Annotated in this window: 52 protein-coding genes and 1 tRNA gene (2 of these 53 cut by a window edge); 34 read left to right on the forward strand and 19 right to left on the reverse strand. The window is 66.7% G+C overall.

Annotated features, from left to right (window positions below):
• From IP69_RS04930 to IP69_RS04955, 6 genes are all read left to right on the forward strand, one after another.
• On the forward strand, positions 1-219 hold the final stretch of the coding sequence (locus IP69_RS04930) for an amino acid ABC transporter substrate-binding protein (RefSeq protein ID WP_054141702.1). The gene continues 807 nt to the left of window position 1, outside the view; 219 of the gene's 1,026 nt are visible here — the last part of the coding sequence; its start codon lies off the left edge, out of view; the stop codon is at positions 217-219.
• Between the two features lie 170 nt (positions 220-389).
• The gene (locus IP69_RS04935; RefSeq protein WP_054141703.1) at positions 390-1,412 is read left to right on the forward strand and encodes an amino acid ABC transporter substrate-binding protein; all 1,023 of its coding nucleotides are present in this window, start codon (positions 390-392) and stop codon (positions 1,410-1,412) included.
• Positions 1,413-1,519: 107 nt separating this feature from the next.
• Positions 1,520-2,707: an amino acid ABC transporter permease gene (locus IP69_RS04940; protein ID WP_054141777.1), complete on the forward strand. Its 1,188-nt coding sequence runs from the start codon at positions 1,520-1,522 to the stop codon at positions 2,705-2,707.
• A gap of 10 nt (positions 2,708-2,717) precedes the next feature.
• Positions 2,718-4,097 (forward strand): amino acid ABC transporter permease, encoded by a 1,380-nt coding sequence (locus tag IP69_RS04945; protein ID WP_054141704.1) that lies wholly within the window; start codon positions 2,718-2,720, stop codon positions 4,095-4,097.
• Between the two features lie 98 nt (positions 4,098-4,195).
• Positions 4,196-4,912, forward strand: coding sequence for an amino acid ABC transporter ATP-binding protein (locus IP69_RS04950; protein ID WP_054141778.1), 717 nt, complete (start codon positions 4,196-4,198; stop codon positions 4,910-4,912).
• 152 nt (positions 4,913-5,064) lie between these two features.
• A complete protein-coding gene (locus IP69_RS04955) occupies positions 5,065-5,334 on the forward strand; it encodes a hypothetical protein (RefSeq protein ID WP_156323292.1) in 270 nt (89 codons plus the stop codon).
• 78 nt (positions 5,335-5,412) lie between these two features.
• Here the strand turns inward: IP69_RS04955 and IP69_RS04960 are convergent, their stop codons facing one another.
• Positions 5,413-6,585 (reverse strand): glycerophosphodiester phosphodiesterase, encoded by a 1,173-nt coding sequence (locus IP69_RS04960; RefSeq protein ID WP_054141779.1) that lies wholly within the window; start codon positions 6,583-6,585, stop codon positions 5,413-5,415.
• Positions 6,586-6,809: 224 nt separating this feature from the next.
• Between IP69_RS04960 and IP69_RS21715 the strand changes: the two genes are divergently transcribed.
• Genes IP69_RS21715 through IP69_RS04975 form a run of 5 tightly spaced genes read left to right on the forward strand, consistent with a single transcriptional unit; the run spans position 6,810 to position 10,735 of the window.
• Positions 6,810-7,013, forward strand: coding sequence for a hypothetical protein (locus tag IP69_RS21715; RefSeq protein WP_156323293.1), 204 nt, complete (start codon positions 6,810-6,812; stop codon positions 7,011-7,013).
• The gene (locus IP69_RS04965; RefSeq protein ID WP_054141706.1) at positions 7,010-8,308 is read left to right on the forward strand and encodes an RsmB/NOP family class I SAM-dependent RNA methyltransferase; all 1,299 of its coding nucleotides are present in this window, start codon (positions 7,010-7,012) and stop codon (positions 8,306-8,308) included. The genes IP69_RS21715 and IP69_RS04965 overlap by 4 nt, the downstream gene beginning before the upstream one ends.
• A 52-nt stretch (positions 8,309-8,360) precedes the next feature.
• The gene (guaA, locus tag IP69_RS04970) at positions 8,361-9,929 is read left to right on the forward strand and encodes a glutamine-hydrolyzing GMP synthase (RefSeq protein ID WP_054141707.1); all 1,569 of its coding nucleotides are present in this window, start codon (positions 8,361-8,363) and stop codon (positions 9,927-9,929) included.
• Between the two features lie 49 nt (positions 9,930-9,978).
• Positions 9,979-10,134: a DUF5993 family protein gene (locus tag IP69_RS22080; protein ID WP_197279681.1), complete on the forward strand. Its 156-nt coding sequence runs from the start codon at positions 9,979-9,981 to the stop codon at positions 10,132-10,134.
• Positions 10,135-10,144: 10 nt separating this feature from the next.
• The gene (locus IP69_RS04975) at positions 10,145-10,735 is read left to right on the forward strand and encodes a disulfide bond formation protein B (RefSeq protein ID WP_054141708.1); all 591 of its coding nucleotides are present in this window, start codon (positions 10,145-10,147) and stop codon (positions 10,733-10,735) included.
• A gap of 15 nt (positions 10,736-10,750) precedes the next feature.
• On the opposite strand, the gene IP69_RS04980 is transcribed toward IP69_RS04975, so the two are convergent.
• Positions 10,751-10,840, reverse strand: a tRNA-Ser gene (locus IP69_RS04980).
• 492 nt (positions 10,841-11,332) lie between these two features.
• On the opposite strand from IP69_RS04980, the gene IP69_RS04985 reads away from it, so the two are divergent.
• The 7 genes from IP69_RS04985 (at position 11,333) to IP69_RS05015 (ending at position 18,796) form a co-directional block, all read left to right on the forward strand.
• Positions 11,333-12,457 (forward strand): septal ring lytic transglycosylase RlpA family protein, encoded by a 1,125-nt coding sequence (locus IP69_RS04985; protein WP_054141709.1) that lies wholly within the window; start codon positions 11,333-11,335, stop codon positions 12,455-12,457.
• Between the two features lie 48 nt (positions 12,458-12,505).
• Entirely contained in the window at positions 12,506-13,741 is a 1,236-nt protein-coding gene (locus IP69_RS22280) for a D-alanyl-D-alanine carboxypeptidase family protein (RefSeq protein WP_054141710.1), read from the forward strand.
• Positions 13,738-14,400, forward strand: coding sequence for a dTMP kinase (gene tmk / locus IP69_RS22285; RefSeq protein ID WP_054141711.1), 663 nt, complete (start codon positions 13,738-13,740; stop codon positions 14,398-14,400). The genes IP69_RS22280 and tmk overlap by 4 nt, the downstream gene beginning before the upstream one ends.
• A gap of 81 nt (positions 14,401-14,481) precedes the next feature.
• Complete coding sequence (locus IP69_RS05000; protein ID WP_082358976.1) at positions 14,482-15,552, forward strand: DNA polymerase III subunit delta'; 1,071 nt, start codon at positions 14,482-14,484, stop codon at positions 15,550-15,552.
• Between the two features lie 20 nt (positions 15,553-15,572).
• Positions 15,573-17,135, forward strand: coding sequence for a methionine--tRNA ligase (gene metG, locus IP69_RS05005; RefSeq protein ID WP_054141780.1), 1,563 nt, complete (start codon positions 15,573-15,575; stop codon positions 17,133-17,135).
• Entirely contained in the window at positions 17,135-17,935 is an 801-nt protein-coding gene (locus IP69_RS05010) for a TatD family hydrolase (RefSeq protein WP_054141713.1), read from the forward strand. The genes metG and IP69_RS05010 overlap by 1 nt, the downstream gene beginning before the upstream one ends.
• A gap of 9 nt (positions 17,936-17,944) precedes the next feature.
• On the forward strand, positions 17,945-18,796 hold the full coding sequence (locus IP69_RS05015; RefSeq protein ID WP_054141714.1) for an MBL fold metallo-hydrolase: 852 nt from the start codon (positions 17,945-17,947) through the stop codon (positions 18,794-18,796).
• A 130-nt stretch (positions 18,797-18,926) separates the two neighbouring features.
• Here IP69_RS05015 and IP69_RS05020 read toward each other — a convergent pair whose 3' ends face one another.
• Positions 18,927-19,418, reverse strand: a complete 492-nt coding sequence (locus tag IP69_RS05020; RefSeq protein ID WP_054141715.1) for a class I SAM-dependent methyltransferase — start codon at positions 19,416-19,418, stop codon at positions 18,927-18,929.
• 225 nt (positions 19,419-19,643) lie between these two features.
• On the opposite strand from IP69_RS05020, the gene IP69_RS05025 reads away from it, so the two are divergent.
• The gene (locus IP69_RS05025) at positions 19,644-20,621 is read left to right on the forward strand and encodes a tripartite tricarboxylate transporter substrate binding protein (protein WP_054141716.1); all 978 of its coding nucleotides are present in this window, start codon (positions 19,644-19,646) and stop codon (positions 20,619-20,621) included.
• Between the two features lie 72 nt (positions 20,622-20,693).
• Here the strand turns inward: IP69_RS05025 and IP69_RS05030 are convergent, their stop codons facing one another.
• Entirely contained in the window at positions 20,694-21,170 is a 477-nt protein-coding gene (locus tag IP69_RS05030; protein WP_248306712.1) for a regulatory protein RecX, read from the reverse strand.
• Positions 21,171-21,274: 104 nt separating this feature from the next.
• Positions 21,275-21,694, reverse strand: a complete 420-nt coding sequence (gene arfB / locus IP69_RS05035; protein WP_054141718.1) for an alternative ribosome rescue aminoacyl-tRNA hydrolase ArfB — start codon at positions 21,692-21,694, stop codon at positions 21,275-21,277.
• A gap of 38 nt (positions 21,695-21,732) precedes the next feature.
• Between arfB and mazG the strand changes: the two genes are divergently transcribed.
• The 6 genes from mazG (at position 21,733) to rimO (ending at position 27,789) form a co-directional block, all read left to right on the forward strand.
• On the forward strand, positions 21,733-22,569 hold the full coding sequence (gene mazG, locus IP69_RS05040) for a nucleoside triphosphate pyrophosphohydrolase (RefSeq protein ID WP_054141719.1): 837 nt from the start codon (positions 21,733-21,735) through the stop codon (positions 22,567-22,569).
• A 111-nt stretch (positions 22,570-22,680) separates the two neighbouring features.
• A complete protein-coding gene (gene cysG, locus IP69_RS05045) occupies positions 22,681-24,120 on the forward strand; it encodes a siroheme synthase CysG (protein WP_248306713.1) in 1,440 nt (479 codons plus the stop codon).
• Between the two features lie 86 nt (positions 24,121-24,206).
• A complete protein-coding gene (locus tag IP69_RS05050; protein ID WP_054141721.1) occupies positions 24,207-24,641 on the forward strand; it encodes an OsmC family protein in 435 nt (144 codons plus the stop codon).
• The gene (locus tag IP69_RS05055) at positions 24,638-25,501 is read left to right on the forward strand and encodes a sulfurtransferase (protein ID WP_054141722.1); all 864 of its coding nucleotides are present in this window, start codon (positions 24,638-24,640) and stop codon (positions 25,499-25,501) included. Before IP69_RS05050 ends, IP69_RS05055 begins: the two co-directional genes overlap by 4 nt.
• A gap of 112 nt (positions 25,502-25,613) precedes the next feature.
• Positions 25,614-26,330 carry a carbonic anhydrase gene (locus IP69_RS05060; protein ID WP_054141723.1) on the forward strand — a complete coding sequence of 239 codons (717 nt, stop codon included), beginning with the start codon at positions 25,614-25,616 and terminating at the stop codon, positions 26,328-26,330.
• Between the two features lie 139 nt (positions 26,331-26,469).
• Positions 26,470-27,789 (forward strand): 30S ribosomal protein S12 methylthiotransferase RimO, encoded by a 1,320-nt coding sequence (gene rimO, locus IP69_RS05065; protein WP_054141724.1) that lies wholly within the window; start codon positions 26,470-26,472, stop codon positions 27,787-27,789.
• A 20-nt stretch (positions 27,790-27,809) separates the two neighbouring features.
• Here the strand turns inward: rimO and IP69_RS05070 are convergent, their stop codons facing one another.
• The 3 genes from IP69_RS05070 to IP69_RS05080 form a co-directional block, all read right to left on the reverse strand.
• Entirely contained in the window at positions 27,810-28,145 is a 336-nt protein-coding gene (locus IP69_RS05070; protein ID WP_054141725.1) for a hypothetical protein, read from the reverse strand.
• 90 nt (positions 28,146-28,235) lie between these two features.
• Positions 28,236-29,294 (reverse strand): hypothetical protein, encoded by a 1,059-nt coding sequence (locus IP69_RS05075; protein ID WP_156323294.1) that lies wholly within the window; start codon positions 29,292-29,294, stop codon positions 28,236-28,238.
• A 115-nt stretch (positions 29,295-29,409) separates the two neighbouring features.
• Positions 29,410-30,384 (reverse strand): quinone oxidoreductase, encoded by a 975-nt coding sequence (locus IP69_RS05080; RefSeq protein ID WP_054141727.1) that lies wholly within the window; start codon positions 30,382-30,384, stop codon positions 29,410-29,412.
• Positions 30,385-30,537: 153 nt separating this feature from the next.
• Between IP69_RS05080 and IP69_RS05085 the strand changes: the two genes are divergently transcribed.
• Entirely contained in the window at positions 30,538-31,713 is a 1,176-nt protein-coding gene (locus tag IP69_RS05085) for a UbiH/UbiF family hydroxylase (RefSeq protein ID WP_054141728.1), read from the forward strand.
• 146 nt (positions 31,714-31,859) lie between these two features.
• On the opposite strand, the gene IP69_RS05090 is transcribed toward IP69_RS05085, so the two are convergent.
• Entirely contained in the window at positions 31,860-32,981 is a 1,122-nt protein-coding gene (locus IP69_RS05090; protein WP_248306714.1) for a CaiB/BaiF CoA-transferase family protein, read from the reverse strand.
• Between the two features lie 26 nt (positions 32,982-33,007).
• Positions 33,008-33,979, reverse strand: a complete 972-nt coding sequence (locus tag IP69_RS05095; RefSeq protein WP_054141729.1) for an AEC family transporter — start codon at positions 33,977-33,979, stop codon at positions 33,008-33,010.
• A 270-nt stretch (positions 33,980-34,249) separates the two neighbouring features.
• Between IP69_RS05095 and IP69_RS05100 the strand changes: the two genes are divergently transcribed.
• Positions 34,250-35,299, forward strand: a complete 1,050-nt coding sequence (locus tag IP69_RS05100; RefSeq protein WP_054141730.1) for a CoA ester lyase — start codon at positions 34,250-34,252, stop codon at positions 35,297-35,299.
• A 151-nt stretch (positions 35,300-35,450) separates the two neighbouring features.
• Positions 35,451-35,780: a heat shock protein HspQ gene (gene hspQ / locus IP69_RS05105; protein WP_054141731.1), complete on the forward strand. Its 330-nt coding sequence runs from the start codon at positions 35,451-35,453 to the stop codon at positions 35,778-35,780.
• 83 nt (positions 35,781-35,863) lie between these two features.
• Here the strand turns inward: hspQ and IP69_RS05110 are convergent, their stop codons facing one another.
• Entirely contained in the window at positions 35,864-36,646 is a 783-nt protein-coding gene (locus tag IP69_RS05110) for an invasion associated locus B family protein (RefSeq protein WP_054141732.1), read from the reverse strand.
• A 299-nt stretch (positions 36,647-36,945) separates the two neighbouring features.
• Here IP69_RS05110 and IP69_RS05115 point away from each other — a divergent pair, with 299 nt between their 5' ends.
• Both IP69_RS05115 and IP69_RS05120 read left to right on the forward strand, forming a co-directional pair.
• Positions 36,946-38,754 carry an extracellular solute-binding protein gene (locus IP69_RS05115; protein ID WP_156323295.1) on the forward strand — a complete coding sequence of 603 codons (1,809 nt, stop codon included), beginning with the start codon at positions 36,946-36,948 and terminating at the stop codon, positions 38,752-38,754.
• A gap of 12 nt (positions 38,755-38,766) precedes the next feature.
• Positions 38,767-39,783, forward strand: coding sequence for an AMP-binding protein (locus IP69_RS05120; protein ID WP_054141734.1), 1,017 nt, complete (start codon positions 38,767-38,769; stop codon positions 39,781-39,783).
• A 106-nt stretch (positions 39,784-39,889) separates the two neighbouring features.
• On the opposite strand, the gene mfd is transcribed toward IP69_RS05120, so the two are convergent.
• A complete protein-coding gene (mfd, locus tag IP69_RS05125) occupies positions 39,890-43,438 on the reverse strand; it encodes a transcription-repair coupling factor (RefSeq protein WP_054141735.1) in 3,549 nt (1,182 codons plus the stop codon).
• A gap of 117 nt (positions 43,439-43,555) precedes the next feature.
• Positions 43,556-43,852 (reverse strand): succinate dehydrogenase assembly factor 2, encoded by a 297-nt coding sequence (locus IP69_RS05130; protein ID WP_054141736.1) that lies wholly within the window; start codon positions 43,850-43,852, stop codon positions 43,556-43,558.
• 176 nt (positions 43,853-44,028) lie between these two features.
• On the opposite strand from IP69_RS05130, the gene recG reads away from it, so the two are divergent.
• The gene (gene recG / locus IP69_RS05135) at positions 44,029-46,131 is read left to right on the forward strand and encodes an ATP-dependent DNA helicase RecG (RefSeq protein ID WP_054141737.1); all 2,103 of its coding nucleotides are present in this window, start codon (positions 44,029-44,031) and stop codon (positions 46,129-46,131) included.
• Here the strand turns inward: recG and IP69_RS05140 are convergent.
• Positions 46,109-46,783: a DUF502 domain-containing protein gene (locus IP69_RS05140; RefSeq protein WP_248306722.1), complete on the reverse strand. Its 675-nt coding sequence runs from the start codon at positions 46,781-46,783 to the stop codon at positions 46,109-46,111. The two genes, recG and IP69_RS05140, sit on opposite strands and share 23 nt — an antisense overlap.
• Positions 46,784-46,956: 173 nt before the next feature.
• Between IP69_RS05140 and IP69_RS05145 the strand changes: the two genes are divergently transcribed.
• Positions 46,957-47,388, forward strand: a complete 432-nt coding sequence (locus IP69_RS05145) for a YbaN family protein (protein WP_248306715.1) — start codon at positions 46,957-46,959, stop codon at positions 47,386-47,388.
• Positions 47,389-47,503: 115 nt separating this feature from the next.
• Here the strand turns inward: IP69_RS05145 and glmS are convergent, their stop codons facing one another.
• Positions 47,504-49,330, reverse strand: coding sequence for a glutamine--fructose-6-phosphate transaminase (isomerizing) (glmS, locus tag IP69_RS05150; RefSeq protein ID WP_054141739.1), 1,827 nt, complete (start codon positions 49,328-49,330; stop codon positions 47,504-47,506).
• A 114-nt stretch (positions 49,331-49,444) separates the two neighbouring features.
• Positions 49,445-50,809, reverse strand: coding sequence for a bifunctional UDP-N-acetylglucosamine diphosphorylase/glucosamine-1-phosphate N-acetyltransferase GlmU (gene glmU, locus IP69_RS05155; RefSeq protein WP_054141783.1), 1,365 nt, complete (start codon positions 50,807-50,809; stop codon positions 49,445-49,447).
• Positions 50,810-51,097: 288 nt separating this feature from the next.
• Between glmU and IP69_RS05160 the strand changes: the two genes are divergently transcribed.
• Together IP69_RS05160 and mdoH are read left to right on the forward strand one after the other, a co-directional pair.
• On the forward strand, positions 51,098-52,660 hold the full coding sequence (locus IP69_RS05160) for a glucan biosynthesis protein (RefSeq protein ID WP_248306716.1): 1,563 nt from the start codon (positions 51,098-51,100) through the stop codon (positions 52,658-52,660).
• Positions 52,648-54,828: a glucans biosynthesis glucosyltransferase MdoH gene (gene mdoH / locus IP69_RS05165; RefSeq protein ID WP_054141740.1), complete on the forward strand. Its 2,181-nt coding sequence runs from the start codon at positions 52,648-52,650 to the stop codon at positions 54,826-54,828. The genes IP69_RS05160 and mdoH overlap by 13 nt, the downstream gene beginning before the upstream one ends.
• A 30-nt stretch (positions 54,829-54,858) precedes the next feature.
• Here mdoH and IP69_RS05170 read toward each other — a convergent pair whose 3' ends face one another.
• The 3 genes from IP69_RS05170 to IP69_RS05180 form a co-directional block, all read right to left on the reverse strand.
• On the reverse strand, positions 54,859-55,263 hold the full coding sequence (locus IP69_RS05170) for a DUF350 domain-containing protein (protein WP_054141741.1): 405 nt from the start codon (positions 55,261-55,263) through the stop codon (positions 54,859-54,861).
• A 42-nt stretch (positions 55,264-55,305) separates the two neighbouring features.
• A complete protein-coding gene (locus tag IP69_RS05175; protein WP_054141742.1) occupies positions 55,306-56,190 on the reverse strand; it encodes a VOC family protein in 885 nt (294 codons plus the stop codon).
• A gap of 93 nt (positions 56,191-56,283) precedes the next feature.
• Positions 56,284-56,566, reverse strand: partial view of a glutathionylspermidine synthase family protein gene (locus tag IP69_RS05180; protein ID WP_054141743.1) — the end only. Its footprint extends 887 nt past the window's final position; 283 of the gene's 1,170 nt are visible here — the last part of the coding sequence; the start codon falls outside the window, past its right edge; its stop codon occupies positions 56,284-56,286.

A 56,566-nucleotide genomic window follows, 5' to 3' on the forward strand; every position in this document is an offset into this window, starting at 1 on the left:
CCGAACCCCGAGATCAAGCGCCTGCTCGGCACCGAGGGCAAGTTCGGCGAGACCATCGGCCTGACCACCGACTGGGTCTACCGGATCATCAAGCATGTCGGCAATTACGGCGAATCCTTCGAGAGGAACGTCGGCCAGGGCTCGCTGCTGAAGATCGCGCGTGGCCAGAATGGGCTCTGGACCAAGGGCGGCCTGCAATACGCTCCGCCGGTTCGCTAACAAACCCTTCGGCGGGCGCCGTGACACCACGGTGCCCGCCGCTTTCGACGTCACAGCGCCCTGTTGGGCCAGAAGAGGAAAGCCGGGCCGGCTTGCTTGGTCCAGGACTTGCTAGTCACGCTAGCCATTGAGAACGGGCAGGAACCCGTTCCGCCAACAGGGGATTTTACATGCGAACTTTTCTAGCCGCGACCATCGTCGCTGCCGCCACAGCTTTTTGCGTCGGCGGGGCACAGGCGCAGACTGGGCTGTTGGCTCAGATCAAGAGCCGAGGCGTCCTGACCTGCGGCGTCGGCCCGGGGCTTGCAGGTTTCGGCATTCCCGATGCCCAGGGCGTCTGGAGCGGGCTCGATGTCGATCTCTGCAAGGCGATCTCGGCCGCGATCTTCAACGATCCCAACAAGGTCAAGTACATCCCGCTGTCCTCAAAGGACCGTTTCACGGCGCTGCAGTCGGGGGAAGTCGATCTTCTATCCCGCAACACCACCTGGACGATGTCGCGCGACACGTCGCTGGGCCTGAATTTCGCGGGCGTGAACTATTACGATGGACAGGGCTTCCTGGTCCGCAAGAAGCTCGGCATCGATTCCGCGCTCAAGCTCGCCGGCGCCTCGGTGTGTACCCAGCAGGGCACCACGACCGAACTCAACCTTGCCGACTTCTTCCGTGCCAACAAAATGAAATACGAGGTCGTCGCCTTTGCCTCAGCCGACGAGACCGTCAAGGCCTATGAATCGGGCCGCTGCGATGCTTTCACCACCGACGCATCGGGCCTCTATGCCGAGCGCCTAAAACTGTCGGCACCGGCCGACCACATCGTCCTGCCGGAGATCATCTCGAAGGAGCCGCTTGGGCCAGCCGTGCGCCATGGCGATGACAACTGGCTCGACGTGGTCAAGTGGACCCACAACGCCATGCTCAACGCCGAGGAGCTCGGCGTCACCAAGGCCAATGTCGACGAGATGCTGAAGTCCGAAAATCCCGAGATCAAGCGGCTGGTCGGCACCGAGGGCAAGTTCGGCGAGGCGATCGGCCTTCCCAATGACTGGGCCTATCGCATCATCAAGCATGTCGGCAATTACGGCGAATCCTTTGAAAGGAACGTCGGCGCCGGTTCGCTTCTGAAGATCTCCCGCGGCCAGAACGCACTCTGGACCAAGGGTGGACTGCAATACGCGCCGCCGATCCGCTGAAGTGCCACGACCGCTGGCGTGAAACGTCTGGGTTGTCCGGTGGCGGTTTTGCCGCCCCGGGCGCTCCAGTCGCAATGAGAATGAAAAAAAGGGCGTAACAGGTGTCGATCAATCAGACCGGAACGGTCCCGTCGGGCAAAGTCTCGTTGTTCTACGATCCCAAGATCAGAGGCTATGTCTACCAGATCGCATTGCTGGCGATTGTCGGCTTCCTGATCTGGTCGGCGGCCTCAAATGCCCTCGAGAATTTGCGCGCTCAGAAGATCGCCTCGGGCTTCGGCTTCTGGAACAACGCGGCCGGCTTCGACGTCAACCAGAAGCTGATCCCGTTCAGCGCGTCGGGATCGACCTATGGCCAGGCCTTCTATGTTGGCCTGCTCAACACGCTGCTGGTCGCCGCGATCGGCATCGTGCTCTCGACATTCCTCGGCTTCTTCGTCGGCGTCTCGCGTTTGTCGAGCAACTGGGTGCTGTCGAAGCTTGCGATGATCTATGTCGAGGTCATCCGCAACCTGCCGCTGCTGCTGCAACTGTTCTTCTGGTACAATGCGGTGCTGAAGCCTTTGCCCGATGCCCGCAACTCGATTGCGCTGCCGGGCAGCATCTTCCTGAACAACCGCGGCCTGATCATGCCCAACCCGCAGTTCGGGCCGGGCTTCCAGGCCGTGGTGGTTTCGTTCTTCATCGCGGTCGTGCTGGCAATCGCCTTCTACACATGGTCGAAGAAGCAGCAGGAGCGGACCGGCACGCAATACCCCAACGGTTCGATCACCTTCGGAACGATCATCGGGCTGCCGCTACTGGTGTATTTCATCGTCGGCCAGCCGCTCTCGTTCGAACTGCCGCAGCAGGGTCGCTTCAACCTGACCGGCGGGCTGCAGATCTATCCCGAGTTTGTGGCGTTGCTGATCGGCCTGACGACTTACACCGCCGGCTTCATCGCCGAGGTCGTGCGCGCCGGCATCCTGGCCGTGTCCAAGGGCCAGACGGAGGCCGCCAATGCGCTGGGCCTGCGCGCCGGCCCGACATTGAAGCTGGTCGTGATCCCGCAGGCGATGCGCGTGATCATCCCGCCATTGACCTCGAACTATCTCAACCTGACCAAGAACTCCTCGCTGGCGGTCGCGATCGGCTATCCCGATCTCGTGCAGGTCTTCACCGGCACGGTGCTGAACCAGACCGGCCAGGCGCTCGAGGTCGTCGCCATCACCATGGCGGTCTATCTGACGATCTCGCTCGTGACCTCGCTGTTCATGAACATCTACAACAAGCGCATGGCGCTGGTGGAACGGTGAGGGCGCCACGATGACCGACGCAACGCTCGAAAACGCGCCCCACGCCTTCGTCCGCAAGCAGACCCTCGAACAGGAGGTCGCGCCGCTGTCTGTCGCCGGCCCTGTCGCCTGGGTCCGGAACAACCTGTTCTCCGGGCCGGTGAACTCGCTGATGACGCTGGTCTGCCTCTACATCGTGGTGACCAGCGTGCCGGATCTCGTCCGGTTCTATCTGATCGACGCGGTCTGGAGCGGAGCCAACCGCGATGCCTGCCTGGCCGACAAGATCGGTCGCCCGGTGGGCGCCTGCTGGGCCTATATCGCCGATCGTTACCAGTATTTCATCTACGGCTCTTATCCCGTGACCCAGCGCTGGCGCGTCAACATCGTTTTCGTGATGTTTGCGCTCGGCGTTGTCTGGATGCTCTGGGACAATGCGCCGCTGAAGAAGCTCGGTGCGTTCTTCTTCTTCGTGACCATGCCGATCTCGGCCTATCTGCTGCTGCTGGGTGGCGATGGCGCCGAGAGCTTCCTGCGTTTTCTGATCCTGCTCACCTTCGGGCTGGCGGTGCTTTATCTGGTCCTGTCCTTCGTCCCGAGCCTCGCGCGGCTCTGGATGCCGCCGGCGCTGCTCGACGTCGAAATCGCGGCCACGCCCTGGGAACGGTTCTTCCAGCCCAAGCGCCTGATCCTGATGGCGCTCGTGATTTTCGGGCTGATCGCGGTGCTCGCTGAAACCGCTGGCCTGCCGAGGGTCGATACGGGTCTGTGGGGTGGCATGATGGTTACCTTCCTGATCGCGGCGGTAGGTATCGTGTTCTCGCTGCCGCTGGGCGTGGTGCTGGCGCTCGGGCGCCGCTCGAAGCTGCCGATCATCCAGTTGATGTCGGTGATCTTCATCGAGTTCGTGCGCGGCGTGCCGTTGATCACCGTGCTGTTCATGGCCAACACCATGTTGCCGCTGTTCGTGCCGCAGGAGTATTCGCCCGACCGCCTGCTGCGCCCGCTCATCGGCGTCGCGCTGTTTGCCGCCGCCTATATGGCCGAGGTCATCCGCGGTGGGCTTCAGGCTATTCCGAAGGGCCAGTACGAGGGCGCGATGTCGCTGGGTCTCGGCTACTGGCAGATGATGCGGCTGATCATCCTGCCGCAGGCCCTGCGGATCGTGATCCCGGGAATCGTCAACACCTTCATCGGGTTGTTCAAGGATACGACGCTCGTCACCATCGTCGGCATCTTCGACTTCCTGCGCACCATTGAAGCGACGCTGGTCGATCCGACCTGGTCGACGCCGACCACCCGCGCGACCGGCTATGCCTTCGCCGCGGTTTTCTATTTCCTGTGCTGCTGGGGGATGTCGCGCTACTCGATCGCGGTCGAGAAGCGGCTCGCCGCCGGTCAGAGACGTTGAAAGGACCCACGATCATGGCACTGGCAGACACAAAGGCGATCGATACCCGTCCCGCCGCTCTCAAACCGACCTCGCTCAACACACCGACGGCCGTCGAAATGGTTGGCGTCAACAAATGGTATGGCGAGTTCCATGTTCTGCGCGACATCAACCTCAAGGTCGAGCGCGGCGAGAAGCTGGTGATCTGCGGCCCGTCGGGCTCGGGCAAATCGACGATGATCCGCTGCATCAACCGTCTGGAAGAACACCAGAAGGGTTCGATCGTCGTCGACGGCACGGAACTGACCAATGATCTCAAGAAGATCGATGAGATCCGTCGCGATGTCGGCATGGTCTTCCAGCACTTCAACCTGTTTCCGCATCTGACGATCCTGGAAAACCTGACCCTAGCGCCGATCTGGGTGCGCAAGCTGCCCAAGAAGGATGCCGAGGAGATCGGCATGCATTACCTGAAGCGGGTCAAGATTCCCGAGCAGGCCCATAAATATCCGGGCCAGCTTTCGGGCGGCCAGCAGCAGCGCGTGGCGATCGCGCGATCCCTGTGCATGAGCCCCAAGATCATGCTGTTCGACGAGCCGACCTCGGCGCTCGACCCCGAAATGGTCAAGGAGGTGCTCGACACCATGGTGTCGCTGGCCGATGAGGGCATGACCATGCTCTGCGTCACCCACGAAATGGGTTTCGCCCGACAGGTGGCCGACCGCGTGATCTTCATGGATGCCGGGCAGATCGTCGAGATGAACAAGCCCGACGCGTTCTTCAAGAATCCGCAGCACGAGCGCACCAAGCTGTTCCTCAGCCAGATCCTGCACTGATTGCAGACATCAAAACGGTGCCATCGACGCAGCCCGCCCTCGGGAGACCGGGACAGGCTGCGTCCTCGCTAACCGAGCGGGCGGCAGCGATTGGTGCCGTTTGGGAACAATTGAAGTGACCAAAGGTTCTCCTGCCAAACCGGAGGATGACCATGAAGCTCTTTATTCCCGCCCTGTTGACCGCAATGATGGCCACCAGCGGCGCCTACGCCCAGTCGATTGGCATCGGTCCTGGCGGCATCCAGATCGACCCGCGCTCGCCGCGTGACCGCGCCATCGAGCGCGACATCCGGCGCGAGGATCGGGCCCGCGAGCGTTACCGCGACCAGCGCGTCCGCGGCCGTGGCGATTGCCGGACCGTGACGACGGTGCGCGAGACGCGCCGCGGCGAAGTCCGGGAGACGAGGCGCATCTGCGATTGATCGTTTTGGCTCCATAACAAAAACCCGCCGCGCGATCTGCGCGGCGGGTTTTTTCATGAGAAGCGCTTGCGCCAGAGATTACTTCCCGTCGCGCGCCTTGACGGCGATATCGGGGAAGTCGCTGAACAACCCGTCGATGCCCAACGCCAGGAAGGCCCGGTATTCGGCCACCGGATCGTCCTTGAAATCGGAGGCCAGGCGCTTGGGCTCGCTGCGGAAGGTCCATGTGTGGATCTGCAGCCCGGCGGCGCGGGCGTTCTTGATGACATCGGTCGGGGGCAGCAGCACCCGGTCGCGCTCGTCGATGGCGCCGTCCTTGTTGAGGTCCTGCGGCTTGCCATCGGCGCCGATCATCTGCTTGCCGGCCAGAAGATAGGGCTTCCATGGCGCCACACCGTCGGCATAGGTCGCGATCTCCTTGAGACCCTCGGCCGTCACCAGATCCTTGAAGGTCCGCTTGTCGCCGGTGACGACGAAGTCATAAGGCTTGTCGAAGGGAGCGGCGAGGACGATGCCGCCATCCTTGTCGACATCGTCGGCATCGACGAGTTGGAACAGGCGCACATTCGTCTTGCCGCGCAGATATTTGAGGTTGGCGGTCTCGAAGCTCTGGATGATGACGGGCGAGGTCTTCTCGGTCCAGCCGGCCGCCTTCAGCGCGTCGAGCAGACGGTCCTCGAGCGGCAGGCCGATCGCCGAATGGAAGATCGGATGCTTGGTCTCGGGATAGATGCCGATGGAGCGGCCGAGACGCGCGCTCTCCGATTTCGCCAGGTCGATGATATCCTGGAAGGTCGGGATCTCGAACTTGCCGTTATGCGACTGGTCGCGGTCGGCGAAGGCCTGCTTGGCGCGCAGGGTCTTGATTTCGGCCAATGTGAAATCGCCAGCAAACCAGTCGTTCGTGTCGACGCCATCGACCTTGCGGGTGGTCTTGCGGCTGGCGAATTCGGGCCGGGTGGAGACATCGGTGGTACCGCTCATCATCGGCTCGTGCCGCGCGATCAGGACCCCGTCCTTGGTCGCGACAAGATCGGGCTCGATGAAGTCGGCGCCTTGCTCAATGGCGAGCTTGTAGGCTTCCAGCGTGTGTTCGGGACGATAGCCGCTGGCGCCGCGATGGCCGACGATCAGCAGCTTCTGCGGAGCCACCGTCGGTACGGCCGTTTGCGCCAAAACCGGAAGAGGGGCGGCGACTGCCACCAGGAGGCCGATGGCCAGGCCGGCGGTCGGCAAAGTTTTCGTCAGCATGAACGCATCCCTCGGTCTCGGCTCTACAGCGCAGACCTTGAGCGGGGCATGTGACACGCCGTTGAAGGCGCGCTGCAGGCAGGCGAAGCGCAAGCCTCTCAGCGGCGTCCGCTCTCGAGCGTCGTCTTCGCATCGAGACGTTTGCCCGCCGGCGGTGTCAGGTCGGGTGCGGGCTGCGTGGCACAGGCTGCGAGCGCGAGCACCAGCAGGGAAGCGAAAGCAAAATGACCGGCGCGCCGCATGGATCGGGACCTTTTGTTGAAGGAGGCGGTTGCCTCGTGTTTCAGCCTGTGGAAGGACCGCGTCAAGAGTATGTCATCAGGCGCGCCATGCCGGTGCGTCGTCGGCCGCGCCGCCCGATCCTGGAACTGGCGGCGACGGCACACAAGCTTTTGATCTTCGCCGATCCCGGATTTTTGCAGCCATGACTCCTGCCGCCCGCATCAGCGCTGCCATCGAGGTGCTGGCCGATCTCATCGAGCGCAGGCGCCCGGCCTCCGACGCACTCAAGGATTGGGGCCTGTCGCGGCGCTTCGCTGGGTCGAAGGATCGCGCGGCGATCGCCTCGCTGGTCTATGACGCGCTGCGGCGCAAGGCCTCGAGCACCTTCGTCATGGGGGCGGAGACGCCGCGCGCTCTGGTGCTGGGCATGCTGGCGCGGGTGCGGGGCATGACATTGGAGGACATCGCAGCCCTGTTTTCGGGCGAGAACCACGCGCCAGAGCCGCTGGAGAGCGAGGAGGTGGACAGCCTCGTTTCGCTCTCGCTCGCCGGTGCGCCGGACTGGGCGCGCGCCGATGTTCCCGAATGGCTTTGGCCGGCCTTCGCCGCGGGCTTCGGCACCGATGCGGTTGCCGAGGGCGAGGCCCTTGCCGGTCGCGCGCCGATCGACATCCGCACCAACCGGCTGAAGACGACGCGCGAGGCGCTGTCGATCGAACTGGCCCATGCCGCGCCCGAGCCAGGGCCCTGGTCGCCGGATGCGCTGCGCTTCCATCCGGGTCCCGATGGGCGCGGCCCGTCGCTGCAATCGGAGGCTGCCTTCTTTGGCGGCGGCTTCGAGATCCAGGATGAAGGCTCGCAGCTCGTGACCCTGCTCGCAGGCGCCGCTCCGGGGCAGACCGTGATCGACCTTTGCGCCGGGGCCGGCGGCAAGACGCTGGCGCTGGCGGCTCTGATGGAGAACCAAGGGCGGCTCTTCGCCACGGACCTCGACGCCCGCCGGCTCGCGCCCCTGCATGAGCGTCTGGCCCGCTCGGGGGCCTCGATCGTCGAGATCCGCATTCCGCGCTCGCGCGGGCACGAACCACTGGCCGATATCGAGGGCCAGGCCGACCTCGTCCTGGTCGATGCGCCCTGCACGGGTTCGGGCACCTGGCGGCGCAACCCGGATGCGAAATGGCGGGTGCGCCCGGGCGCTCTCGCCGAGCGCGTCAAGGACCAGGCGCAGGTTCTGGCCCGGGCGGCGCGGCTGGTGAAACCCGACGGACGTATCGCCTACATCACCTGCTCGGTGCTGGCGGACGAAAACGATGCGGCCATCACCGCTTTCCTGACTCGGAATAGCGGTTTTGCGGCGATACCGGTGCCAGAGGTGCTGGCGTCGCAGCAGGGCGATTTCGGTCCGCTGGTCCGCTTTGCCACCACGCATGGCGTCCAGTTCTCGCCACGCCGAACGGGCACCGACGGTTTCTATTTGGCTTGCGTGCAGCGCCTGAACTGACTTGCCCAAACAGGCCGTTGCACCCAATCGCGCGATGGCTTAACCGGACGCGATGACGAGCGCTCAGCCCCATCACGACTCCATCCTGATCATCGATTTCGGCAGCCAGGTGACGCAGCTGATCGCGCGGCGCATCCGCGAGATCGGCGTCTATTGCGAGATCGCCCCGTTTCAGTCGGCATCCGAAGCCTTCCAGCGCCTGTCGCCCAAGGGCGTGATCTTCTCGGGCGGGCCGGCTTCGGTCCCCGATGAAGGCTCCCCACGTGCCCCTGAGGCCGTGTTCTCGTCCGGCCTGCCGGTGCTGGGCATCTGCTATGGCCAGCAGACGATGGCGCAGCAACTCGGCGGCACGGTCGAGAGCGGGCATGCCGCCGAATTCGGTCGCGCCGATGTCGAGATCGTCACGCCATCTGCCCTGTTTGAGGGCATCTGGGAGGAGGGCGGTCGCTACCCCGTCTGGATGAGCCATGGCGACCGCGTCACGCAGCTGCCGGCGGGCTTCACCGTCAAGGCCACTTCGGAGAACGCGCCCTATGCGGTGGCGAGCGACGAGACCAGGCGCTTCTATTCGACGATGTTCCACCCCGAGGTGGTGCACACGCCCGATGGCGGCAAGCTCCTGCGCAACTTCATCGTCACCATCTGCGGCTGCGTGCCCGACTGGAGCATGTCGGCCTATCGCGCCGAGATGCAGAAGAAGATCCGCGACCAGGTCGGCGCGGGCCGCGTGATCTGCGGCCTGTCGGGCGGCGTCGATTCCGCCGTCGCCGCCGTGCTGATCCATGAGGCGATCGGCGATCAGCTCACTTGCGTCTTCGTCGATCACGGCCTGCTGCGGCAAAACGAGGCGGAGGAGGTCGTGCGCCTGTTCCGCGACCACTACAACATCCCGCTCGTGCATGTGGAGGCGGAAGAGCTTTTCCTGTCGGAGCTCGCCAAATGCGGCTCCGATCCGGAAGCCAAGCGCAAGACCATCGGCCGGCTCTTCATCGATGTCTTCGACACCGAGGCGCACAAGATCGGCGGCGCGGATTTCCTGGCGCAAGGCACGCTCTATCCCGACGTGATCGAGAGCGTTTCGTTCAGCGGCGGGCCGTCGGTGACGATCAAGAGCCACCACAATGTCGGCGGCCTGCCCGAGCGCATGAAGATGCAGCTCGTCGAACCGCTGCGCGAACTCTTCAAGGACGAGGTTCGCGTTCTCGGCCGCGAACTCGGCCTGCCCGAGGCCTTTGTCGGCCGCCACCCCTTCCCGGGACCGGGGCTGGCCATCCGCTGCCCCGGCGAGATCACAAGGGAGAAGCTCGACATCCTGCGCAAGGCGGATGCGATCTATCTCGACGAGATCCGAAAGGCCGGGCTCTACGATGTGATCTGGCAGGCCTTTGCCGTGCTGCTGCCGGTGCGCACCGTGGGCGTGATGGGCGACCACCGCACCTATGACCATGTCTGCGCGCTGCGCGCCGTGACCTCGGTCGACGGCATGACGGCGGATTTCTACCCCTACGACATGGCCTTCCTCGGCCGCACCGCGACCCGAATCATCAACGAGGTCAAGGGCATCAACCGCGTCGTCTACGACATCACCAGCAAGCCGCCGGGCACGATCGAGTGGGAATGACGGCACGCATTGCCGGCGCCGAGCCAGGCGTACGCTGGGGACATGCGAAATGATGAGCCTTCCATTCTTCGGCCTGCTGGCCGCCTTCGGCTGCGTCTTCGCTGGCCGTCGCCGCGCCGCGCTGGCCTTCTGGGCGCTCTCGATGCTCGCGCTCCTGGTGCTGTTCAGGCTGCACGCCACCGACGCGCTGACGATCGTGCTGTGAGGGCCCGTCCATGACCGCCTCGCTGTCCCGCACGCTCAACGGCTTAGGCCTGCTCGCCCTCAGCCTCGTCCTGATCGCGGCTTTCGCCGACCAGCTGCTGCTTGGCGAGTTGCCATGCCCGCTCTGCCTGCTCCAGCGCGTCGGTTTCGTTGGATGCGCCTTCGGGCTGGCGCTCAACGTCAAATTCGGCCCGCGCCCGAGCCATTACGCGGTAACGATCCTCTCGGCCTGCTTCGGCGGCGCAGTCTCCGCCAGGCAGATCCTCGGGCATATCGTGCCGGGCACCGGGACCTATGGCAGCGCCGTGCTGGGCCTGCATTACTACACCTGGGCGCTCATCGTCTTCGCCGCGATCGTGCTCGGCTGCGCACTCATGCTGCTGCTCGACCGCCAGTTCGAGGGTGCGCAGGCAGGACAGGGCGCAATGACAGCGTCGGCGCGCCCGCGAGCGGCGACCTTCGGCCTCGCCATGCTGGCGCTGGCCGCTTTCCTGGCGCTCGCCAACGGCGTCTCGACGGTGCTCGAATGCGGCGGCGGGCTGTGCCCTGACAACCCGGTGGTCTATGAGTTGCTGCCGGGGATCAGCAAGCCGAAGCCTTGAGCGCAGTGGAGAGATTGGCGGAAGGGGTGGGATTCGAACCCACGGTGGGCTTGCACCCACGGCGGTTTTCAAGACCGCTGCCTTAAACCACTCGGCCACCCTTCCGTGTTGCCCTCATTGCCGGGCGTGGGGCGTTTTGGCAAGCGCTGTCGGCGTGGAACGCTTCGAGCGGGCTCCTGTCTGCCGGGTGCTGGGCAAGGTCCCTTCCTGCCTCCGCCGTCCCGCGCAGGCCTTGCATGGGGCGTGGCGACGATGTCACGGCCCCTCCGAAAGAGAGCTGCTATGGTTGCCGGGTTGACAGTTGCCCCATTTCTGACACCTTTGTGCCCGCTCAAGGGCAGGGGAAGGGAACCTCGTTAACGCTGGTGCGTCTCGTCGCCTCGCGCTAACGTTCCCTTAACAGGATTGACTGAAAACTGTGGCTTCGCCGCTGTCGCGGCAGAGTCAGCCTTTGGTTTTCGGCGCAGAAAGCGGATTGACGGCATGATGCGAAGCGCTCGCCCTTCGGCACCGGACACATCTTCCGCCGCGACCGAACCGGGCCCCGCTTCGCCCCCCAGAAATCTCGCTTCCAGGAGCCGTTTCGCCACCCGCGCCATGCGCTTGGGTTGTGTCGTGCTCTCCGGCCTCTTCCTCGCCAATTGCGCCAATGATCAGGTCGCGCGTCGCGGCGGCAAGTCGAAGGAAATCGGCGCCTTCCCGCAGGCGAAATACGGCCCCGCCAGCCCGCGCGTCGTGGCGGAGGGACAGGACGTGCCCAAGGGCGGCGGACGTCAACTCATCGGCAAGACCTATTCCGTCGCCGGCAAGCGCTACACGCCCTACGACAAGCCGGTCGGCTACACCGCGGTGGGCACCGCCTCCTGGTATGGCGAGGCGTTCCATGGCCGCAAGACCGCCAATGGTGAGGTCTATGACCGCCATGGCATCAGCGCCGCGCATCCGACGATGCCGCTGCCGGCCTATGCCCGCGTCACCAACATGCTCAACAACCGCTCGATCATCGTGCGCGTCAACGATCGCGGCCCCTATCATGGCGGGCGCGTCATGGACGTCTCGCAGAAGACCGCCGATGCGCTGGCCTTCCGCCATCTCGGCACGGCGCGTATCAAGCTCGAATATCTCGGCCAGGCCTCGCTGGGCGGCTCGGACGATAAGCTTCTCCTCGCGACGCTGCGCACCGACGGCCAGCCGGCTGCGGTTCCCGGCAGCAGCGCCCGAACCATGGTCGCCAGCGCATCGCCCGTCGGCGCAGGGCGTTCGCAAAGCGCCGATCTCGACGAAGAACAGACGGAAGCGGCTGCCGAGCCGGTTGCCCCGCGGCCGGTCTCCCAGAGCTACGCCACAGCCTCGCCCGCATCCGTTCCCGCAACGGCGCAAGCCTATGCCCCATTGGGTTATTCGACCGCTTCGGTCGAGACCCCACGGACAGTGGCACCGACCGCTCCGGTAGTAGCATCGATGGTCTCGACTTCCGCCGGCGTACCCGTTGCTGGCGTGCGTCTGCCGCCGAGCCGCCCCTTCGATCTCGACACGATCGCCAATGCCGGCAGGCCGGTGGTCGTACCCGCCGTCATGCGCTCGACATTGCCGCCGGCTCGCGGGTCTGTCGCGAGCCTGTTTGCGGCACCGGAGCGGGCGCCGACGCAGCGCTTTGCAGCGTCGCATCCGCTAAACCGTTCGCTTGCGCCGCAGGCCCTGCAGCCGCTGGCACGGAATTGATCCGTTGGCGGCTTGACCCGCCACGCCGGGCTCTGGTTCAGATCGAGGATGAGCACGTCCAGCCTCTATTGTGACAGCGTTGCGCGGCAGGCCGTACGGCCTAGCCGGTCAGGCGCAGCGATTCTGCGTCTTCTCGGCGCGCTGCTGCTCACGGTGCTGTCGGGCCCCGCGGCGCGGGCGCAGAGCTTCCAGTCGCCGGCCCCGTTCGCGGTCCTGCTCGATTCCGCCAGCGGCACGGTGCTTTACGAGAAAGCCGCCGACGAACTGATGGCGCCGGCCAGCATCGCCAAGATCGCCACCGCTCTGGTCGCCTTCGAGGAGATCGCGCAGGGCCGCCTGACCCTCGACAGCGAGATCTCGATCTCCGAGAACGCCTGGCGCAAGGGTGGCGGCGTCTCCGGCGGCTCGACCATGTTCGCCCAGCTCAACAGCCGGGTGAAGCTCTCCGACATCCTGCAGGGCATCATTGTCCAATCCGGCAACGATGCCTCGATCGCGCTGGCCGAGGCGGTTGCAGGCGACGAGCCGACCTTTGCCCGCCTGATGACGGAGCGGGTCCGGGCGCTCGGCCTGCCGAAGTCGGTCTTCCGCAATGCCACCGGCATGGGCGATCCGCTGCAAAAGGTCACGGCGCGCGAAATGGCGTTGCTGTCCGACCACATCATCAAGACCTATCCCGAGCATTACAAAATATTCGGCCAGCGTGAATTCACCTGGAACAAGATCAAGCAGCAGAACCGCAACCCGTTGCTGGCAATGGAAATCGGCGCGGACGGGCTCAAGACCGGCAATATCGATGAATCCGGCTATGGCCTGGTCGGTTCGGCGGTGCAGAACGGGCAGCGGCTGGTCGTCGTCGTCAACGGGCTCAAGACCGCGCGCGACCGCGCCAACGAATCGCGCAAGCTGCTCGAATGGGGCTTTCGCGCGTTCGAGCCGCGCAGGATCTTCGAGGCCGGCGACATCGTTGGCGAGGCCAGCGTCTTCGGCGGCGAGAAGGGCCGCGTCGGGCTCAAGGCCAAGGGCCCGGTCAGCCTGCTCCTGCCGCGCGGCAGCAGCGAGCGCCTCAGCGCGCGAATCGTCTATCGCGGCCCATTGACGGTGCCGGTTCAGGAGGGAGCGGAGGTCGCGCGGCTCCTGGTCACCCGCGGCGAGGTCAAGACGCTCGACATCCCGCTTTATGCCGCCGAGACGGTGCAGGCCGGCACCTTGCAGAGCCGGGCGCTCGACGCGCTGATGGAAGCCGCGACGGGCTGGGTCCGCAAGGCCCTGAGCCGCAGTTGACGCAGGGGCCCGCTCCCGGACGCTTCATCACGCTCGAGGGCGGGGAGGGGGCGGGCAAATCGACGCTGGCGGGGCATCTCAAGGACCGCATCGAGGCACTCGGCCTGCGCGTGACGCTGACGCGCGAACCCGGCGGCTCGCCCAAGGCCGAAGCGATCCGCACGATGATCCTGTCCGGTCAGGTCAAGCCGCACGGGCCCTTCGTCGAGGCGCTGATGTTCTCGGCCGCCCGCATCGACCATATCGACCGCCTGATCCGGCCGGCGCTGGAGCGCGGCGATTGGGTGATCTGCGACCGCTTCATCGATTCGACGCGCGCCTATCAGGGCGCGCTCGGGCGAATCGACGAGGACCTCCTGGCCGAGTTGGAGGCCGTCACCATTGACGGGCTGATGCCGGATCTAACGCTGATGCTCGATCTCGACCCGACGATCGGCCTGGCACGCGCCGCGCGCCGCCGCGCGCCCGGCGAGGAAACCGATCGTTTTGAAGGCGAGGCGCTGGCGTTCCACAGCACGCTGCGCCAGGCCTATCTCGCCATCGCGCAGGCCGAGCCGTCGCGCTGCGCTGTGCTGGATGCGGCGCAACCGCCGGCCGTTCTGGCGCAAGCCGCCTGGAGCGTGATCCGCGAGCGGCTGCCGGCGCCGCAGGTCGCCTGACGCTGCAGGACTGGCTTGAGCGGACTTGCTCTCGCGGGCATGGCGGATCAAACACGACGGGCCCGCGATGAAAGACCTGCCATGCTCCAGACCAGCGATGAGCCCGACCGCCTGCCGAACGCGCCGCATCCGCGCGAGACGCTGGCGCTGATCGGGCATGACGCGCAGGAGCAGGCTTTCCTTGCCGCGCTGGCTTCGGGCCGGATGCATCATGGCTGGCTGCTGGGAGGGCCGGAGGGCATCGGCAAGGCGAGCTTTGCCTATCGCGCCGCTCGATTCGTGCTGGCCGCGGGCGATCCCACCGTTCGGGCGGCCGGCGTAACCTCGCTGGCGATTCCTGAGACCGATCCGGCGACGCGGCGGGTGATGGCGCAGTCGCATCCCGATCTGCACATGCTCCGCCGGATCCAGAAGCCGGACGGTAAGGGCTATACCAGCAACATTCCCGTCGATGCGGTGAGGCGCGTGCTCGACCGCTTCGGGTCGAGCGCGGCCGAAGGCGGCTGGCGCGTCTGCATCGTCGATTCGGCCGAAGACATGGACCGTTCGGCCGGCAATGCGCTGCTCAAGCTGCTGGAGGAACCGCCGCCGCGCGCGCTGTTCCTGATCGTCGCACATGCGCCGGGCCGCATGCTGCCGACGATCCGCTCGCGCTGCCGGCTGATGACCTTCGGCGCGCTCGATGAGGCGCAGGTCGCGGAGGCCGGCCAGATCGCACTGGAGCGGATGGGCGGGCCGTTCGACGCGTCCGCGCTGATCCGCGCCGCGCGGCTCGCCGACGGCTCGGTGCGCCGGGCGCTGACCTATGTCGATCCTGAAACGCTTGCGCTGGTGGAGGCGGTGCGGGCGCGGCTCGATGCGCTGCCCGGCATCGACCTGACCGCGCTGATGGCGCTGGCCGAGGACGTCGCGGGCAAGGCCGGCGAGAGCGATTTCGCCGTGATGATCGAGACCGTGCAGAGCTGGCTTTCCGACCATCTCCATGCGCATGCTGCAGCGCAACCGGCGCGTCTTGCACCGCTGGCGGAGGTATGGGACAAGCTGGGGCGTGCCGCCCGCGACGTCGAGACCTATAATCTCGACCGCCGCCCGCTGGTGATGACCCTGTTTCATGATCTGTCGGATGCGGTTGCCCGCTCGCGCGCAGCGTGAAGCGAACGACCGGATCGACCATGGCCACGGCCCCGAAATTCTATCTGACGACCGCGATCCACTACACCAACGGGCCGCCGCATATCGGCCACGCCTATGAGATGGTGGCGTCCGACGCGATCGCGCGCTTCAAGCGGCTCGATGGCTACGACGTCTTCGCCATGACCGGCACCGACGAGCACGGCCAGAAGGTGCAGCGCACCGCAGCGCAGAACGACCAGTCGCCGAAGGATTTCGTCGACGGCATCGCCGGTCGCTTTCAGCAAATGGAAGAGCGTCTGGGCTGTTCCTTCGACCGCTTCATCCGCACCACCGACGCCGACCATTTGCCCTCGACGCAGGAGTTGTGGCGGCGGATGCAGGCCAATGGCGACATCTACCTCTCGAAATATGCCGGCTGGTACTCGATCCGCGACGAGGCCTTCTATGGCGAGGAGGAGACGACGCTCTTGCCCGACGGCACGCGGCTGGGCGGGCAGGGCACGCCGGTCGAATGGGTCGAGGAGGAAAGCTACTTCTTCCGCCTGAAGGCCTATCAGGAGCGTCTCCTGAAGCTCTACGAGGACGTCCCCGATTTCGTCTCGCCGCCGACGCGGCGCAACGAGATCGTCTCTTTCGTGAAGAGCGGGCTCGAGGATCTTTCGATCAGCCGCACCACTTTCGACTGGGGCCTGCCGGTGCCCGGCGACCCCAAGCATGTGATGTATGTCTGGGTCGATGCGCTTAACAACTACCTGACCGGGACGGGCTTTCCCGACCCGGACAATCCGCGCGCGCATTACTGGCCGGCCGATGTCCACATCATCGGCAAGGACATCGTCCGCTTCCACACGGTCTACTGGCCCGCCTTCCTGATGTCGGCCGGGCTGCCCTTGCCCAAGCGCGTCTTCGGCCATGGATTTTTGCTGGCCAAGGGCGGCGAGAAGATGTCGAAGTCGCTCGGCAATGTCGTCGATCCCTTCGAACTTGCCGACACTTACGGCGTCGATCAGTTGCGCTATTTCTTCCTGCGCGAGGTCTCCTTCGGCCAGGATGGCAATTACAGCCACGAGGCGATCATCGGGCGCATCAACGCCGACCTCGCCAACGATCTCGGCAATCTGGCGCAGCGCTCGCTGTCGATGATCGCCAAGAATTGCGAGGGCAGGGTGCCTGCCTGTGGTGCATTGTCGGAAGCTGACCAGGCGATGCTGGCGCTCGCCGATGGCGCGCTGGCGACGGCGCGCTCGGCCATGGCGGATTTCGCGCTTCATATCTGGCTTGCCGAGATCTGGGCTGTCGTGGCGGAGGCGAACCGCTATTTCGCAGCGAACGAGCCCTGGCGCCTGTCTAAAAGCGACCCGGCGCGACGCGACACGGTGCTCTACGTCACCGCGGAGGTGATCAGGCAGGTCGCGATCCTGGTGCAGCCAGTCATGCCCGACGCCATGGGCAAGCTGCTCGATCTGCTCGGCGTCGCGGTCGATGCGCGCAGTTTCGCCGCGTTGGGCGAGAACGGCCGGCTGGTTTCGGGCACGGTTCTGCCGGCGCCGAGCGGCATCTTCCCGCGCTATGTCGAGCCCGAAGGCGGCGAGGCCGCCTGATGCTGATCGACACGCATTGCCATCTCGACTTCCCGGATTTCGCGGACGAACTGCCGGCCTACGTCGCCCGCGCCGAAGCCGCCGGAGTCGGCCGCATGGTGACAATCTCGACGCGGGTCGCGCGGTTCCCTGCCTATGCGGCCATCGCCGAGCGCTTCCCGTCGGTCTGGTGCAGCGTCGGCACGCATCCCCATGGCGCACATGAGGAATTGGACGTGACAGCCGAGCAGCTCGTGGCGCTGTCAGCCCATCCGCGCTGCGTCGCCATCGGCGAAGCCGGGCTCGACTATCATTACGACAAGAGCCCGCGCGAGGCGCAGGCGCAGGGCTTGCGCGTGCACATCGCCGCTGCCCGCATCACCCAGCTGCCGCTGGTGATCCATGCCCGCCAGGCCGATGACGACATGATCGCGATCCTGCGCGAGGAGATGGGGAAGGGCACCTTCCCCGCCATCCTGCATTGCTTCACGGCCGGCGAAGCGCTCGCCATGGCGGGTGTTGAACTCGGCCTCTACGTTTCGTTTTCCGGCATCCTGACCTTCAAGACCTCGGAAGAGCTGCGCCGGATCGCCCGCATGGTGCCGCCAGACCGGCTTCTGGTCGAAACCGACGCGCCCTATCTCGCGCCGGTTCCGTTCAGGGGCAAGCGTAACGAGCCTGCCTATGTCGTTGAGACAGCGAAGGTTCTGGGCGGTGCGATCGGCTTGTCCTTCGACGAGATCGCGGCCCTCACCACAGCCAATGCCCGGCGCTGCTACTGGAAGATGGACCATGTCGCGCCCGTCATGTGCGTGGCTTGAGGCGCGGCGATCATGTCCCACAGGCTGACGATCCTTGGCTGCGGTTCGTCCGGTGGCGTCCCCAGACCCGGCTCGGGCTGGGGCGACTGCGATCCGTCGGAACCGAAGAACCGGCGGCGCCGCTGCTCTGTCCTCGTCGAGCGGACCGGGCTCTCGGGCACGACGCGATTGATCGTCGATACCACGCCGGACCTGCGCGAGCAGCTTCTGGACGCCGAGGTTCCCGATCTCGATGCGGTTCTGTTCAGCCATGACCATGCCGATCACACGCATGGGATCGACGATCTGCGCGCGCTCGTCCTGCATAATCGGCATCGGATGGTGGTCCATGCCGATGCGACGACGGTGCGGTCGTTGCGCGCGCGCTTCGGCTATCTGTTCGAGACGCCGCCGGGCAGCGATTATCCGCCGATCCTTGAGCACCGACCGATGGTGGCCGGAACACCGGTGCTCGTTCAGGGCGCCGGCGGGACGATCGCCGCGCTGCCGATCGCCGTCGAGCACGGCCCCAACTACGAGGCGCTTGGTTTCCGGTTCGGCGACATCGCCTATGTCCCCGATGTCAGCCTGATTCCGCCACGCGGCAAGGCCGCGCTGTCGGATCTCGATGTTCTCATCCTCGATTGCCTGCGCGAGACGCGGCATCCGAGCCATTTCAACCTTGAGCAGTCGCTGGCGATGATCGCCGCGTTGCGACCACGACGCGCGATCCTGACCGATCTGCATTCCGATCTCGATTACAACCGTCTTCGCAAGATGCTGCCCGCCGACATAGAGGTCGCCTACGACGGCATGCTCATCGCGTTCGAGGTCGCCGCGACCGAGCACGGCCTCACAGAAGCAGTATCTTTGGTTCCATAATATACCTTATGCGAATCGCGGATGAGCCGACGGGTTGGGTTGGACCTGTTGGTTCAACAGGTGCCCTTCTCGGCCGCGGCCTGCGCGCCATCGGCCTTGGCGTCGATGGCCGGACCACCGACCTCCCGCTTCACCCCTGGCGCCGATAGGCGAAATAGCGCCCGGTCGGCACGCCGTCAGGGAGATCGACCGCGGCGAGCGTCGGGTGGTCGATGGCCCAGCCGCTGAGCACCAGCGCCTCGGGTGCCGCCAACGCCGCGACATGATCGGGCAACCAGGCGAACAAGGTGCGGTCGCGCTCCGGTACGCCGGTCGTGACGTCCACATGGATCAGCGCGGCCTGGCGGCCATGGCGCGCGGCGAAGTCGGGCAGCGTTGCCGCCATGTCACCCTCGACCAGCCTGCCGGTCGGCGGCATCGAGCGCGGATTGGGGCTGACATTGCGCTCGAAGACGTAAATCTCGCGCTCCGGGAGAATTTCTCGCAGATGGTCGTAGGTCCGGCCATTGCCGAGACCGAGCTCAAGTACGAGCCCCGGGCGGCCCGCGATCGACGCAGCCGCCCAGTCCAGCACGCGGCGCTGGGCCTCGAGGCGACGGATGAAACTGTCGAGTCGGCTCATGGGCTTTGATCTCGCGGCGGGGCTGGGCCGGGGCTGTTCGGTGGTCCCGGGATCGGCTTCTGGATAGCAGGCGCTGGCCGCTGCATCGAGACCCTTCAAACGGCTGGCTTGTCAGGACGTTCCGCGAATGCCTTTATCCTCGGTGATGAGCGTCCATCTGCTGGGCGCATCGATGGCGGCCGCCAAGAGCCGCTTCCAACAACCCAAGGGAGGTTCGTCATTTCGATGATCACGTCACGTTCGTTCATCACGCTCGCGGCCGCGGCCGGGCTTTGCATCACGGCAGCCGGCGCGGCCCTGGCGCAGACCTGGCCGCAACGGCCGATCACCTTCATCGTGCCCTTCCCGGCCGGCGGCGGCACCGATGCCTTCGCCCGTCCGCTCGCCGCGCAGCTCGACCAGCAGTTGGGCCAGCGAATCATCATCGAGAACCGGGGCGGCGCCGGCGGCACGGTCGGCGCCTCGGCGGCCTCCAAACTCGCGCCGGATGGCTACGGCTTCTTTGTCGGCGCGGCACACCACGCCATCGCGCCCGCCCTCTATCCGAAGCTCGACTACAACATCCAGACCGACTTCATCCCGATCGCGGTGATCGCGCAGCCGCCGCAGGTCATCGTCGTCCATCCCAAGGTCGAGGCGAAGACCGTCGCCGAGCTGATCGCCTATGCCAAGGCCAACCCCAACAAGCTGAACTACGCCTCGGCCGGCAACGGCACGACGCATCACCTCGCCGGCGAACTGTTCAAACTGCAGAACAAGGTCAATCTGACCCATGTGCCCTATCGCGGCGCAGGTCCCGCGCTGCAGGACATCGTCGCGGGCCAGGTCGATGTCCTGTTCGACGGTCTGGGCTCCTCGGCTCCGCAGATCCAGTCCGGGCGCCTGCGCGGTCTGGCGGTCGCTGCCGCGACGCGGTCCGATGCCATTCCCGACGTGCCCACCGCCAAGGAAGCCGGGTTGGAGGGTTTCGAGGTCGCGACCTGGTATGCGCTCTGGGCTCCCAAGGGCACCCCCCCCGAGATCGTGACGCGCATGCGCGCCGAGATCGCCAAGGCGCTGGCTGCTCCGGCTATCGCCGAGGCCTGGAAGAAGAACGGTTCGCCGATCCCGACCCTGGCCGGCGATGATTTCGGCAAGTTCGTCACCGCCGAGGTGGCGCGCTGGGGCAAGGTGGTCGCCGACGCGCAGGTCAAACTGGAGTGAGACGAACTGGCGGGAGCCAGACCGGAGCACGACAAGTCGGACTGACCGGAGCGGCTCAAACCGCCCTGCCCCTCAGAGCCCTGTGAGATCCTCATCGCCCGCGCCGTCGATCACGGTGCGGGCGATCGTCATCGAGAAGCCCGACCGCGCCAGCGCCGCGAGATCCTTCTGGCGCGAGGCCGCCCGGTCGCCGCGGCTCCACGGTCCCAGTCGCTTGCGCCGCGCCGTTTTCAGCGCCGCCGCCAGTTCCTCGTCTGCGCTGGATTCGCTGACTTGCGCCGCGAGATCGCGCGCTACGCCCTTGCCCGCAAGATTGGCCGCGACCACACGCGAGGATCGCCCCTTGCGCTTGAGGGTCGCCGCCCTCGCCTCCGCGAATCGCTGATCGTCGACCAAGCCCGACGCGACACAGCGCGCGACAATCTCGTCCAACATTGCGGCGAAGGCGGCGGGCTCCTGGCCGTGATGCCAGCAGCTCAGAGCGATCTTACGGCCAAGCACCCGGCGTAGCTGCGCAGCCGGCGCCGCATAGCGTTCGAGATAATGCATCGCCGCGCGCTGCAGATAATCAGGCGAAATCCGTCGCGGCACCCGGCGCGCCGGCCTGTCTCTCGGGAACCGGCTGGTATCGGGCCCCCCGCCTCCGGCCTCCATCAATCGTCGCCCGGCCGGGCACGACCGGCCTTGATCGAGGACCGCTTGTCCTTGGAAACCAGGCGCCGTTCCTTCGAGGCCTTGGTCGGCTTGGTCGGGCGGCGGGTCTGCGGGCGGATCGCAGCCTCGCGGATCATCTCCAGCAGACGCTCCAGCGCCTCCTCGCGGTTGCGTTTCTGGCTGCGCTGCGCCTGGGCGACGATGACGATGACGCCATCCTGCGTCAGCCTGCTGCCGGCGAGCTTCATCAGCCGGATCGCGACATCGTTGGGCAGGGAGGATGAGCGCCGCGCGTCGAAACGCAGCTGCACCGCGCTCGAGACCTTGTTGACGTTCTGCCCGCCGGGACCCGAGGCGCGCACGAAGGTTTCCTCGATCTCGCTCTCGTCGATGGCGATGGACGGGGTGACTTGAATCATGGGAGGAAGCCTAGCCCATTTCGCGGAGATTTTCAGCTTTGCAGCCTTCGCGCGACATCGCCCGTCTGATCGAGATCATGGCTGCGCTTCGGACGCCGGGCAGCGGTTGCCCCTGGGATCTGGAGCAGGATTTCGCCTCGATCGCGCCCTACACGATCGAGGAGGCCTATGAGGTCGCCGACGCCATTGCGCGCGGCGACATGCTCGACCTCAAGGACGAACTCGGCGATCTGCTGCTGCAGGTCGTGTTCCATGCCCGCATGGCGCAGGAGGAAGGCGCTTTTGCCTTCCCCGACGTGGTCGAGGCGATCACCGCCAAGCTGATCCGGCGCCACCCGCATGTCTTCGGCGAGGCCCGCGATCTCTCGCCGGCACAGGTCAAGCTGCTCTGGCAACAGATCAAGGCGCAGGAAAAGGCCGACAAGGCCATCGCCCGGCTGGCGGCCGGCCTGCCCCACCGGCCCGAGGACAAGGGCGTGCTGGCCGGCGTCACGCAAGCTCTGCCCGCCCTCACCCGGGCCTGGAAGCTTCAGGCGCGCGCCTCGACCGTCGGCTTCGACTGGAACGATGCGCGTCTGGTTCTCGACAAGATCCGCGAGGAGACCGCCGAGATCGACGAGGCGCTGGCGTCGGGCGACAAGGCCGCGATTGCGGAGGAGATCGGCGACCTGCTCTTCGTCGTCGCCAATCTCGCCCGCCATGTCGATGCCGACCCGGAAGGCTGCCTGCAGGCGGCGAATGCGAAGTTCGAGCGCCGATTCAAGAGCATCGAGCAGGCTTTGGAAGCCCAGGGCAGGACCGCCACTGAGGCGACACTCGAAGAAATGGAAGCGCTCTGGCAGGCGGTCAAGCGCGCCGAGAAGGCCGGCTCCTGAGCCTGGGGTTGCGGTGGTTCAAACCTTGCTTGGGTGTGACAGCCCGGCTGGGCGTGACAGCGCGGCGATGATGCGGCAGATACGGATGTGATGACGCCCAGACGCCCCCAGATGAGCAGCGGCCGCCGTATCGAGCCACTCGCGACCCTGCCGCTGTTCCACAAGCTGACGGGACGCAAGGTCGTGCTCGTCGGCGATAGCGAGGGTGCGCTCTGGAAGGCCGAGCTTCTGGCCGCGACCGGCGCTGATCTGCATGTCTTTGCCGCTCATGAGGCCTTGCGATTCGACGCGCTGGCTGCCGCACCGCCGGTTGCGCCGCTCCACATCCATCCCCGGCGCTGGCAGCCGGCCGATCTGCAGGATGCAGCGCTGGCGATCGGCGATATCGAGGACGCAGATGAGATCGCCGCCTTCGTGGCTGCGGCGCGGCAAGCGGGCGTGCCGGTGAATGTCGTCGACAAGCCCGACTTCTGCGATTTCTCCTTCGGGACGCTGGTCAACCGCTCGCCGCTGATCGTGGCGATCTCCACGGATGGTGCCGCGCCGGTCTTCGGACAGGCGATTCGCGCGCGGATCGAGACATTGCTGCCCGCTGGGCTGAAGGCCTGGGCTCAGGCGGCGAAGGACTGGCGGCCCGCCGTTCAGGCACGCGCCCTGCCCTTCGCACTGCGCCGCGCCTTCTGGGAGCTGTTCACCGCCAAGGCGATGAGCGAACCGGAGCGAACTCCGGGTGGGGACGACAGGGCCGTGCTGTTTGCGGCGCTCGACCGGATCGAGGGCCATCAGGACGGCCAGGGCCGGGTCAGCCTCGTCGGGGCGGGCCCCGGCGACCCGGACCTGTTGACCCTGAAGGCGATCCGTGTGCTGCAGAGCGCCGACATCATCCTCTATGATGATCTCGTCTCGCCCGGCGTGCTTGAACTGGCGCGGCGCGAGGCCAAGCGCATGATGGTCGGCAAGACCGGCTATGGGCCTTCGGTCAAGCAGGCGGACATCAACGCGCTGATCGTCTCGCTCGCCAGCCAGGGCAAGCATGTGGTGCGTCTGAAGGGCGGCGACCCCGGCATCTTCGGCCGCGCCGGCGAGGAGATCGAGGCCTGCCGGGCAGCGGGGCTTCCGGTGACGATCGTGCCGGGGATTTCGGCGGCGCAGGGAGCGGCGGCGTCGCTGGGGCTGTCGCTCACCCATCGCGACCATGCCCGCCGGCTGCAATTCGTCACCGGCCACGCCCGCAGCGGCGATCTGCCCGAGGATCTCGACTGGCGGGCCATGGCCGACCCGCACGCCACGACGGTGATCTATATGGCCCGGGCGACGCTCGCCGGCTTCCGCGACCGCGCCATCGCGGCAGGACTCGACCCCGATACGCCGGCGATCGCCATGCAGTCGGCGACGCGGCCCGACGAGGCGCGGGTTACCGCGACCATCGCGACCCTGCCAGAGCGACTGGGCGAACTGCCGCGGGGCGGGCCGGTTCTGGTGATGGTCGGCCACGCGCTCGCCGCCGCGCTGACCGACGCAGGCACGGTCGCCGATCGCCTCCGCGCCTGACAGATCCGTCTCCGCGTCCCACGGGCTCGCCTCATTGCGCGCAAGCGATTATGCGAAGGGTCGAATCGCAAAGCGGAGATGCCACCATGAAAGCACGTGCGAAATGGATTGAAGGCATGGCCTTCATGGGCGAGGCCGGGAGCGGCCATGCCGTGATCATGGATGGCGCGCCTGAATATGGCGGCCGCAATCTCGGCATCAGGCCGATGGAGATGCTGCTGATCGGGCTTGCCGGCTGCACCGGCTTCGATGTCGTGCAGATCCTGAAGAAGGGCCGCGAGCCGGTGACGGGCTGCGAGGTCGAGGTGGAGGCGCAGCGCGCGACCGAAGACCCCAAGGTCTTCACGACCATCCACCTGGCCTATCGCGTCAGCGGCCCCGGGTTGTCGCCGGCCAAGGTCGAGCGCGCCGTCACATTGTCGAAGGAAAAATACTGTTCGGCTTCGATCATGCTCGGCGCCACCGCCGCGTTCACCTATGCGATCGACATCGTCGATGAGACGAAGAAGGCTAGCGAATGAGCGAAATCGTAGTGTCCGGACTGCTTGCGCCCGATGCGCTGCTGGCGCAGCTGGGCGACGACAACCTCGTCATCCTCGACATCCGCTCCGCCATCGATGGCGGCGGGCGAGCGGCCTATGAGGCCGGCCATATTCCTGGCGCCGTCCACACCGACTATGTCGTGGATGGCTGGCGCGCCACGATCGGCAACGCACCGGGCATGCTGCCGCCGCTCGACCACCTCTCGGCGCTGGTCGGCCGGCTCGGGATCAAGCCGCATGATGACGTGGTGATCGTCCCCGCCGGCGTGAGCGCCACCGATTTCGCCGCCGCCGCGCGGATCTACTGGACTCTGAAAACGATCGGCCATGGCCAGCAAGCGATCCTGGACGGCGGCTTCAGAGCCTGGGCGGAGGGCTCGCGCCCCGTCGAGACCGGCACCAGCGCGCCGAAGGGGGCCGACCCCTATCCGGTCGTCATGCAGCAGCGGCTGCGCAGCACCGCCGATGCGACGCTGATCGCCTCGCGCAGCAAATTCGCGACGCTGGTCGATGCGCGCTCGGCGAGCTATTTCGACGGACAGGAAAAGGCGCCCGAGGCGGCGCGCGCCGGCCATATCCCCGGCGCGGTCTCGCACGACTACACGCAAGCCTTCGACCCGGCGACGGGCCGGCTCAAGCCGCGAGACGAACTGGCCAAGCTGTTTGGCGCCGTCCCCAAGGGGCCGGCGATCTCCTATTGCAACACCGGCCACACCGCGGCGCTGAACTGGTTCGTCATGTCGGAGGTGCTGGGGCGTGACGAGGTCGCGCTTTATGATGGCTCGATGACCGACTGGACGCAGGATCCCGACCGGCCGGTCGCGACGAACGCTTGTTAACCTCTGTGATGGTAAGAAGGCGAGGTTCCGCCATCCGGTGAGCGCTGCCGCGAGACGGCTCACTGACGACAGGCGGCCCGATCGATCGTCAAGCGTCACAAGGAACGGCATCATGGGCCCCTCTCTCGCACGTCGGCGTTTCCTGACAGGCTGTCTCTGCTGCGCCGGTGCGGGGCTCGCCGCCTCGACCGGGATCGGCATCGCCTGCGCTTCCGAGGGGGCCAAGACCACGCTGACGCCCGACCAGGCGCTGGATCTGCTGCGGCGCGGCAATGACGAGTTCAAGGTCGACCTGCCGTTCCACGCGGTGATGGGGCGACAGCGCCGTGTCGAGATCTCACAGGGCCAGACCCCCTTTGCGGTCCTGGTGGCCTGTTCGGATTCGCGCGTCGCGCCTGAACTGCTGTTCGGCCGCGGCCTCGGCGAATTGTTCATCGTGCGCAATGCCGGCAACACAGTCGATACGGCCGCGATGGGATCGATCGAATATGCGGTCGCCGTCGTCGGTGTCCCGCTGATCATGGTGCTGGGGCATGAGCGCTGCGGCGCCGTCGAGGCCGCCGTCAAGGTGGTCAAGGAGAACGCGACCTATCCGGGTTCGATCGGCCAGATGATCGAGCCGATCGTGCCCGCCGTGCTCAGCGTTCAGGGCCGGGACGGCGATCTCGTCGACAACGCCGTGCGCGCCAATATCTCGCGGACGGTCGCCCGGCTGCGCACCGCCTCGAGCCCGCTGCTGCAGAAGCCGATCGCGGAGGGCCGGTTGCGCGTCGTCGGCGCGCGCTATGACCTCGATGACGGCGATGTCGATTTTTTCGACCTGGCCTGACCGGAACCGCTTCACAGCCGCGCGGCACAACACGGGTCCCGACATCGCAATTTGCCAAACAGGCTGAAACGGTTCAAAGGAAGCGCGCGCGAGCCATAGCCGCGCCGCCCCCTTTCAAAAACTGCCGAGCAGCCCGCCGATGAACGCCGTCGCGCCGAAGATTTCTTTCGTTTCGCTCGGGTGCCCCAAGGCGCTCGTCGATTCCGAGCGGATCATCACCTCGCTGCGCTCGGAGGGCTATGAGCTGTCCAAGACCCATGCGGGCTCCGACCTCGTCATCGTCAACACCTGCGGCTTTCTCGATTCGGCCAAGGCGGAATCGCTCGAGGCGATCGGCGCCGCCATGGCGGAAAACGGCAAGGTCATCGTCACCGGCTGCATGGGCGCCGAGCCCGAGCAGATCCGCGACCGCTTTCCCAACCTGCTCGCGATCACCGGGCCGCAGGCCTATGAGAGCGTTGTCTCGGCCGTGCATGCGGCCGTGCCGCCGCGCCACGACCCCTTCATCGATTTGGTGCCGGAGCAGGGCATCAAGCTCACCCCGCGCCATTACGCCTATCTGAAGATCTCGGAAGGCTGCAACAACCGCTGCAGCTTCTGCATCATCCCGAAACTGCGCGGCGACCTCGTCTCGCGGCCGATCGGCGAGGTGCTGCGCGAGGCCGAGAAGCTCGTGCGCGCCGGCGTCAAGGAACTGCTGGTGATCTCGCAGGACACCAGCGCCTATGGGCTCGACATCAAATACGCCCCGTCGATGTGGCAGGATCGCGAGGTCCGCACCCGCTTCTTCGAGCTTTCGCGCGAACTCGGCCAGATAGGCGTCTGGGTGCGGATGCACTATGTCTACCCCTACCCGCATGTCGACGAGGTCATCCCGCTGATGCAGGAGGGGCTGATCCTGCCCTATCTCGACATCCCCTTCCAGCACGCGTCTCCCAATGTTCTCAAGGCGATGAAGCGTCCGGCTCACCAGGATCGCACGCTCGACCGCCTGCGCAAATGGCGCGACATCTGCCCCGATCTCGCGATCCGCTCGACCTTCATCGTCGGCTTTCCCGGCGAGACGGAAGAAGACTTCCAGTTCCTGCTCGACTGGCTGAAGGAGGCCAGGCTCGAGCGCGTCGGCGCCTTCAAATACGAGCCGGTCAAGGGCGCCCTGGCCAATGACCTTGGCCTCCCCCTCGTCCCCGAGGAGGAGAAGGAGTCCCGCTGGCACCGCTTCATGAAGGCACAGGCCGAAATCTCGACGCGCATCGTCAAAAACCGCGTCGGCAAGCGCATCCAGGTCATTATCGACGAGGCCGGGCCGACCGTGGCCAAGGGCCGCTCGAAATGGGACGCGCCCGAGATCGACGGCAGCGTCTATGTGTCGAGCCGCAGGCCCTTGCGCGCGGGTGACATCGTGAGCGTGAAGATCGAGCGCGCCGACGCCTATGATCTGCACGGCGTCGCGGTCTGAACCACGCCGCCGATCCCGCTTCAGAAGACCAGACAGATCCGGCGGATGATCTTGCCGTTGCGGTCGCGCGCGACCGTGCCGTCGCCATTGCAGCCGCCCGAAACCCGTGTCAGATCCTGCACGGTCCTCACGCCCTCTGGCGGCGTGTCGCAGACAGCGACAGGGCAATCGGTCAGGGCCCGACGCGGTTCGGCAACCCGCGACAGCCGGGCCTTGCCCTGATCCGCCGCCGTCACGATGGGCTTCAGCGGCGGAAGGTCGCCTCGGCCCGTGCCGCTGCTCTGCTGCGACAGGGCAACCGTCACGATGGTGAGCGAGGCGAGGAAAAGGCCGGTGATGCGAAGAGCGCGAGACATGACGGCAGGTCCGAATGAGCATCAGCATGTGCTGACAGCCATTCGTCGCCATAGCGCCGCATCCGGTTCATTCCGGCGTATTGGATTTCGTCAGGCCGGCGCCCGGCGCGGAAACAGCCTGCGGCCGAGCCACCAGCCCAAGCGCTGCGCCAGCATCGCGAGCGCAATCGCGTAGCCGATCAGCGCAAGCATCCAGCTCACCGCGCTCAGGCTGAGCGCTCCCAGGACAAGCGCGCCGCGCCCGAGCACCTTGAGGATGCCGCGCGTCGTCGTGCCTTTCGCCGCGCCGAGCTTTGCCGCCTTGCCGATGTCGCCGGCATCGTCGGCCAGGCTCAACACCTGACGCAGACCGCGCTGGCCGGTGCGGGCATAGACGGCGCCGGCATCCTGGCCGAGCGTGGCGAAACGCGCCATCGCAGCCGGCTTGACGATGCCGCCGGCCGCGACACGCGCGGCTGCGATATCGAAGCGCGACGCGGCGGCCAGGCTCGCGTTCAGCGCGGGACGGTCGATGGCACCGGCCGCGGCGCGCCCGAGATTGGCGGTCAGCGCGGGTGAGAGCAGCTTCGCCTTGCTCGCCGCCTTGACGGCGCTCAGCCCGTTGCGGGCCGGCAGCGCGCCGCCGAAGCTGACCCAGGTCGCGGCGCTGATCGCGAGGCCGGCTGCCGCGATGGCGAGGACGGTGGCATCCGCCCCCTCCCCGCCCAGCCATTTACGGCCTTCAAGCGCGAGATCGCGCAGATCGCCATAGCCGGTGACGTCTCCCACCAGCGCGCCGGCGAAGGCCGCGCCGCTTTCGCGGTCTCCCGCCACGAAGCCATGGCCGAAATCGGCCACGGCCTGCCCAAGCGCGCCGTCCTTCAGGATTTGCAGGCGCCGCTGGTGATCCGATGAGACGGCGATACCCCGTTCGGTCGCGAGCGCGATCAGGCTGTCGGCCAATTCAGGATCGCGCGCCGTGATGGCTCTCTCGATCTCGGCGTCGAGGCGTGGCGCCGACAGCGCCTTCGGCAAACGAAGCTCCGACAGCGCGACGGGATCATCTGCCGCTGCAAGCAATTGCCAGTGCTGCCAGCCCGGCGGCAGCACTAAAGTGCCGGCCGCAGCCAGACCCATCACAAGCCCAAGCGTCAGCGAAATCCTCTTCATGCCGACGCGACGCTCCAGACCGCTTCCGCCCGACACCTGCCGGACAGAGCCGAGGTCTAGCAGCCGATTTGGGCGATATTGCCGCAGCCGGCGGTGAACGATGCGATATCCCGGCTCAGGGAATCAGCACCGTCGAGCCGGTCGTCCCGCGCCCTTCCAGGGCGCGATGGGCATTGGCGGCGTCTGCCAAGGCAAAGCGCGCATTGACCGGGACCACAACCTTGCCCGACGCGACCGCGCCGAACAGGTTCTTCGCCATCTCGACCATGGTCTCGCGCTTGGCGATGTGGGTGAACAGCGTCGGCCGCGTCACATAGAGCGACCCTTTGGGCGCCAACAGGCCGAGATTGAAAGGCTCGACCGCGCCCGAGGCGCTGCCGAAGCTCGCCAGCACGCCGAAGGGCGCCAGCGTGTCCAGCGATGCAAGGAAGGTGTCCTTGCCGACGCCGTCATAGACCACGGCGCACAGCTTGCCGCCGGTGATCTCCTTGACGCGGGCGACGAAATCCTCGTCGCGATAGAGGATCACATGATCGCAGCCATGCGCCTTGGCGAGGTCGCCCTTCTCCTTGGAACCAACGGTGCCGATCACGGTGGCGCCCAGCGCCTTGCCCCATTGGCACAGGATGAGCCCCGTGCCGCCAGCCGCGGCATGGACGAGGATGGTGTCGCCCGGCTTCACCTTGTAGGTCCGGTGCAGCAGATACTCCGCCGTCATGCCCTTCAGCATCATGCTGGCAGCAGCCTCGAAGGACACAGCCTCGGGCAGCGCCACGGCGGAGGTCACTGCGACGATCCGCTCCTCGGCATAGGAGCCAAGCGTCGCGACATAGGCGACGCGGTCGCCCGGCTTGAACTCGGTGACATTGGGACCGACCGCAAGAACCTCGCCGGCCGCCTCGTTGCCGGGCACGAAGGGCAGATGCGGCGCGGGATAGAGCCCCGTGCGGAAATAGGTGTCGATGAAGTTCAGCCCGATCGCGCGGTTACGCACCAGCAATTCGCCGGGGCCCGGCGGCAGCAGCGTGATGTCCTCGAACTGCAGGACTTCCGGTCCGCCGGTCTTGTGGATGCGGATCGCCTTGACCATGACTTCATCTCCCTGGATTTTATGGATGGGACCATAAAGCCTTGGCGCGCCTGCGCAATGGCGCCGCCACGCGGCCAGGACATCACGTCCCTGCGAGGACTGCGACGCCCCGCCCCGTGGTCAAGGCACGGCGGTTGGAGTAGCCAGGATGGCATGACAACCTCTGACATTGCCACGGTTGATATCGCCATCGTTGGGGCCGGCGCGGTCGGTCTTGCCGCCGCACTGCTCCTGGCAAACAGCGGCCGCAGCGTCGCTGTCATGGGCCCCGCGCAGGCCAGGCGCGACGGGCGCACCGTGGCGCTGCTCGACGGCTCCTGGCGGCTGCTGGGCGAGCTTGGGTTGACCGGGACGCTGGCCGAGCGGGCCGCGCCCCTGGCCGTGATGCGCCTCGTCGATGACACCGGCAGCCTGTTTCGCCAACCGCCCGTCGAATTTCGCGCCTCAGAGGTCGGGCTCGAAGCCTTCGGCTGGAATGTCGAGAATGCCGAACTGGTCGAGGCGCTGGCGGCCAAGGTCGGCGAGAACGACGCGATCCGGCATGAGCCGGGGCTGGTGTCGGACATGTCCGAGGACTCAACCGGCGTGACTCTGACCGGCGAGGGCTTCGCCCCGCTGCGGGCTCGCATCGTGGTCGGGGCCGATGGCCGTCAGTCGCGGGTGCGGGCGGCGGCCGGGATCGCGGCGCGCGACTGGACCTATCCGCAAAGCGCGCTGACGGCGATCTTCGCCCACAGGCGCGACCATCGCGACGTCTCGACCGAGTTCCACACCCGCAAGGGGCCCTTCACCCTCGTCCCCCTGCCCGGCCGCCGGTCCTCGCTGGTCTGGTTGCTCGATCCGGCTGAGGCCGACGCGGTTGCCGCGCTGGACGATGTCGCCTTCGCGCGCCGCGTCGAGACGCAAGCCCATGCGCTGCTGGGCGCGATGCGGCTCGACGGGCCGCGCGGGCGGGTGCCGATGGGCGGCCTATCGGTCGCGCATTTCGGGGCGGGCCGCATGGTGCTGGCCGGCGAGGCGGCCCATGTCTTCCCACCGATCGGCGCGCAGGGGCTCAATCTCGGCCTGCGCGACGTGATCGCGCTGCGCGACGCGCTGGGCGAGGCCGTCGATCCCGGCGCTGCCACGGTCGTTGCGGCCTATGACCGGGCGCGGCAGGCCGATGTGCGTCTGCGCACGGGGGCGGTCGATGCCCTCAACCGCACGCTGCTGACCGATCTGATGCCCGCCGACCTGCTGCGCGGCGCCGGTTTGCTGGCGCTCTCCCGCATCGGCCCGCTGCGGCGGCTGGTGATGCGGCAGGGGCTGGCGGGCGGGATGGCGCCGTGAAGGCCCTCTCCGTCATTCCGGACAAGCCGCGCAGCGGCGCCGATCCGGAATCCATCCTAGAGCGCAACCGGAGAAAGGCTGCGCCCTTCGATAGATTCCGGATCTTCGCTTCGCTCGCCCGGAATGACGGGGGAGCCTGACCGCACCTACCCCCACCATTCCTCCGTATCCGCCCCGCTCGCCGCGACCTCGCGCAGGCCCGCGCCCTGCTCCCGAAACACCGGCGCCAGCGGCAGCGGCGTCGAGACCAGCCGGCGCCCGCCCGGCTCCTGCGCCTGCGCGTCGAACAGGCCGCGCGCCGTCAGATGCGGGTCGGCCACCGCCTCCTCCAGTGTCCGCACCACCGTGCAGCAGCAATCGCGCGGCTCCAGCGTCTCGCGCCAATGCGTCGCCAACTGGCCGACGATGATCGCTGCGACCGCGGCACGCGTCGCCGACGGATCGAGGCTGTCATCGCGCAAGGCGTGCTCAAGCCCGATCGCCTCGCAGAACACGTCCCAGAACTTCGCCTCCAGCGCCCCGACCGCCAGAAACCAGCCATCCTGTGTCGCATAGAGGCCGTAGCGTGGGCTCGCCCCTGTCAGCAGCCCCTCCCCGCCTTCGGGATAGCGCCCCGTGACCTGTCCTTGCGCCAGCCCGTACCAGGCGAAGGTCGGCATCGCGTCGCTCATGGCGATGTCGAGATGGCAGCCCTGTCCCGTCCGCTCGCGCTGCCGCAGCGCCAGCAGGATGTTGAGCACCGCCGGCATGGTGCCGCCGGCAATGTCGGCGACCAAGGGCGGCGGCAGCGGGGCCGCCGCGCCGCGCTTGAGGGATTGTCCCAGCAGCCCGCCAAGCGCCTGATAGTTGATGTCGTGCCCCGCATCACCGGAGCGCGGGCCGAACTGGCCATAGCCGCTGATCGAGCAGTAGATCAGGCGCGGATTGATCGCCGCCAGTGCCTCATGCCCGAAGCCGAGCCGCGCCATCACGCCGGGCCGGAACTGCTCGATCAGGATATCGGCCTGAAGGATCAGCGGCGTCAGGCGCGCCAGCGCGTCGGCTGCCTTCAGGTCGATCTCGACGCTCGCCTTGCCGCGGTTGAGCACGGCATAAGGCGCCGAGGTCTCGCCGAAGCGCGGTGGGAAGCGCCGCATCTCCTCGCCGCCCGGCCGCTCGATACGGATCACGCGGGCGCCAGCCTCGGCCAGGAACAGGCTGGCGAGCGGCCCCGGCAGCAGCGTCGAGAAATCCAGGACCGTGAGGTCGTCCAGCGGCAGCATCGGCATTCCGGCTCATGGCCGGCGTGCCGGCATCAGGGAAAGAGGTCGGCCGTCATCCTGCCCGTCTTCACCAGCCACAGGAAGCCTGTCAGCGTCACCATCGAGACGATGGTGCCCACGAGGATGCAGGCCGAGGCGCGCTCAACGCCGACCTTGTACTGCGTCGAGATCACGAAGATATTCAGGGCCGGCGGCAGAGCCGCCATGATCACGCCGGTGAAGATCCAGATATCGGGAAAGTTGCCGATCACTGACAGCAGCACCCAGACCAGCAGCGGATGCAGCACGAGCTTGATCGCCACCAGCACGGGCACTTCGACTGGCAGTGCCTTCATCGGCCGCAGCGCCACCGTGACGCCGAGCAGGAAGAGTGCGCAGGGCGCAGCCGCCTGCGAGAGCCACAACGTCATCTTGTCGAGCGCGGATGGCAGTTCGAAACGGGTCGCGGCGGCGAGCACGCCGAGCAGGGTCGCGACATTGAAGGGGTGGGTCGCCACCTGCCAGATCACGCGGCGCGCCGTGTCGAGCGGGCTCCTCTTCTCGACGCCGGCCAGCGCCATCAGGAAGGGGATGATCGAGAACAGCAGCAGGCTGTCGAAGACGAAGATCAGCACCAGCGGCGCGCTCGCCGCCGGCCCCAACGCCGCCAGCAGCAAAGGCGGCCCCATATAGCCGATATTGGAATAGGACCCGGCGACACCCTGCATCACCGCCTGCGGCAGCTCGCCCCGCGTCGCCTTCCAGCCCACCGCCAGCGACAGGGCAAAGGCCAGGAAGGTCGAGAGCGTCGTCGCCAGGATGAAGCGACCGTTGGCGAGCTCGGTCACCGGCTTGTCGGCGATCAGCCGGTAGAACAGCGGCGGCAGCGCGACATAGATCAGGAAGAACTGCAGCCAGATCAGCCCCGATTCCGGCAGCTTGCTGCGTCGCCCGATGACGAAGCCCAGCAGGATCAGCCCGAAGAAGGGGGCGACGAGATTGGCGATGTTGGCAAGATCGGCCATGCGGGCGAAGAATCCCTGCGGGGGCGCCGACCCTGAGCCGGATCAGGCGGACTACGGGCTGTTTAGCCGGTGAGACAGGCCGCGCAAGGCGCAAGCGCGCGGGGGCGGCCGGCAGAAAGCAAGTGCGCGGAACCGATACCTAGGAATTTATGGCTAGAATTTTATCCTAGGCTTTCTGTCCTCATCCCGGTGTTCCCTGCCGCCCAATGGACGATGGACGCCGCCGCCCCGCTCCGTCACATTCGCTGCGCTGCAGCAGGGGACGCCCGCATGACCACCAAGACGCCGCGTCAGTTCTTCCGCCCGCTCGCGATCGGCGCGCCGGAGCCTTTTCGCGAGCTGCCGCTGAAGCTCGAGCGCATGATCCATTTCGTGCCGCCGCATCTGGAGAAGGTCCGCGCCAAGGTCGGCGAGCTGGCGCCCACCGTCGACATCGTGCTCGGCAATCTCGAGGATGCGATTCCCGTCGAGGCCAAGCAGGCGGCGCGCGACGGCTTCATCGCCATGGGCAAGGCCGTCGATTTCGGCGAGACCGGGCTGTGGACGCGGGTCAATGCGCTGAACTCGCCCTGGTTCCTCGACGACATCACCGCGATCATGGCCGAGATCGGCGGCAAGCTAGACGTGGTGATGGTGCCCAAGGTCGAGGGCCCCTGGGACATCCATTATGTCGACCAGTTGCTGGCGCAGTTCGAGGCGCGGCATCAATTGCCCAAGCCGATCATGATCCACGCCATCCTGGAGACAGCCGAGGGCGTGAAGAATGTCGAGACGATCGCCACCGCCTCGCCCCGCATGCAAGGCATGAGCCTGGGGCCGGCCGATCTCGCCGCCTCGCGCGCGATGAAGACCACGCGGGTCGGCGGCGGCCACCCCGACTACAAGGTGATCGCCGACCCCTCCCCCGATGGCGGCACACGCGCCGTCGCCCAGCAAGATCTCTGGCACTACACCCTGGCCAAGATGGTCGATGCCTGCGCCGCAGCCGGCATCAAGCCGTTCTACGGGCCGTTCGGGGATTTCTCGGACACAGACGCCTGCGAGGCGCAGTTCCGCAACGCCTTCCTGCTCGGCTGCGCCGGAGCCTGGACGCTGCACCCCTCGCAGATCGCCATCGCCAAGCGCGTCTTCAGCCCCGACCCCGCCGAGGTCGCCTTTGCGCAGCGCATCATCGCGGCGATGCCCGACGGCTCGGGCGCGGTGATGATCGACGGCAAGATGCAGGACGACGCGACCTGGAAACAGGCCAGGGTCATCGTCGATCTGGCGCGCCAGGTCGCCGGACGCGACCCGGATTTGGCGCAACGCTACGGGATGTGATCAGGCGACGCATCCAGGTGGTTGATTTTGACGTATTTGCGACGCAATCCTCCCGCAAGCGCGGGGCTTGCGCCCCACGTCCGCCTCCCGCAACCGCGGGGCCTCGCCCCGCATCCCGCGTTTTGTCTTCACGTCACGGACCCGTCTCTCCATGGAAGCACGTTCCGCCAAGTTCAGGATCGGACAGGTGGTCAAGCACCGGGTCTACCCATTCCGGGGGGTGATCTTCGACGTCGATCCGGTGTTCTCGAACACCGAGGAATGGTGGCTGGCGATCCCCGAGCATCTGCGCCCGTCGAAGGACCAGCCCTTCTACCATCTCTTCGCCGAGAACGAGGAGACGGAGTATGTCGCCTATGTCTCGGAGCAGAACCTCGTGATCGACGACACCGGCCGGCCGGTACGCCATCCCCAGGCGAAGGAGTTCTTCCGCCGCGACCGCAAGGGCCGCTACCAGATTGACCGCACCGGCCTGAACTGAAGGCGAAACGCCGGGCCGTAAACGAAAAGGCCGCCCCTTGCCGGGCGGCCTGAACTTTATGACACGACGTGTCGAGACTGCGATCAGGGCTTGGGCGGCACGGCCGGCGCGACACCCGGAGCCGGCGCGGCGCCGGGAACCGCAGGCGCGCCCGGCGCCGCATTGGCACCGCCGGCGCCCAGGCGCTGGCGCAGTTCTTCCTGGCGCTTGGCCAGTTCGTCCTGCAACTGCTTCTGCTGATCTTCCAGCACCTTGGGATCGATCGCTGCGCCGTCGAAGCCCTTGGCAAAATCGGTCAGCGGGATCGAGAAGGAGACCTCGCGCGCGCCCTGATTCTGGACGCTGACGCTGAGGGTATTGCCCTTCTTCAGCGCGGCGATGAAATCGTCCTTGACCTGCGCCTCGGCGAAGCAGCCATTGGGGAAGCAGATCGCGAAACGACCCGGCGTCGGCTGCGCGGTATCGACGCCGAAGCGGATGCCCGGCTGCAGCAGGAGGCCCAGCGGCATGAGGAAGCGCACGATCTTGTTGACGTCGCCCTTGACGTCATAGATCGCCACCGCCAGCACCGGTTGGCCCTGATCCGAGACGAAATCGCGCGTCGTGTAGCAAATTTCCTTCTTGGCGGCCTCGTCCTTGCCGCAGACCTTGGTCCACGAGGTCTGAGACGGCTCGGGCTTGACCTGAACCACGGTGGGGCCGGTGCCGGCCTGGCCTGCGGGGGGCTGGGCCGGCTGCGCCGGCTGCGCGGCGCGCGGTGCGGTGCGGGGCTGCGCCTGGGCGAAGGCCGCCAGCGGAGCCAGGCCGATCGCGGCGCTCAGGGCGATGCTCAAGGCGCGCGTGGACGGGCGAAACGATGCGGACATGTAGCTTTCCTCAATCAGGCGAATTCGGGATCACGACTTCGCAAGCCGCGCGCGTCACCAGCGAGAGCCCCATCGCATATCAGCGCCGGCCATCGCAAGCCGTGCACATCAGGGGCGATTGAGGCCTTAGGATGACACCTTGGCTCGCCTTTAACGGGTTCGGCCACAGGATTCCAGCCCGAATAGCCGCGCGAGGTTGCTCCGGCGTGTTATTCTACGACCAGGAATCAGGTTGAACGATGCAAATGCTGCGGACGGCCGGAGCGGTTTTTCGCCCCGCGATCAGACGAATCTTCGCCATGCTGGCGCTCATCATCGTCATGGGCGCGCCTTCGCTTGCCGAATCGCTGGCACCGCGCGCGCCCGTTGTCGATCACGCCATCGCGATGCATGGCGAGCCGGCGCTGCCGCGCGGTTTTCCGCACCTGCCCTATGCCGATCCGGCGGCGCCGAAGGGCGGGCGCATCGTCTTCGGCCAGCAGGGCACCTTCGACAGTCTCAACCCGCTGGTCGTGCTGGGCGTCGCGCCCGATGCCGTGCCGCGCTATGTCCAGCAGAGCCTGCTGTTCCGCTCGGCGGATGAGCCCTTCACGGCCTATGGGCTGCTGGCCTCCCGCGTCGAACTGAACGAGGAGCGCACGAAGCTCGCCTTCGAGATCGACGATCGCGCGACTTTTTCCGACGGCCAGCCCGTGACGGCGCAGGACGTGCTGTTCACCTTCGAGATGCTGAAGACCAAGGGCAAGCCGTTCCATCGATCGAGCCTTGGACGGGTCACCAAGGCTCAGGCGCCCTCCCCGCGCCGGGTCGAGTTCGAGCTCGGCGACGGCTCAAACCGCGAATTGCCGCTGGTGATCGGAGCCATGCCGATCTTCGCCAAACACGCCACCAATGCCGAGACCTTCGGCGAGACCAGCTTCAAGGCGGCATTGGGCTCGGGCCCCTATGTCGTGTCCGACATCGTGCCGGGCGCGACCATCACGCTGAAGCGCCGCAAGGATTTCTGGGCCGAGGACCACCCGCTGACGCGCGGGCTCTTCAATGCCGACGAGATCCGCTACGATTTCTACCGCGACGCCAACGCCCTGTTCGAGGCCTTCAAGGCGGGGCTCTACGATGTGCGGCTCGAGGGCGACCCGACCCGCTGGATGACGGGCTACGACGTGCCGGCCGTGCGCGACGGGCGGATCATTCGCCAGACGCTGCACTTCGACACGCCCAAGGGCATGACCGGCCTCGTCTTCAACACGCGCCGCCCGTTCTTCGCCGATGTGCGGGTGCGCGAGGCGCTGGGCATCCTGTTCGATTTCGAATGGGTCAACCGCAACCTGTTCCACGGCGTCTATCGCCGGGCCGGCAGCTTCTTCTCCGATTCCGAGCTGTCTGCGCTAGGGCTGCCGGCCGATCCGCGCGAGCAGGCCTTGCTGGCGGCTTTCCCGGGCGCCGTGCGGCCCGATATCCTGGCGGGCACCTGGTCGCCCTCGGCGACCGACGGCTCGGGCCGCGACCGCGAGCAGGCGCGGCGCGCGCTCGATCTGCTCAACAAGGCCGGTTACGGCATGGTCGATGGCGTCCTGCGCAGCATGAAGGGCGGCGACGCGCTCTCCTTCGAGATCATGGTCACCAACCGGCCGCAGGAGCGGCTGGCGCTGAACTATGCGCAGTCGCTTGGGCGTCTGGGCATCACCGTCACGGTGCGGCTGATCGACGATGTGCAGTATTGGCGCCGGCTCTCGGCCTTCGATTTCGACATGATCCAGTGGACCTGGCCGGCCTCCGCCTCGCCGGGCAACGAGCAGATCGGGCGCTGGGGCTCGGCCAATGCGAAGCGCCAGGGGGCGTTGAACTATGCAGGCGTGGCCTCGCCCGCCGTCGATGCAACTCTGACGGCGTTGCTAGGCGCGCGCGAGCGCGACGATTTCGTCGCGGCGGCGCGCACGCTCGACCGGCTGCTGCTCTCGGGCTTCTATGTCGTGCCCCTCTACTATCTCCCCGACACCTGGCTGGCCCATGGCCGCGACATCGTCCTGCCGGCCCGCAAGCCTTCCTATTTCTTCTCCACCGAAGTGCTGGCACGCCTCCCGGCGGCGCCTGCGCCCGCGAACTGAAAGACGATATCGATGCGGGCCGACCAGGACGAAGCCGCCGCCCTGCTCGATGGCCTGAATTTCGATACGCTGCTGAAGGCGCTGACGGTCGGCCGCGGCTATGAGCCGGCCCTGCGCGACCCGCCGGGACGGCAGGGCTGGAGCGATACGGTCCCGAATTCGCTGAGCTTCGGGCAGCTCGAGATCAAGGTCGACCAACTCGCGAGGCTGCTCGCGATCAACCGGGCACAGCCCGCTGCGCGCGTCGCGATCCTCGCTCCGCTCGGCCCCGAGGCGATCGTTTCGGTCCTGGCCTGCCTGCGCGCCGGGCTGTCCCCAATGCTGCTGCCGCTGCATGGCAACGAACTCGAATTGCTGCGGCTGATCGAGGCCGCCGACGCCGTGATGGCAATTGGAGTGGGCCGGGTCGGTGCGATGCGGCCGCTGCTGATGCTGCGCGAGCTCGCGGTTCGGGCCTTCGGGACGCGCTTCGTCGGCGGTTTCGGCGCTCAGGTCCCCGACGGGATCGCACCGCTCGACACGCTGATGGCGAGCGCGTCGCTGCATCCGCTGCCGGAGGTCGCGGAGCGGGCAGCGCTGCAGGTCGTCGACGCGGTGTCGCTCGCCGGTCCGCTCGCGGTCTCCGAGCGCGACCTGCTCGGCAAGGCGCTGGATATCTCGCGGCTGCTGAAGCCGATGGCCTCATCCCGGATCGTCACCACGCTCGTCGGCGGCGATCTCGCGGCGCTGGCGAGTGGCCCTGCCATGGCGCTGCTCACCGGCGTTGAACTCCTGCCGCTGGGTCTGTTCAGCCTCGGCGATCTGCAGGCCTGCCTGGAAGGCGGCCGCAACGTCCATCTGGTGCTGCCGGGCGCGATGGAGCCGGCGCTGGCGCATTCGCGACTGGCGGCCCATCCAGCGCTGGCGAGCCTGGTCTTCGTGCATCGCCCGACCGGGAGCCGCGCCCTGCCGGCGGTGGACCGGGCCGACATCGCGATCGTCGACATCGATGTGATGAGCGCCGCCGAGATCGCCGTCAGCCGGCGCTGAGGGACAGGCGCGCCCTCAGTCATTGCGAGCGCAGCGAAGCAATCCAGGGGGACGTAGCGCTCAACAAGTCTAGATTGCTTCGCTGCGCTCGCAATGACGGTGGATACTATCCCGCCTTCTTCCTCTCCGCGATCCGCGCCAGATCCGTCAGCAGGCGACGTGTACCCTTGAGCCGCGCCTCGGCCGTCTCGTAATCATCGATGAAGACGACGCGCATGTCCGGACGCACCTTGGCCAGCGTGCCGATCTTGGCGACATAGGAGACGAGCCCCTCGGGATTGGCGAATTCATTGTCGCGGAAGGCGACGATGATGCCCTTGGGCCCAGCCTCGACCTTCTCGACATTGGCGCGCTTGCAGAGCGCCTTGATCGCGACGATCTCCAGCAGCTGCTGGACCTCCTCCGGCAGCGGCCCGAAACGGTCGATCAGCTCGGCGCCGAAGGACTGGATGTCGCCGTCGTCGTCGAGCGTCGAGAGGCGCTTGTAGAGGGTGAGCCGCAACGTCAGATCGGTGACATAGTGCTCGGGGATCATCACCGGCGCGCCGATCTGGATCGTCGGCGACCATTGCGCCTCCGTCTCGAAATCGACGCCGGATTTGAGCGCGGCGACCGCCTCTTCCAGCATCTGCTGATAAAGTTCGTAGCCGACTTCCTTGATGTGGCCTGACTGCTCGTCGCCGAGCAGATTGCCGGCGCCGCGGATGTCGAGATCGTGGCTGGCGAGCTGGAAGCCCGCGCCCAGCGTGTCGAGCGACTGCAGCACTTTCAGCCGGCGCTCGGCCTGGTCGGTCATCTTGCGCTTGGCCGAGACGGTGAACAGCGCATAGGCGCGCACCTTCGATCGGCCGACCCGGCCGCGCAGCTGGTAGAGCTGGGCGAGGCCGAACATATCGGCACGGTGGACGATCAGCGTGTTGGCATTGGGGATGTCGAGGCCCGATTCGACAATCGTGGTCGAGAGCAGCACGTCGTACTGGCCCTCATAGAAGGCCGTCATCACGTCCTCGAGCTGGCCCGCCGCCATCTGGCCATGCGCGATGCCGACCTTGGCCTCGGGCACCTGCTTGTCGAGGAAATCCTTGACCTCGGCGATGTCCTCGATGCGCGGCACGACATAGAAGGAGCGGCCGCCGCGGTAGCGCTCGCGCAGCAGCGCCTCGCGCACGATCAGTGGATCGAAAGGCGTCACGAAGGTCCGGACAGCGAGACGATCGACTGGGGGCGTCGCGATGATCGAGAGCTCGCGCACCCCGGTCATGGCGAGCTGGAGCGTGCGCGGGATCGGCGTCGCGGTCAGCGTCAGCATATGCACCTCGGCGCGGAACTCCTTCAGCCGTTCCTTGTGGTTGACGCCGAAATGCTGCTCCTCATCGACGATGACGAGGCCGAGATCCTTGAACTCGACGCCCTTGGCCAGCAGCGCATGCGTGCCGACGACGATATCCATCGTGCCGTCCTTGATGCCTGCCTTCACCGCCTTGAGGTCCTGCGCGCCGACGAAGCGCGAGGCCTGGCCGACATTCACCGGCAGCCCTTTGAACCGCTCGGCGAAGTTGCGGTAGTGCTGCCGCGCCAGCAGCGTCGTCGGCACGACCACCGCGACCTGCTTGCCGTTCAGCGCGCAGGCGAAGGCGGCGCGCAGCGCAACCTCCGTCTTGCCGAAGCCGACATCGCCGCAGACCAGCCGATCCATTGGCCGGCCGGCCGCCATGTCGTCGAGCACCGAATCGATCGTCGCCTGCTGGTCCTCCGTCTCCTCGAAGGGGAAACGCGCGCAGAACTCGTCATAGAGCCCCTCCTGCGGAATCAGGCGCGGCGCCTCCTTCAGGGCACGCGCCGCTGCGATGGCGATGAGCTTGCCCGCCATCTCGCGGATGCGCTGCTTCAGCTTGGCCTTGCGGGCCTGCCAGCCGCCGCCGCCGAGCCGGTCCAGCGCGACCTCGGTGTCCTCGGAGCCATAGCGCGAGAGCAGTTCGATATTCTCGACCGGGAGGAACAGCTTCGAATCCGCAGCGTAGTGGATCTCGAGGCAGTCATGCGGAGCGCCGACGGCGGTGATCGAGCGCAGACCGATGAAGCGGCCGATGCCGTGATCGACATGGACGACGAGATCGCCCGGCGAGAGCGAGGACAGCTCGGCGATGAAATCCTGAGGGCGGCGCGTCTTCTTGCGCGGACGCACCAGCCGGTCGCCGAGAATGTCCTGCTCGCCGACGACCGCGAGCTTGCCGGCCTCGAAACCGGTCTCGAAGCCCCAGACGGCGAGCGCCGTCGTGCCGGGCTTCAGATCGAAGGCGGCGCGCAGCGAGCCGGTCATCTGCACGGTCTTGAGCCCGTGATCGGCCAGCACGGAGCTCAGCCGCTCGCGCGAGCCCTCCGACCAGGCGGAGAGGATGACCCGCCGGCCATCGGCCTGCAGCGCCTTCACATGGGCCACCGCCGCATCGAACACGCTGCCGGCATTGTCGGCTCGTTCGGCCGCGAAGTTTCTGCCTTGTCGCGCACCCAGATCGACGATTAGCTTGCCGTCGCTGTCGGGCAACTGGAACGGCGTCAGCGAGGCCACGCCCGCCTCGTCGATGACGCCGCGCCAGTCGGCCGGCGACAAATAGAGCGCATCGGGCTTCAGCGGCTTGTAGGGCGCGCCGCCCGCGCTGGGCTGGTCCATCGCCGCCTTGCGGGCGTCGTAATAGTCCTTGATCAGGCTGATGCGTTCGCCCACCGCATCCTCGGCCTGGTGGTCGAGGATCAACGGCACGTCGGGCAGATAGGTGAACAGCGTGTCGAGCTTCTCCGCCAGCAGCGGCAGCCAGTGTTCGAGCCCGGCCGGGCGGCGGCCCTCGCTGACGGCCTCATAGAGCGTGTCGTCGCGGCCGGGCGTGCCGAAGGTGGTGATGTAGCTCTGGCGGAAGCGCTTGATGCTCTCGCTCGTCATCTGCGCTTCGGACATCGGCACGAGGTCGAGCCCGCGCATCTGCCCCGTGGTGCGCTGCGTTTCCGGATCGAAGGTGCGGATCGATTCGAGCGTGTCGCCGAAGAAATCGAGCCGGATCGGCGCCGGCATCCCCGGCGGAAAGAGATCAATGAGCCCGCCGCGCATCGCGAATTCGCCAGTCTCGCGCACGGTCGAGGTCCGCAGATAACCGTTCATATCGAGCCAGCGCGCGAGCTGCTCGGTGTCGACCATATTGCCTGGCGCGGCCGAGAAGCTTTCCGACGCCACCTTGGAGAAGGCCGGCACGCGCTGCAGCGCGGCGTTGACGGTGGTCAGCAGCAGGCGCGGCTTGTCTCCGGATTTGGTCTTGGCCAGCCGCGACAGCGTCGTCATGCGGTGCGCGACGATGGAGGGCGCCGGCGAGACGCGGTCATAAGGCTGACAGTCCCAGGCCGGGAACGACATCACCTCGAGATCGGGCGCGACGAATTGCAATGCGTTCTCCAGCACCTGCAGGCGCTGGCCGTCGCGGGCGACAAAGACCAGCATCGCCGGCCCTTCCGCCTTCTTGGCCCGCGCCCGCGTCAGATCGGCGAGGACGACGGCGTCGAAGCCGTCCGGCACGCTGGCGAGCGTCGGTTTATCGCCACGCTTGAGCGCATCGAGAATACGGTCGCTCTGCAGCTTGGCGATCTGGGCGGGAGGCGGAATGCTCATGGGATGGGCGTCATTCTCGGGCTTGCCCCGAGAATCTCAGGACGAGAGGTCACTGGTTTCTGAGATGGTCGGGTCAAGCCCGACCATGACGGGCGCGCTGGCCGGCGCCAGGTCGCATCAAACGTGGATCGGCCGCTCGTGGTGATGAAAGGCCTTCAGCCGCCTGAACACCTCGGTGTCGTAGTTCTCCGGCACGTCAGCCTCCCCGGTGATCCAGCTCAGGAGGTCGCGGTCGAGCACCTCGATCAGCCCCTCGAAGGCGTCGAGCTCGGAGTCGCTGAGCGTGCCGATATGGGCGTCGGCGAAGCCGCCCATGATCAAATCGTTCTCGCGCATGCCGCGATGCCAGGCACGAAACAGGATCTTGCGGCGGCGGGGGTCGAGGTCGGCGCTGGTGCGGGTCGAGCCACTCATGGGAGCCTCGTCAGGAAAACGGGTCGGGTGTCGGAAAACCACGGGATGGTGCAATGGCGATCGGGCCGGCCCCGTCGCGGAGCCTGCCGATGCAGGCTATATAGCCTTCACATTCCGCGAAGTCAGCGGCCCGAGGGCGGCAAATCTTCGCACTCCTGACAAAGCCGAGTTGCCGCTTGCGCCCGTCCCTGCTCGATCCGCTCTTCGCCCCCGTGACGACGCTGCCGGGCGTCGGCCCCAAGACGGCCAAGGCGCTGGACAAGCTGCTGGGCGACGAGACACGCGGCGCGCGCGTCGTCGATCTCCTGTTTCGCCTGCCGACAGGCGCGATCGACCGCCGGCCCAGCGCCTCGATCGTCGATGCGCCGATCGGCGGCATCGCGACCTTCGCCGCAAGGGTGACCGAACATCGACCGCCGCCCGAAACCAAGGCCAAGGCGCCCTATCGCATCCTGATCGAGGACGAGACCGGCGACGTGACGCTTATCTTCTTCCACGCCGATGTCCGCCATCTGCTGCAGACCATGCCGATCGGCGCCTATCGCATCATCTCCGGCAAGCTCGAGCTCTGGGATGGGATGCGCCAGATGGTGCATCCAGACCGGCTGCTCGACCCCAAGCACGCCGCGACCTTGCCGTCGATCGAGCCCGTCTATGGGCTGACCGAGGGCGTCGGTCCCCGCGTCATGGCGCGGATCGTCGCGGCCGCGGCCGAGAAGTGCCCCGATCTCGCCGAGTGGCAGGATCCGGCCTTTCTCGCCAAAGGTGGATTTCCACCCTTCGCACAGGCGATGCAGGCCTTGCACCACCCTGCCGATCTGAAAGCCATCGAAGGCGATACGGTGGTCAGGCGCCGCGTCGCCTATGACGAACTGCTGGCGAGCCAGATCGCGCTCGCTCTGGTGCGCCGACAGCAGAAGAAGAGCGCCGGCCGCGCTACCGCTGGCGACGGGCGCCTGCGCCACGCCATCGAAAGCGCCCTGCCCTTCACCCTCACCGACGGCCAACGCCAGGCGCTCGTCGACATCCATGACGACATGGAAAAACCCGAGCGCATGCTGCGGCTCCTCCAGGGCGATGTCGGCTCGGGCAAGACGGTCGTGGCGCTGATGGCGATGGCGGCCGCCGCCGAGGCCGGGCGGCAATCGGTGCTGATGGCGCCGACCGAGATCCTGGCGCGCCAGCATGCCGAACGCCTCGCCCCACTCGCCCAGAAGGCCGGGCTCAAGCTCGCCTTGCTGACCGGGCGCGAGAAGGGTCCGGGCCGGGCCCGCGTGCTGGAAGGGCTGGCCAGCGGCGAGATCGCGATTGCGGTCGGCACCCACGCGCTGTTCCAGGAGGGTGTCGCCTTCCGCGACCTCGCGCTCGCCATTGTCGACGAGCAGCACCGCTTCGGCGTGCATCAGCGCCTGCTGCTCGGCGCCAAGGGCGAAGCGGTCGACATTCTCGTGATGACCGCAACCCCGATCCCGCGCACGCTGTCGCTGACCTGGTTTGGCGACATGGACATCTCGATCCTGGCCGAGAAGCCCGCCGGCCGCCAGCCGATCGTCACCAAGGCGATTTCCTCGGAGCGCCACGACGAGGTCGTCGGCGCGGTCGGCCGGGCCGTGGACAAGGGCGCGCAGGTCTATTGGGTCTGCCCGCTGGTGCAGGAATCCGACACGCTCGACGTCGCCGCCGCGCAGGAGCGCTATGAGGCACTCGGTGAGGTCTTCGGCGCCAAGGTCGGCCTTCTTCACGGCCAAATGCCCGGCCGCGACAAGGATGCGGCGATGGCGGCCTTCGTCGCCGGCGAGACGCGTATCCTGGTCTCGACGACTGTGATCGAGGTCGGCGTCGACGTGCCCAATGCCAGCGTCATGGTGATCGAGCATGCCGAGCGCTTCGGCCTTGCCCAGCTCCACCAGTTGCGCGGTCGCATCGGGCGCGGCTCGGCCGCCTCGACCTGCCTCTTGCTCTACAAGGGCCCGCTCGGTCCCGTCGCCGAGGCGCGTCTCACGATCATGCGCGAGACCGAGGACGGCTTCCGCATCGCCGAGGAGGATCTGCGCCTGCGCGGCGAAGGCGAGGTCCTCGGCACCAAGCAGTCGGGTGTGCCCGACTGGCGCATCGCCCGGCCCGAAACCGATGGCGACTTGCTGGCGGCGGCGCGCGACGATGCCCGCCTCCTGATCGAGCGCGACCCCCATCTCGACAGCGAGCGCGGGCAGGCGGTGCGCACGCTGCTCTATTTGTTCGAGCGCGACGTCGCGATCAGGCTGCTGCGGGCGGGGTGATCGCGCCCGGCGCGAGTTTTTGTGTCCCTGCACCCGGCTGGATCAATCCGGCCGACATCACGAGCTTCGCGCCCTCCTCCACCGACAGCGCGACCTCCACCACCTCACGACGCGGCAGGTAGAAGAAGAAGCCCGTCGTCGGGTTCGGCGCGCAGGGCAGGAACACGCCGATCTGATCGTCGCCATCGGGCAGCCTCTCGGCGATTTCGGGCGCGGCCTCCTGCGAGATGAAGACGATCGACCACATGCCGGGCTGGGGAAACTGCACCATCCCGACCTTGCGGAAAGACGTGCCCGATTGCGAGAAGATCGTCTCGAAAACCTGTTTGACGCCCTTGTAGAGCCCGCGCACCACCGGCATGCGGTTCAGGATCGCCTCGCCGGCCTCGATCATGGTGCGACCGACGAAGTTGGCCGTCAGGAAGCCGAGCAGCGTCAGGCCGATCAGGCCGATGACGAGGCCGAAGCCCGGAACCGGATAAGGCAGATAGGCATCGGGCCAATAGGCGGTCGGGATCAGCGGCTTGACCAGCCCATCAACGAAATTGACGAACCACCACGTCACCGAGGCCGTGATCGCCAGAGGCGCGGCAATGACAAGGCCCGTCAGGAAATAGCGCCGCAGCCGCGTACCGAAGCTGGGGCTCAGCATGTCGGGCTGGATGACGAGGCGGGGATCGGGCGGGATTTGCGTCATTGACGAGGTCCGATCTGGTGAGCAAGCGCACAAAGACTGCTTGCGCGATGCGACAGACGTGCCAGTCGCTCCGCCCAATTTCAAGGATCGAGCAACCGCCGTCACCTCGCGGCGTTCAGTGGTAGGATATGTTCATCGGGCAGCGGCGTCGGCGTAAACAAAGCGATGAGGACACCACAGGTATGATGCGCGGCGTTCGACATCTTCGCCGCCCTCTCCTGTTCGCCGCCGGATGGGTCCTGACAGCGCTCGGGATCGTTGGCCTGGTCCTTCCGCTGATGCCGGGAACCGTGTTCCTGATCCTGGCGGCCTGGTGTTTCGCGCAATCGTCGCCCCGTTTCGAAGCCTGGCTGCTCGGCCACCCCCGCCTCGGGCCACAGATCCTTCGCTGGCGGCAATCGGGCACGATCGACCGCAGGGTCAAATTCATCGCCTGCGGGTCGATGGCACTGAGCTTCGCGATCCTCACCCTGACCGACGCGCCGCCGATCGCGCTTTGGGTGACGGGCGCCTGCCTTCTGGCGGCGGGCACCTATGTCGCCAGCCGACCGGAAGCGTGACCCTGCTCGTCATGGCGAGCAAAGCGACGCCATCCAGAGCCGCGCGCTCGACGCCCCCTGCATGGCTTCGTCGCTGCGCTCCTCGCAATGACGACGAGGCAAACGACCGGCGGCCTCACTCCACCGTGACGGATTTCGCCAGGTTGCGCGGCTGGTCGACGTCCTTGCCCATGAAAACCGCCGTCTGATAGGCGATCATCTGGATTGGCAGGGCATAGACGATCGCAGCAAAGGTCGGATCCATGTCCGGCATGATGATCGTCGTCTCGGGCTCGATGCCGCATTCGGCCGCGCCCTTAGCGTCGGTGATCAGGATGATCCGCCCGCCGCGCGCCGCGACCTCCTGCATGTTCGAGGCGGTCTTCTCGAAGAGCGCGTCATGGGGCGCCACGACGATGACGGGCATCGCCTCGTCGATCAGCGCGATCGGGCCATGCTTGAGCTCGCCCGCCGGATAGCCTTCGGCGTGGATGTAGCTGATTTCCTTGAGCTTCAACGCGCCTTCGAGAGCGAGCGGGAAGCTTGTGCCGCGGCCGAGATAGAGCACGTCACGTGCCTTGGAGAGTTCGCGCGCGAGCTTCTCGATCTCGGGCTCAAGTTCCAGCGCCCTGGCGATCAGCCCCGGCAGCGCGATCAGGCTCTGGACATGGCGCGCCTCGTCTTCTGCAGAGAGCGTACCGCGTGCGCGGGCGGCGGCCAGTGCGAGGCAGGCCAGCGCGGTCAACTGGCAGGTGAAGGCTTTGGTCGAGGCCACACCGATCTCGGGACCGGCCAGCGTCGGCGCGACAGCGTCGCTCTCGCGTGCGATCGTCGAGGTCGGGACGTTGACGACCGACAGGATCGTCTGCGCTTCCTGCCGGGCGTAGCGCAGGCAGGCCAGGGTATCGGCGGTCTCACCCGATTGCGTGATGAACAGCGCCAGCCCGTTTTCGGGCAGCGGCGCCTCGCGGTAGCGGAACTCCGAGGCGACATCGATCTCGACCGGCAGGCGGGCGAGCTTCTCGAACCAGTATTTCGCGACCAGCCCGGCATAAAAGGCCGTGCCGCAGGCCGAGATCGACAGCCGCGTCAGCGCCTTCCAGTCGATCGTCCCCTCGAACGGAAGACGGACACTGCCGGCGGCCATGTCGAGATACTGCGTCAGCGTGTGGCCGACGACCTCGGGTTGCTCATAGATCTCCTTCGCCATGAAATGGCGGTGATTGCCCTTCTCGACCAGAAACGCCCCGGCCGCCACGCGCTGGGCGCGGCGCTGCACCACGGTGTTGGCCTTGTCGTAGAAGGTCGCGCCCTTGCGATGGAGGACGACCCAGTCGCCCTCCTCCAGATAGGCGATGAGGTTCGTGAAGGGCGCCAGCGCCAGCGCATCGGAGCCGAGATACATCTCGCCATCACCGATGCCGACCGCCAGCGGCGAACCCTTGCGCGCTCCGATCAGCAGGTCTTCTTCGCCTTCGAAGAGGAAGGCGAGCGCGAAGGCGCCGCGAAGGCGCGGCAGGCTCGCGGCCACGGCCTCGACCGGCGTGCGGCCGCGATCGAGTTCGCGGGTGACGAGATGGGCGACGATCTCGGTGTCGGTCTCGGTCGCGAAGACGTAGCCGTCGGCCTGAAGCTCGGCGCGCAGCTCGCGGAAATTCTCGATGATGCCGTTATGGACGACGGCGAGCTTGGCGGTCGCATGCGGGTGTGCGTTGGTCTCGTTGGGCTTGCCATGGGTCGCCCAGCGCGTGTGGCCGATGCCGATCAGCCCTTCGAGCGGTTCGTTGGAGAGGCGGACCTCGAGGTTTTTGAGCTTTCCCTCGGCGCGTCGACGGGTCAGCAGGCCATGCTCCAGCGTGGCGACGCCAGCCGAATCATAACCGCGATATTCGAGCCGCCGCAGCGCCTCGACGACCTGGGTCGCGACCGCTTCCTTGCCCAGAATCCCGACGATGCCGCACATGCGAAAACCTCTTCAGACGTTGCCGTTGGGCAACCGCATAGCGTCATGGCCCAACGAAGCAAAATCACTCTAAATGTCGAACTATGAACGGCGGCTTGCGCGGATCGCCGCGTTTCAGGGCTTTTTCGCCGCGGCCTTGCGAGCCAGCGAGGCCTCGCGAAAGGTCTTGGCCCAGCCTTCCTTCGCGACCTGACGACCACGCGCGACAGCCAACGCATCGGGCGCCACATCCTCCGTCACCACGGAACCGGAGCCGACGAAGGCGCCCTCGCCGATGGTGATCGGTGCGACCAGCGACGAGTTCGAGCCGACGAAGGCACCCGCGCCGATCGTGGTGCGATACTTGAAGAACCCGTCGTAATTGCAGGTGATCGTTCCCGCTCCGATATTGGCATCCGCGCCGACAGTCGCATCACCGATATAAGTCAGGTGGCTGACCTTGGCGCCCGCGCCGATCTCCGCGGACTTGATCTCCACGAAATTGCCGACCTTGGCGTTCTCGGCGAGCCTGGCTCCCGGGCGCAGGCGACCAAAGGGCCCGACCGTCGCGGCGGGCCCGACCTCGGCGCCTTCGAGATGCGAAAACGCGTGGATCACGGCCCCATCGGCGATCCTCACGCCCGGGCCGAAGACGACATGGGGCTCGATCAGCACATCGCGGCCAACCTGCGTGTCATGACTGAAGAAGACCGTGTCGGGCGCGGTCAGCGTCGCCCCCCCGGCCATGACCGCCAGGCGTTTGCGGCGCTGGAACTCGGCTTCGGCGGCGGCGAGCTGGATGCGGTCGTTGACGCCCTGCACCTCGGTCTCGGGCGCCTTCAATGAAGAACTGACCAGCCCGCGCGCACGGGCGACTGCCACGGCATCCGTCAGATAGTATTCGGACTGCGCATTGGCGTTGCCGATGGCCTCGAGGATCGACAGAGCGTGGCGCCCGTCGAGCGCCATCAGGCCGGCATTGCAGAGCGTGATCGCGCGCTGATCGGACGTCGCGTCCTTATGCTCGACGATGGCATCCAGCACCCCATCGCGCATCACCAGCCGGCCATAGCCCGTGGGATCACGCGCCTCGAAACCCAGCGCGACGACGCTTGCACCCTCTGCCAGTGCCGCGCGCAGGGCCAGAAAGGTTTCCGGCCGCACCAGCGGGGTGTCGGCGAAGGCGACGATGACATCGTCGAAGCCGGCGCCAAGGGTGTCGCGGGCCGCCAGAGCGGCATGGGCGGTGCCGCGGCGCTCCGATTGGACTACGATCTGCGTGTGCGGCAGGAGCGTCTGCGCCTGGCGCGCGACCTCGGGCCGGTCGGGCCCTACAACGACCACGACCGTGTCTGCTCCCGCTTCCGCCAGTGATGCCAGCGCATGCGCGAGCAGCGAGCGACCGCCGACCTGGTGCAGGACTTTTGGCTGCCGCGATTTCATCCGCGTGCCCTCGCCAGCGGCAAGCAAAATCGCGAGGCAGGACCGGCGGGACTGCATTTCGGTCATGATTGTCGGCTTCCTTGCAATGGTTCGTCAGCTGCGCCAATCCGTCCTTGGATCTCGGCTGTTCAATCCGGCGTGTGGCGGCGACGCTGGCGCAGTGGATAGCTGATCCTGTCGGCTTTACCAAAAAGCGGAAGGCCACTCGCGCTCGCGAAATGCCGTCCGGATGTGAGGAGAAGGGCAGAGCGCTGACGATTTCGCGGCGCTCCCGCTTTTCAGATCACCGCGATATGCTCTAGAAGCGCGATGGGGCGAGGGCGTCGCCCGCCTCTGTAGGATCTCATGTCGAAACCCTTGAATCGTCGGCAGTTTCTCGAAGGCACCGGCGGTGCCGCGGCCGCCTCGTGGCTCGCGGCGGGCATGGCCCACGCGCAGGCGCCATCGGTGCTGGCGGCCATCAACCAGTCTTTCCTCTTCGAAGGCAAACCGTTCGATCCGTCGCTCGTCATCGACGCGGCGCGCGTGCTGGCGCAACGTCCGGTCGTGCCGCAGACAGCGGCGGATCTGCCTGATGGTTATGCCAGTCTCTCCTATGATCAGTACGCGGGAATCAGGGCCCAGCCCGCCGGGCTGATCTGGGCCGGAGAGAATCGCGGCTTCACGGTCGAGCCGCTGCACCGCGGCTATGTCTTCTCGAACCCGGTCAATCTGTTCACCATCGAGGACAATGTCGTAAGGCGCGTCGGCTTCGATCGCTCGAAGTTCGACTATGGCCGGGTGACGCCGCCGCCGGCAGATCTCGACTTGCAATTCTCAGGGATGCGGATTGCCACCGGGCTGGAGCGGCCTTTCGAGGTCGCGATCTTCCAGGGCGCGACGTTCTTTCGTTCGCTGGCGCGGGGACAAAATTTCGGCGCGCTGGCGCGCGCTCTGATCCTGCGGCCGGGCGAGACGCGTGGCGAGCAGATTCCGTTTTTCCGCGCCTTCTGGATCGAGCGGCCGAGCCCGGCCTCGGGACTTCTGGTCATCCATGCCTTGCTTGATTCCGAGAGCCTCACCGGCGCTCTGCGCATGACGCTGAGGCCCGGCGACGTCACGCTCATCGATGTTGAGATGACGCTGTTTGCTCGCCAGGCGCTCGACCATATTGGCTTCGGCTGCACCATGGGAACGTTCCTGTCAGGTCCCCAAAGCCGGCGCAGCTTCGACGATATCCGGCCCGCGGTGCATGAGGTCTCCGGCGTCCAGATGCTGACGGGCACAGGCGAGTGGATCTACCGGCCGGTCAGCAACCCGGCCGGGTTGCAGGTCTCCTCCTTCATGGACAGCAATCCGAGAGGCTTCGGCCTGGTCCAGCGCGAGCGCGACCCTGCCGCCTTCATGGATGACGACCAGCGCTTCGAACTGCGGCCCAGCGTCTGGATGGAACCGCTGGGCGAATGGGGCGCGGGCTCGGTTCAATTGATCGAGATTCCCAGCGAATCCGACGTGAACGACAACATCATCATGTACTGGCGTCCGCGGCAGCCCCTAGCGGCGGGTAGCGAGACGGTGATCGCCTATCGCCAGGCCTGGTGCTGGCAGCCGCCGGAGCGGCCCAATCTCGCGCTGGCCACGCGCGTTCGCCAGGGGCGTGGAACCCAGGGCCGCCGTCGGCGCTTTATGGTCGACTTCACCGGCGATCGATTGGCTGATGCCGGGGTGGTTGCCTCGACACGCGCGAATGTCACCACCCAGCCCGGCCAGATCCACAATGTCCGGCTCTGGCCCTTTCCGGAGCGCAAGCTGATGCGGGTCGGTTTCGAGGTTGATCCGGGCACTGACAATCTGTGCGAGCTGCGGCTCGTCCTGCAAGCCGGCGGTCAGCCGGTTTCGGAAACCTGGTTGAACCGATGGACGTGGTAACCGCGACCCGCGACAGCGAGGTTGCCCCCCCGCCGCCCGAAGCGGCGAGCCCGACGCCCGCGACGCCGCCGGAAAACCGGCTGGTCATGCCGGTCCAGTCGTTCCGGCGCTGGAGCGAGGCCGATCGAAGGGCCCCGGCCCGGCCGCGCGAGTGGAAGACGCCCTGGCTGAAGCGCCTGTTCGTCTTTGGCGGCGGTCTGGCGCTCACCGCCTATGGCGCTTTCGAAATGTACAGTGTCGTGTCGGTCAGCCGCACGACATCGCTGCAGTATGTTCTGCTCGTGCTGTTCACGGTCAATTTCTCGTGGATCGCGCTCGCCTTCACCAGCGCCGTGCTCGGCTTCTTCGGCCTGCTGTTCAACAAGGACCGATCGGGACCGGTCGAGGCGCTGCAGTACCGCACCGTCGTCGTGATGCCGATCTACAATGAATCATCGGCCCGGACCTTCGCGGCGCTGGCGGCGATCCGCGAATCGGTCGAGGCGACCGGGCTCGGCAGCCATTTCGATTATTTCATCGTCTCGGACACCACCAACCCGGATGTCTGGATCGCTGAGGAGCGCGCCTTCCTGGCGCTGCGGCAGCGGCTGGGCGCCGATGCCCGCGTCTATTACCGGCACCGGCCCAAGAACCACCACCGCAAGGCCGGCAACATCGCCGATTTCGTGACGCGCTGGGGCGGGCATTACGAGCATATGGTCGTGCTCGATGCCGACAGCCTGATGACCGGTGCCTGCATCGTGCATCTGGCCGCCGCGATGGAAGCTGATCCCGACGCCGGCATCATCCAGTCGCTGCCGCTGATCATCAACCGCAACACCTTCTTCGCCCGCCTCCAGCAATTCGCCGCCCGGGTCTACGGGCCGGTGATCGCGACCGGCCTGGCGATGTGGTCGGGCCGCGACGGCAATTACTGGGGCCATAACGCGATCATCCGCACGCAGGCCTTCGCCGACCATTGCGGCCTGCCCGATCTCAAGGGCAAGCCACCCTTCGGCGGGCATGTGCTCAGCCACGACTTTGTCGAGGCCGCGTTGATCCGGCGCGCCGGATGGTCGGTCTACATGCTGCCGGCCCTGACGGGCTCTTATGAAGAGAGCCCACCCTCGCTGATCGACGTCTCCGTGCGCGACCGGCGCTGGTGCCAGGGCAATCTGCAGCATTCGCGCATCATCGGCGCCAAGGGCTTCGTCGCGCCGACACGGCAGCATTTCGCCACCGGCATCATGGGCTATCTCGCCTCGCCGTTCTGGCTGATGCAGCTCGTGGTCGGCATCCTGATCGTGCTCCAGGTCAGCTATGCCAGACCTGAATACTTCACGCAGGAGTTCACGCTGTTTCCGGTGTGGCCGCTGTTCGACCCCGAGCGCGCCTTGAACCTGTTCGCGCTCACGATGGCGATCCTGCTCGCACCCAAGCTGTTCGGTCTCCTGCTGACGCTGTTCAACAGCAAGCTGCGGCGGGCCGGCGGCGGCGCGATCCGCCTCGTCATCTCCGCCCTCATCGAGGTGCTGTTCTCGGCGTTCTTCGCGCCGATCATGATGCTGATCCAGTCAGGCTCGGTGTTCCAGATCCTGCTCGGGCGCGACACCGGCTGGAATCCGCAGCGCCGAGACGATGGTTCGATTCCCTTGAAGGACATCGTTCGTCGGCATCGGATGCACACCGTGCTCGGCATCGTCACCGGCATTTCCGCGTTCCTGATCGCCACCTCGCTGTTTGCCTGGATGTCGCCGACGATCGTCGGTCTCGTCCTGGCCATCCCGCTGTCATGGGCGTCAGGCCAGCTCGCGCTCGGCCTCTGGCTCAAGCGACGCAAGCTGCTCTTCACGCCCGAAGAGGGCGATCCGCCGGCGGTGGCGCTGCGCGCCAATGCGCTTCAGGCCGAGTTCGACACGGCGGGATATGATGATGCCGACGGCCTGCGGGCTCTGCATGCCGATCCGGTGTTGCGCGAGGCCCATGAGCAGATGCTGCCGGAACATCCGCCGCGCCGGCGCGGCGAGATCGAGGCCGACCGGGCGGTGGCGCTGGCGAAGCTGGTCGATGCCGAAACGATCGACGATGCCGCGATCTGGCTGAAACCGAAGGAGCGCATGGCCGTGCTGCACGACCGCGCGTTGATATCGCTTCTGGGAGGGCTGCGCGGCCCGCGCGCGGCGTCGTAAGGCTGCCGGCCGGCCTCGCCAGCAGCGCGCTCAGAAGCTCATGGCGGCGGCGTTGATGACCCCGGCCGCCAATGAGGCGGAACCGAGAAACAGGGCGGCGGCGAGTTCACCCGCTGCGATGCGCGCCGAGAGATTGGGCAGCACGATCCGCACCAGCATATAGACGATCAGCTGGACGACGATGGCGACGACGCCCCAGATCAGGAGGTCGACGATCGTGGTCGAGTGGACCACCGCGCTCGATAGCGGCAGCGCAAACCCGGTCAGGCTCAGGCCCAGCGACAGCGCGGCGGCGACATTGTTCTGGCGGATCAGCCCGAATTCGTTATGCGACGTCGCCACCGTGTAGATCAGCAGATAAATCCCCACGAGCCCGAGCGACGCCCCGAAGAACAGGGCGAAATCGGGGAGCTTCAGCAGTGCCTGCGCGATCATCGTGGTCCGAATCCCTGGTGCCGATGGCGGCGATCCTGACCATCAACCCTCTTCGAAGGCAATGACGCAGCCCATCGCGGCTTCGGCGGGGACGACGATGCGCTCCTCGCCGCGCCCGAAGGAAACGCCGGCCTCTTCGAGCCGTTGTGCCACCGCATCGAGATCGGGCACCGTGACGCAGAAGCCCAGGAAGCGGGCCGGCGTCGTGTCGGGCTCGACATGGTAGATCGCCTGGGCGGCCTCGGGATCGAGCAGGTCGATTCGCCCGCGCGGCAGGGTTAGGACGAGATCGACATTGCCCTCCAGCACCTCCGGGAAGCCGGTAAAGGCGCTGAGGAACTCGCGATGCGCCGCCGGCCGGTCCGTGACGATGATCGCGGCGGAAAGCGCCGAGGCGCCATTGGCGTGCTGCTGGAAGGCAGGGTTCCAGAAATTCTGCGGCTCGTGCTGCTGGCAGACGAAGAAGCCGCATTCAGGCGCCAGCGGATCGGCCGCGAAGGCGAGCGAGAACGCGACCCGGACCTCCCTGCCATCGGGGCGCTTGGCCTGGCGCTCGAAGAAGAAGGGCTCGAAATCGCCGATCCCAGCGGCCTGGAACGCGGCCGCATCGGCCTTCGCGTCGGTGCTCTCGAGCACCAGCATCGAAGGACCCTCCCCGCGCGCCAGCGCCTCGCCGACGAAGCTGCCGAAGGAGAAGACGCGCGGCGCGGCAGGGACGATGGCGGCGGCATCGCCGATGGTGATGAGTTCGAGGAAGGAGCCCGGAAACTGGACGATCCGGTTCTCCGTGCCCCACGGATGGCGATTGCGTGCGCCGACCGTGAAGCCGAGCGTCTCGTAGAAGGCACCAGCGGCATCAAGGTCGCGGACCCCGATCACGAGATGGTCCAGGCCACGTGGCGTGGCGGTGATCGTCGTATCGGACATGGGCTGGGCTCTTTTGCGGCAGGCGCGGGGTCCTACCCCTAGCAGGTCGACGCCGCCGGGTCATGCGTGGTGCGGTCGATCGCCAACCCCGCCTCAAGCCTCGATGTAATGCGGCACGAAACGCGAGGTGTTCTTGGTGATCGGCGAGGCATCCTCGCGGACGCAAAGCCCGCAGGCCTGCGAGGCGACGAGCCAGGAGCCGAGCACGGCATAGTGCCTGGCCGAGCCGAACAGGTTGGGCGCGGCATCCTGCAGGATGAAGCCCTCCGCGCCATAGGGTCCATCATCCTGGTCCAGCACCTGTCCCCGCTCAATCAACGTAATGTTGGCGCCTTCGCGCGAATAGAGCGGCTTGCGCACATGGCGCGGCGAGAGA

Origin of the sequence: Allobosea sp. AAP35 (assembly GCF_001295925.1) — a bacterium.
Classification (GTDB): domain Bacteria; phylum Pseudomonadota; class Alphaproteobacteria; order Rhizobiales; family Beijerinckiaceae; genus Allobosea.

Coding starts and splice junctions, on each gene's coding strand:
- IP69_RS04945 (WP_054141704.1), top strand. CDS start 2,718: ATGACCGACGCAACGCTCGAAAACGCGCCCCACGCCTTCGTCCGCAAG.
- IP69_RS22280 (WP_054141710.1), top strand. CDS start 12,506: ATGAGCACGTCCAGCCTCTATTGTGACAGCGTTGCGCGGCAGGCCGTA.
- IP69_RS05050 (WP_054141721.1), top strand. CDS start 24,207: ATGAAAGCACGTGCGAAATGGATTGAAGGCATGGCCTTCATGGGCGAG.
- IP69_RS05170 (WP_054141741.1), bottom strand. CDS start 55,263: ATGATCGCGCAGGCACTGCTGAAGCTCCCCGATTTCGCCCTGTTCTTC.
- IP69_RS05080 (WP_054141727.1), bottom strand. CDS start 30,384: ATGGTCAAGGCGATCCGCATCCACAAGACCGGCGGACCGGAAGTCCTG.
- IP69_RS04950 (WP_054141778.1), top strand. CDS start 4,196: ATGGTTGGCGTCAACAAATGGTATGGCGAGTTCCATGTTCTGCGCGAC.
- IP69_RS05060 (WP_054141723.1), top strand. CDS start 25,614: ATGGGCCCCTCTCTCGCACGTCGGCGTTTCCTGACAGGCTGTCTCTGC.
- mdoH (WP_054141740.1), top strand. CDS start 52,648: ATGGACGTGGTAACCGCGACCCGCGACAGCGAGGTTGCCCCCCCGCCG.
- IP69_RS04965 (WP_054141706.1), top strand. CDS start 7,010: ATGACTCCTGCCGCCCGCATCAGCGCTGCCATCGAGGTGCTGGCCGAT.
- IP69_RS05110 (WP_054141732.1), bottom strand. CDS start 36,646: ATGTCCGCATCGTTTCGCCCGTCCACGCGCGCCTTGAGCATCGCCCTG.
- IP69_RS04960 (WP_054141779.1), bottom strand. CDS start 6,585: ATGCTGACGAAAACTTTGCCGACCGCCGGCCTGGCCATCGGCCTCCTG.
- IP69_RS05070 (WP_054141725.1), bottom strand. CDS start 28,145: ATGTCTCGCGCTCTTCGCATCACCGGCCTTTTCCTCGCCTCGCTCACC.
- IP69_RS21715 (WP_156323293.1), top strand. CDS start 6,810: ATGACCGGCGCGCCGCATGGATCGGGACCTTTTGTTGAAGGAGGCGGT.
- glmS (WP_054141739.1), bottom strand. CDS start 49,330: ATGTGCGGCATCGTCGGGATTCTGGGCAAGGAAGCGGTCGCGACCCAG.
- cysG (WP_248306713.1), top strand. CDS start 22,681: ATGAGCAGCGGCCGCCGTATCGAGCCACTCGCGACCCTGCCGCTGTTC.
- IP69_RS05160 (WP_248306716.1), top strand. CDS start 51,098: ATGTCGAAACCCTTGAATCGTCGGCAGTTTCTCGAAGGCACCGGCGGT.
- IP69_RS05095 (WP_054141729.1), bottom strand. CDS start 33,979: ATGGCCGATCTTGCCAACATCGCCAATCTCGTCGCCCCCTTCTTCGGG.
- IP69_RS05030 (WP_248306712.1), bottom strand. CDS start 21,170: ATGCATTATCTCGAACGCTATGCGGCGCCGGCTGCGCAGCTACGCCGG.
- IP69_RS04985 (WP_054141709.1), top strand. CDS start 11,333: ATGCGCTTGGGTTGTGTCGTGCTCTCCGGCCTCTTCCTCGCCAATTGC.
- hspQ (WP_054141731.1), top strand. CDS start 35,451: ATGGAAGCACGTTCCGCCAAGTTCAGGATCGGACAGGTGGTCAAGCAC.
- IP69_RS05000 (WP_082358976.1), top strand. CDS start 14,482: ATGCTCCAGACCAGCGATGAGCCCGACCGCCTGCCGAACGCGCCGCAT.
- IP69_RS05020 (WP_054141715.1), bottom strand. CDS start 19,418: ATGAGCCGACTCGACAGTTTCATCCGTCGCCTCGAGGCCCAGCGCCGC.
- mfd (WP_054141735.1), bottom strand. CDS start 43,438: ATGAGCATTCCGCCTCCCGCCCAGATCGCCAAGCTGCAGAGCGACCGT.
- IP69_RS05075 (WP_156323294.1), bottom strand. CDS start 29,294: ATGAAGAGGATTTCGCTGACGCTTGGGCTTGTGATGGGTCTGGCTGCG.
- IP69_RS05120 (WP_054141734.1), top strand. CDS start 38,767: ATGCGGGCCGACCAGGACGAAGCCGCCGCCCTGCTCGATGGCCTGAAT.
- IP69_RS04955 (WP_156323292.1), top strand. CDS start 5,065: ATGAAGCTCTTTATTCCCGCCCTGTTGACCGCAATGATGGCCACCAGC.
- IP69_RS04975 (WP_054141708.1), top strand. CDS start 10,145: ATGACCGCCTCGCTGTCCCGCACGCTCAACGGCTTAGGCCTGCTCGCC.
- IP69_RS05175 (WP_054141742.1), bottom strand. CDS start 56,190: ATGTCCGATACGACGATCACCGCCACGCCACGTGGCCTGGACCATCTC.
- rimO (WP_054141724.1), top strand. CDS start 26,470: ATGAACGCCGTCGCGCCGAAGATTTCTTTCGTTTCGCTCGGGTGCCCC.
- IP69_RS05140 (WP_248306722.1), bottom strand. CDS start 46,783: ATGCTGAGCCCCAGCTTCGGTACGCGGCTGCGGCGCTATTTCCTGACG.
- IP69_RS05055 (WP_054141722.1), top strand. CDS start 24,638: ATGAGCGAAATCGTAGTGTCCGGACTGCTTGCGCCCGATGCGCTGCTG.
- IP69_RS05115 (WP_156323295.1), top strand. CDS start 36,946: ATGCTGGCGCTCATCATCGTCATGGGCGCGCCTTCGCTTGCCGAATCG.
- glmU (WP_054141783.1), bottom strand. CDS start 50,809: ATGCAGTCCCGCCGGTCCTGCCTCGCGATTTTGCTTGCCGCTGGCGAG.
- IP69_RS05090 (WP_248306714.1), bottom strand. CDS start 32,981: ATGCCGATGCTGCCGCTGGACGACCTCACGGTCCTGGATTTCTCGACG.
- IP69_RS04935 (WP_054141703.1), top strand. CDS start 390: ATGCGAACTTTTCTAGCCGCGACCATCGTCGCTGCCGCCACAGCTTTT.
- IP69_RS22080 (WP_197279681.1), top strand. CDS start 9,979: ATGATGAGCCTTCCATTCTTCGGCCTGCTGGCCGCCTTCGGCTGCGTC.
- IP69_RS05145 (WP_248306715.1), top strand. CDS start 46,957: ATGTTCATCGGGCAGCGGCGTCGGCGTAAACAAAGCGATGAGGACACC.
- IP69_RS05025 (WP_054141716.1), top strand. CDS start 19,644: ATGATCACGTCACGTTCGTTCATCACGCTCGCGGCCGCGGCCGGGCTT.
- IP69_RS05130 (WP_054141736.1), bottom strand. CDS start 43,852: ATGAGTGGCTCGACCCGCACCAGCGCCGACCTCGACCCCCGCCGCCGC.
- IP69_RS05100 (WP_054141730.1), top strand. CDS start 34,250: ATGACCACCAAGACGCCGCGTCAGTTCTTCCGCCCGCTCGCGATCGGC.
- arfB (WP_054141718.1), bottom strand. CDS start 21,694: ATGATTCAAGTCACCCCGTCCATCGCCATCGACGAGAGCGAGATCGAG.
- metG (WP_054141780.1), top strand. CDS start 15,573: ATGGCCACGGCCCCGAAATTCTATCTGACGACCGCGATCCACTACACC.
- IP69_RS05085 (WP_054141728.1), top strand. CDS start 30,538: ATGACAACCTCTGACATTGCCACGGTTGATATCGCCATCGTTGGGGCC.
- IP69_RS05010 (WP_054141713.1), top strand. CDS start 17,135: ATGCTGATCGACACGCATTGCCATCTCGACTTCCCGGATTTCGCGGAC.
- guaA (WP_054141707.1), top strand. CDS start 8,361: ATGACGAGCGCTCAGCCCCATCACGACTCCATCCTGATCATCGATTTC.